This is a genomic window from Sphingopyxis sp. PAMC25046 (assembly GCF_004795895.1).
GTDB lineage: Bacteria > Pseudomonadota > Alphaproteobacteria > Sphingomonadales > Sphingomonadaceae > Sphingopyxis.
In genome coordinates this window covers 113325-170995 of the sequence record NZ_CP039250.1, presented here as the reverse complement: position 1 = coordinate 170995, position 57671 = coordinate 113325, and the positions used below count along the sequence as shown (strand labels likewise).

Sequence of the window (57671 nt, the reverse complement as noted above, 5' to 3'; positions counted from 1 at the left end):
TGATCGCCGACGCTTTCGTCGATCCGGTGATCGGCGAACTCACCGATCGCACGCGCAGCCGCTGGGGCCGTCGCCTGCCATGGCTCTATTTCGCGCCGATCCCGCTTGCGGTCGCATGGATGCTGCTGTGGAGCCCGCCGTCGGAGATGAGCGACGCGATGACGATCGGCTGGCTGATCGGCTTTGCGATCATCGTCCGCTCGCTCGTGTCGATGTGCGAAGTGCCTTCGGTCGCGATCGTTCCCGAGCTTTCGTCCGATTATGACGAACGCACCGTCGTGATGCGCTATCGCTATTTGTTCGGCTGGGGCGGCGGATTGCTGATCCTCTGGCTCGCCTACGCGATCTTCTTCAACGGCGAACTCGGCCTCGTCGATCCGGCGGGCTATTTTCCCTATGCGCTGACCGGCGCGCTGCTGATGGCGGGCGCGGTGCTGCTTTCGGCGGCGGGACAGCACAGCCGTATCGCGGTGTCGAACCTCGACCAGCCGAAGCCGGCGGCGAAGCTCAGCCATGTCTTGCGTGACATGCGCGACACGCTTTCGAACCGCGCCTTTTTGTGGCTGACCTTCGCGGCGCTCTTCGCCTTCATCAATCAGGGCATAACCTTCTCGATGACCAATTATCTGCTCGGCTTTTTCTGGCAGCTGACCGGAGCGGAGATGAGCCTTTACGTCTTCCTGCTGTTCGGAACGATGATCGCCGCCTTCCTGCTTGTCGCGCCGCTGTCGGCAAAGATGGGCAAGAAGGGCGGCGCGATCCTCGCGGGCGCAATCGCGCTGCTCGTCAACAGCGGCATGTATCTGATGTGGATTCAGGACATATTCCCCGGCCTGCCGGGCAAGCCCAGCGTCCCAGCCTTTTTCGGTCTGGTCTTCGTCGGCAACAGCTTCTCGATCATCCTGATGATCCTCTCCTCGTCGATGATGGCCGATGTCGTCGAGGCGTCGCAGGGAGAGACCGGGCGGCGGTCGGAGGGCCTGTTCTTTGCGGGCTATTTCTTCATGCAGAAATGCGCGACGGGGATCGGCATCTTCTTTGCGGGGCAGATCCTGTCCTTTGCCGCCTTCCCGGCGAACGCCAAACCCGGCGAGGTCGGGGGCACGGTGCTGGGCGACCTTGCGCTCGGCTACGCGCTCGCGGTGCTGGTGATCGGCACGCTGGGGCTGATCGTGATGCGCAAATTCCCGATCTCGCGCGCCGACCATGAAGCGCGGCTGGCGCTGCTCGACGATGCGGCGCGCGGCGAACCCGATGCCACCGGCGCGCATCCCTGAGCCAAAACTGCGCGCCATGACCAAATGAGGTAATTTTCGGACCGCGGGACTTGGCAAGACCGCCGAATCGGTCCAAAGGTTTACGTGAACGTAAAGGGAAGGATGCGGAGATGGATTTCGATCTCACCGACCGGCAGGTCTATTGGCGCGACCGGGTGCGCGATTTCATCGAGCGCAAGGTGCGCCCCGCCGTCCCCACCTATTATGAGCAGGACAAGGCGGGCGACCGCTGGAAGGTCATCCAGATCGTCGAGGATCTGAAGGCCGAGGCGAAGGAAGCTGGCATCTGGAACCTGTTCATGCCGCCGCGCAGCGCAGCGCACCACCATGTCGACGAGACGTTCGAGTTCGAGGGGCCCGGCCTCACCAACCTCGAATATGCGCTGTGCGCCGAGGAAATGGGCCGCGTCGGCTTCGCGAGCGAGGTGTTCAACTGCTCGGCGCCCGACACCGGCAATATGGAGGTGTTCCACCGCTATGGCACGCGCGCGCAGAAGGACAAATATCTCGGCCGGCTGATGAACGGCGAGATCCGCTCGGCGTTCCTGATGACCGAACCGCGCGTCGCCTCGTCCGATGCGACCAACATCGAGACGCGGATCGAGCGCGACGGCGACGATTATGTGATCAACGGTCGCAAATGGTGGTCGTCGGGCGCCGGCGATCCGCGCTGCGAGGTCGCGATCGTGATGGGCAAGACCGATTTCGCGGCGAAGCGCCACGCGCAGCAGTCGATGGTGCTGATGCCGCTGAATGCCCCCGGCGTGAACATCCTGCGCCACCTGCCGGTCTTCGGTTATGACGATGCGCCGCACGGCCATATGGAAATCGAGCTGAAGGACGTTCGCGTCAACGCCGAGGATGCTATGCTGCTCGGCGAAGGGCGCGGTTTCGAGATCGCGCAGGGGCGCCTCGGGCCGGGCCGCATCCACCATTGCATGCGCACGATCGGCGTGGCGGAGGAGGCGATCGCCAAGATGGCGAAGCGGCTGCAGTCGCGCGTCGCCTTTGGCAAGAAGGTCGCCGAATACAGCATCTGGGAACATCGCCTTGCGCGCGCGCGCATCGACATCGAGATGACGCGCCTCCTCTGCCTCAAGGCCGCCGACATGATGGACAAGGTCGGCAACAAGACCGCCGCGGCCGAGATCGCGATGATCAAGGTGCAGGCGCCGAACATGGCGCTCAAGATCATCGACGACGCGATCCAGGCGCATGGCGGCGCGGGCGTCAGCGAAGATTTCGGGCTGGCCAAGGCCTATGCGCACCAGCGCACCCTGCGCCTTGCCGACGGGCCCGACGAGGTCCACGAACGCGCGATCGCGCGCATCGAATTCGCCAAGCACAGCGAAGCGAGCGATCCGGGTTTTTCGTCGGGCGATATCGGCGTTTCGCGTTAAAACCAGAACCGGAGAGATAGTGTGACCAAAGCCGCGATCCTGATCGAGCCGGGCAAGCCATTGTCCGTCGAGGACGTCGTCGTTGCCGACTGCGGCCCGCATGAGGTGCGCATCCGCACCGCGGCGTGCGGGCTTTGCCATTCGGACCTGCATTTCATCGACGGCGCCTATCCGCACCCGCTCCCCGCGATCCCCGGCCATGAGGCGGCGGGCATCGTCGAGGCGGTCGGCAGCGAAGTACGCACGGTGAAGGTCGGCGACGCGGTCGTCACCTGCCTGTCGGCTTTCTGCGGTCACTGCGAGTTTTGCGTTAGCGGGCGCATGTCTTTGTGCATGGGCGGCGACACGCGGCGGCCGGCGGGATCGGCGCCGCGCATCACGCGCCCCGACGGATCGCCGGTGAACCAGATGCTCAACCTCTCGGCCTTTTCGGAGACGATGCTCGTCCACGAACATGCGTGCGTCGCGATCGACCCCGACATGCCGCTCGACCGCGCCGCGGTGATCGGCTGCGCGGTGACGACGGGCGCGGGCACGATCTTCAACGCGTGCAAGGTGACGCCGGGCGAGACCGTCGCGGTCGTCGGCTGCGGCGGCGTTGGCCTCGCGACGATCAACGCCGCGAAGATCGCGGGTGCGGGGCGCATCATCGCCGCCGATCCGGTTCCCGAAAAGCGCGAACTGGCGAAGAAGCTGGGCGCGACCGATGTCGTCGATGCGCTATCGGACGACGCCGCGAAGCAGATCGTTGAAATCAGCAAGGGCGGCGTCGACCATGCGATCGAGGCCGTGGGGCGTCCCGCCTCGGCGAGCCTCGCGGTCGCGTCGCTCCGCCGCGGCGGCACCGCGACGATCCTCGGCATGATGCCGCTCGCCGAGAAGGTCGGCCTCAGCGCAATGGACCTGCTTTCGGGCAAGAAACTGCAGGGCGCGATCATGGGCGGCAACCGCTTCCCCGTCGACATCCCGCGCCTCGTCGATTTCTACCTGCGCGGGCTGCTCGACCTCGACTCGATCGTCGCCGAGACGATCTCGCTCGCCAAGGTCAACGAAGGCTTCGACAAGATGCGAAAGGGCGACGCCGCACGGTCGGTGATCGTGTTCGACCAGTGATGGCGCATTTCCCCCAATCCTCCCCGTCGAAGATGGGGAGGGGGACCGGCCGCAGGCTGGTGGAGGGGCAGCGAGCGCAGCTCGCCTCCTTCTTCGGCGGCCCCTCCACCATGCTTCGCATGGTCCCCCTCCCCACGCTTCGCGCAGGGAGGAACGCATGACCTTGGACGCGCAAAAGGCCTTCAGCGGCACCGTCGCGCCCGAGGGCGCCGATGTGCTCGACGAGGCGAAGCTGACCGCATGGATGGAAGCCAATGTCGAGGGCTTCGAAGGCCCGCTGACGCAGGGCAAGTTCGCCGGCGGCCAGTCGAACCCGACGTACAAGATTTCGGCGCCGTCGGGCAATTATGTGCTGCGCCGCAAGCCCTTCGGCCCACTGCTGCCCTCGGCGCATGCGGTCGATCGCGAGTATAAGGTGCAGGCAGGCCTGCATAAAATGGGCTTCCCCGTCGCGCGCCAATATGGCCTCTGCACCGATGATTCGGTGGTCGGCAGCTGGTTCTATGTGATGGGGATGGTCGACGGCCATACGATCTGGGATGGCGCGATGCCCGGATCGACGCCGGAGAACCGCCGCGCGACCTATGAGGCGATGATCGATACACTCGCTGCGCTGCACAGCGTCGATATCGAAGCGGCTGGGCTCAGCGACTTCGGCAAACCCGGCAATTATTTCGGGCGCCAGGTCGATCGCTGGACCAAGCAGTACCGCCTCTCCGAAACCGAGACGATGGACGAGATGGAGCAGCTGATCGCGTGGCTGCCCGCGACCTTGCCCGAGCAGACGCGTACCAGCGTCGTCCACGGCGATTACCGCATCGACAATATGATCTTTGCGAAGGACCGCCCAGAGGTGCTCGCGGTCCTCGACTGGGAGCTGTCGACGCTCGGCGATCCACTCGCCGATTTCACCTATGTCGCGATGGCGTGGGTCACCGAGAATGGCGGACGCTCGGGCGTTTCGGACCTCGATCGCAAGGCGCTCGGCATTCCCGAACTCGACGAGATGGTCGAACGCTATTGCCAAGCCACGGGCCGCGACGGGGTGCCCGACATGAACTGGTATTTCGCCTATAATTTCTTCCGCCTCGCGGGAATCATCCAGGGCATCAAGAAGCGCGTGATCGAAGGCACCGCCTCGTCGCAGCACGCGAAAGACATGTCCGAACGCGTCCGTCCGCTCGCCGAAAAGGCGTGGGACTTCGCACGAAAGGCCGGCGCATGAGCCTGTTCGACATGACCGGGCAGGTCGCGCTGATCACCGGATCGTCGCGCGGCATCGGCAAGGCGACCGCCGAAGCGATGGCCGAGCAGGGCGCGAAGGTCGTGATTTCAAGCCGCAAGCAGGATGCTTGCGACGCCACCGCAGCGGAGATCAACGCCAAGTTCGGCGAGGGCACGGCGATTTCGGTCGCCGCGAACATCTCGTCAAAGGACGATCTCCAGAACCTCGTGAACGAGACGCGCGCCGTCTTCGGCAAGATCACCGCGCTCGTCTGCAACGCCGCGTCGAACCCCTATTATGGTCCCGGGCTCGGGATCAGCGACGACCAGTTCCGCAAGATCATGGACAATAATATCCTGTCCAACCACTGGCTGATTTCGATGGTCGCGCCCGAAATGCTCGAATGCGGCGAAGGGTCGATCACGATCATCAGCTCGATCGGCGGGCTCAAGGGATCGCCGATCATCGGCGCCTATGGCATTTCGAAGGCCGCCGACATGCAGGTTGCGCGCAATTTCTCGGTCGAATTCGGGCCGCGCGGCGTGCGCGTCAACTGCATCGCGCCGGGCCTGATCCGCACCGACATGGCGCGCGCCTTGTGGGAAAATCCCGAGAATCTCAAACGCTCGACCGCGGCATCGACGCTGAAGCGCATCGGCGAGCCGCACGAAATTGCGGGCGCCGCGGTCTTCCTTGCCAGCAAGGCGGGGGCATTCACCACCGGCCAGACCATCGTGTGCGATGGCGGAGCCACGATTTCGGGAGGCGCATGATGGGCGCGTTGGACGGCAAGGTTGCGATCATCACGGGTGCGGGCAGCGGCATCGGCCGCGCGAGCGCGCTGCGCTTCGCCGCCGAAGGCGCGAAGCTGGTCATCGGCGACAAGACGGCGGCGGTGCATGACACGGCGAAGCTGGTGAAGGATGCCGGCGGCGAAGTCGTCGCGCTCGAGATCGACGCGGGCGTCGAGGCCGATGTCGCCTCGCTCGTCGCGGCCGCTAAGGATAATTTCGGCGCACTCGACGTCGCCTTCGCGAACGCCGGGATCATCGGCGACATGGGCGGGATCTTCGATTTCGATCCCGCCCAATGGGCCGAAACGCTGCGCGTCAACCTGATCGGCCCCGCGCTGATGGTGAAGCACGCCGGCAAGGCGATGGTCGACCAGGGCCGCGGCGGCGCGATCGTGCTGACCGCGAGTGTCGCGGGGATCAATTCGGGCGCGGGTCCCGGCGCCTATTCGGCGTCGAAGGCGGGGGTGATCAACCTCGCGAAGGTCGCGGCGCAGCAGCTGTCGACCAGCGGCGTGCGCGTCAATGCGGTGTGCCCCGGCCTTACCGAAACGGGGATGACCAAGCCGACCTTCGACTATGCGCGCGCCAAGGAGGTCACGCACAAGCTCGGTCAGCTCAACCCGCTCCGCCGCGCGGCGCAGCCCGAGGAGCTCGCCAATGTCGCACTGTTCCTCGCGAGCGATCAGGCGAGCTATGTCAACGGGCAGGCGATCGCGGTCGATGGCGGCCTCACCAGCTCGCATCCGGTGACGCGCCAGTTGCTTGGCCAGACCTCGCACTGATAGGCAGCCACGCATGACACATGGATTCGACACGACGCGGCTGGGCCGCATCCCCGCCTTTCTCGCCGCCAAATATGTCGACACCGGTCGGCTGCCGCACGCGGCGACGCTCGTGTCGCGGCGCGGCGAGATCGCGCATCGCTCGTGCATCGGCGAAGCGCGGCCGGGCGAAGCGCTGAAGGAGGATGCAATCTTCCGGATCGCGAGCATGACCAAGCCGATCACCAGCATCGCCTTCATGATGCTGGTCGAGGAGGGCAAGGTCGCGCTGTCGGATCCGCTGGTCAAATTTTGTCCCGAATTCAAGGACACCGGCGTCTTCGTTGCGGGCGGTGGCAACGTCCCGTTCCTGACGCGGCCGCCGGCGCAGCCGATCCGCATGGTCGACCTGCTGCGCCACACCGCGGGGCTGACCTATGGTTTCCAGGAGCGCACCCCGGTCGATGCCGCCTATCGCAAGGCGCGGATCGACGATTTCGACGCCGATTATGCGATGGACAGCTTCATCGCCGACCTCGCGAAAATCCCGCTGCAATTCGACCCCGGCGCGCACTGGAATTATTCGATGGCGACCGATGTGCTCGGCGCGGTGATCGAGCGGATCGAGGGCAAACCCTTTGGCGACGTGCTGCAAGAGCGCATCTGCGGCCCGCTCGGCATGGTCGATACCGGGTTCAAGGTGCCCGCCGACCAGCAGCACCGCCTGACCGACGCCTATGCTTTTCACCCCAAGGACAAGATGCAGGGCTTCGACGGCGGCGCGCGCAGCCGCTGGGCGAAGGATCGCAGCTTCCACTCGGGCGGCGGCGGGCTTGCCTCGACGCTCGATGATTATCACCGCTTCTGCCTGATGCTGCTCGGCGGCGGCAAATATGGCGATGTGCGGATCGTCAGCCGCAAGACGCTCGACCTGATGACGTCGAACCACCTTGTCGGCGGCGGCGATTTGACCCAGCATAGCGTCGGCATTTTTTCCGAAGACGAGAATGCCGGGGTCGGCTTCGGGCTCGGCTTTGCGGTCACGCTCGACCCGGCGCGCGCGGGCATTCCCGGCTCGGCGGGCGACTTTTACTGGGGCGGCATGTTCTCGACCGGCTTCTTCGTCGATCCGGTCGAGGAAATCTGCATGGTCTTCATGACCCAGCTCATGCCCTCCTCCACCTATCCCGTGCGGCGCGAGGTCAAGACGCTGATCCACGCCGCGATTGATGACTGACATTTAGACCCAAGGAGTTCTCCCATGACCGAAGACACCCCCCTTTCCGTCACGATGGAAAAGGATGGCGAAATCGCCGTCATCATCGTCAACAACCCTCCCGTGAACGCGCTGAGCTGGCACGTCCGCCAAGGGCTGGAAGATAATTTCACCGCCGCGCTCGCCGACGACAGCGTCAAGGCGATCGTGCTGCGCTGCGCCGGCGCGACCTTCATCGCGGGCGCCGACATCAGCGAATTCGGCAAGCCGCCGCGCGGCCCCGATTTCAACGCGGTGCTCAACAGCATCGAGGCGGCATCGAAGCCCGTCGTCGCCGCGATCCACGGCACCGCGCTCGGCGGCGGTCTCGAAACCGCGCTCGTCTGTCATTACCGCGTCGCGGTGCCCTCGGCAAAGCTCGGCGTGCCCGAGGTCAAGCTCGGCCTGCTGCCCGGTGCGGGCGGCACGCAGCGCCTGCCGCGCATCGTCGGAGTCGAAGCCGCGGCGACGATGACCTCGACCGGCGATCCGGTTCCGGCACCGAAGGCGAAGGAAATGGGGCTGGTGGACGAACTGGCGGGCGAGGACAGCCTGGCCGCCGACGCGATTGCCTTTGCCCGCGCCAAGATCGCCGACGGCCCGCGCCCGACGCGCGAACGTGCGGTATTCGGTGACGTGGCGGTGATCGAACAGCTCAAGGCCAAGAATGCCAAGCGCTGGCGCGGGTTCGAGGCGCCCTATGCCAACCTCGCCTGCGTCGAGGCGGCGACGCGCCTGCCCTTCGAAGAAGGCCTCGCCTTCGAGCGCGAGCAGTTCATGAAGCTGATGTTCGGCAGCCAGTCGGCGGCGCAGCGTCACATCTTCTTCGCCGAGCGTCAGGCGGCCAAGATCGACGGCCTGCCCAAGGACACAGCCCTGCGCGACATCAAGAAGGTTGGCATCATCGGCGCCGGCACGATGGGCGGCGGGATCATGATGAACTTCCTGCAGAAGGGCATCCCGTGCACGATCGTCGAAATGCAACAGGACGCGCTCGACCGCGGGCTGGGTGTCGTGCGCAAGAATTACGACGCGTCGGCCGCCAAGGGCCGCTTCAAGCCCGAACAGGTCGAGGCTATGATGGGGCTGATCACCCCCTCGCTCAGCCTCGACGACCTGGCCGACTGCGACCTGATCATCGAGGCGGTCTATGAAAATATGGACGTCAAGAAGGACATTTTCGGCAAGCTCGACAAGATTGCGAAGCCCGGCGCGATCCTCGCGTCGAACACCAGCTACCTCGATATCGACGAGATCGCGACCGCGACGAGCCGCCCCGGCGACGTGCTCGGCATGCACTTCTTCTCGCCCGCCAATGTCATGAAGCTGCTTGAGGTCGTGCGCGGCGACAAGACCGCGCCCGACGCGCTCGCTACTGCCATGGCGATCGGCAAGAAGATCGGGAAGGTCGCGGTCGTCGCTGGCGTGTGTGACGGCTTCATCGGCAACCGGATGCTGAAACCCCGCCAGGTCGAGGCGATGAAGCTGCTGCTCGAAGGCGCGACCCCGGCGCAGGTCGACAAGGTGCATGTCGAATTCGGCATGCCGATGGGGCCGTTCCAGATGAGCGACCTTGCCGGTGTCGACATCGGCTGGCACCGCGACCCCAACCGCATCGAAAGCATCCGCGACGCGCTCGCCGCCGAGGGCCGCTGGGGCCAGAAGAAGCAGGCGGGCTTTTACGACTATGACGAGAAGCGCAACCCGTCGGAAAGCCCGCGCGTCGCCGAGATCATCGAGGAGTTCCGCAGCAAGGCGGGGGTCGAGAAGCGCGAGATCACCGACCAGGAGATCATCGAGCGCACGCTTTACCCGATGGTCAACGAGGGTGCGCTGATCCTGTCCGAAGGCAAGGCGCAGCGCGCGAGCGATATCGATGTCGTGTGGATCTATGGCTATGGCTGGCCGGTCTATCGCGGCGGCCCGATGTTCTGGGCCGGGCTGGAAGGCACCGACAAGATCGTCGCGGCGCTCGAGAAGCACGGATTTGCGGTCGCGCCGCTGCTGAAGGAAAAAGCGGAGGCGAAGTCGGGCTTCTAAAGCCCTTCGCCGCTTACAAAAGTCAGGCCGTCTGTCCCGCCGTGGGGCAGCCGGCCTTTCTTTTGCTTTCGCGCTGCCGGAGGCACGACCGAAAACTTGCGATTCAGGGTTAAAGCGCTGGCAAGACCTGCCGTTAGGGCAGAGCATGCACGCCATGTCCGCCCTCGCCGTCCTTTTGCTCGCTGGCAGCGCGCCGGCCGCCGCGCCCGTGGCGGCGCCGCAGGCTACTGCCGTCGCCGTGGCGCGCGCACGGATATTGGCGCCCGCCGAGGTGCGGCGGGTGGAGGGCCGGATCGAAGTCAGGACCGGCGATCGCAGGGCGCCCACGCAAGTGCATCGCACCGAGCGGCGCGACGGCGGCGAGACGGCGGATTTTTACTAGACCCGCCTAACCTGACGTTCGTGTCGAGCCTAGTCGAGACACGCCAGCACAGCGCCGGACGCATCTCGACTACGCTCGATGCGAACGGGGTTGGGTGTAAGGCCTCAGCCCTGCAGCGTCTGGATGATCGCCGAAAAGTCGCGGCCGTCCTTGTCGGCCTCGACGAAGGCTTCGTAGAGTTCGCGCGCCTTCGACCCCATCGGGACGTCGGCGTCGACGCTCACCGCCGCTTCCATCGCGAGGCGCAGATCCTTGAGCATCAGCGCCGCGGCGAAACCACCCTTATAATCATTGTCGGCCGGGGTGGTCGGGCCGACTCCGGGGAGCGGCGCGTAGCTGGTAAGCGACCAGCACTGCCCCGACGACACGCTGGCGATGTCGAAGAATTTCTGCGGATCGAGCCCCAATTTCTGCGCCAGCGCGAGCGTCTCGCACGTCGCGACCATCGAGGCGCCGAGGAGCATGTTGTTGCAGATCTTCGCCGCCTGCCCCGCGCCCGCGTCGCCGGCGTGGATCACCGCCTTGCCCATCTTGGCGAGGATCGGCTCGGCACGCGCGAAGCCTTCGCCGGTGCCGCCGACCATGAAGGTCAGCGTGCCGGCATTGGCCGCGGCGATGCCGCCCGATACGGGCGCGTCGACCGCGACGAGGCCCTTGGCGGTCGCGGCTTCGATATTGGCGCGCGCGGTCGCGACGTCGATCGTCGAGCAGTCGAGCAGCAAGGTGCCCGGCGCCGCGTTGGGGAAGACGTCGCTTTCATAGACACCCGCGACATGCTTGCCCGCGGGGAGCATGGTGACGACGGCTTCGGCGCCGGTCACGGCTTGGGCGGCCGATGCGGCGCGCGCGCAGCCCGCCTCGACGGCGCGCGCGAGCGCCTCTTCGCTGAGGTCGAAGGCGCGGACTTCGTGCCCCGCCTTCGCCAGATTCGCGGCCATCCCGCCGCCCATGTTACCGAGTCCGATAAAGGCGATTTTCATAGCAGTTCCAATTCACTGAGAATGACGATTATGCCTAGAAAGGCAAAGAATGGGCCGAGCATGAAACCAAGAATGGCTTGGAGATGTTTGATGAGCCAATCGAGCCTTTTGGGAGGAAGCGGTTCGACGCCAGTTGCTTTCAGAATTCCCGCCTCCAGCAAGCTGATCGTCTCTTCTTTCCGGTATCGCCAGTGATTCCACCCGACCCAGAAGAGCAGCATGCCTATCGCCAGATAGCCGATGCCGACAATCACCGACCCTTCCACACGCCTTCGCGCTTTTCGATGAAGGCGGCCATGCCTTCGGCCTTGTCTTCGGTCGCGGCGAGGATCTGGAACAGGCGGCGTTCGTAGATCAGGCCCTGGTCGAGCGTCGTCTCGAACGCGGCGTTGACCATGTCCTTGTTCACCATCGCGGCCATCGGGGGCATCGACGCGATCGTGGTCGCGGTCTTCACCGCTTCGTCCACGAGTGTCGCATGCTCGACGACGCGCGCAACGAGGCCCGAGCGTTCGGCTTCGGCGGCGTCCATCATCCGGCCGGTGAGGCACATTTCCATCGCCTTCGCCTTGCCGATTGCGCGCGTCAGCCGCTGCGACCCGCCCATGCCCGGCGCGACGCCGAGCTTGATTTCGGGCTGGCCGAATTTCGCCTTGTCCGACGCGATGATGAAGTCGGCCATCATCGCGAGTTCGCAGCCGCCGCCCAAGGCAAAACCGTTGACCGCGGCGATCCACGGCTTGCGGATCTTCTTCACGAAATCGCTCGTCCATTTCGAGAAGAAATCCTCGAGGTAGAAATCGGACGCCGGCTTGTCGGCCATTTCCTTGATGTCGGCGCCCGCGGCAAAGGCCTTGTCGCCCGATCCGGTGAGCACGGCACAGCGCTGGCTGTCGTCGGCCTCGAAGGCTGCAAAGGCGGCGATCAGATCGTCAAGCACGCCCGAGTTGAGCGCGTTGAGCGCCTGCGGGCGGTTGAGTGTCACCAGCGTGACGGCGCCGCTCTGTTCGACGAGGAGAGTTTCGTAGCTCATAGCGGGGTCCATTTCTCATTGTCGGGAAGGGGAGCAAAGATCGCGTCGATCCAGTCGTCGGTGACCGCTTCGGGGGTCGGCGGATCCCATTTCGGGCTGTTGTCCTTGTCGATGATCAGCGCGCGGACGCCTTCGATGAAGTCGTGCATCTGGACGACGCGGCTGCCGATCGCATATTCCTGCGTCATCTGCGCGGCGAAGTCGTGCATCTCGCCGCCTTCCTTGAGCTGGCGGAGCGCGACCTTGCAGGTCTGCGGGCTCTTGCCGTGGAGCGTTGCCAGCTCCTTGGCCGCCCATTCGCCGCCGTCGGCTTCGAGCGCGGCGAGAATGTCCTCATAGGTGTCGCTCGCGAACAGGCGGTTGATCCGTTCGAGATTCTGGGTGATGTCGGCGGGCGGCGCGGTGACCGACAGTTCGCCCAAGATGCCGCCGATGCGGTCGGGGTCGACCGCGATGCGCGCCTTGGCCTCGCCAAGTTTCTCCGACGGCAGATAATGCGTCGCGAGGCCGAGCGCGAGACATTCGGCGCCGTCGAGCCGCGCACCGGTGAGCGCAAGAAATGCGCCAACGCGCCCTTCGAGCCGCGGCAGATACCAGCCGCCGCCGACGTCGGGGAACAGGCCGATTCCCGTTTCGGGCATCGCGAAGCGCGTATGCTCGGTCGCGACGCGATATTTCGCCGGCTGCGAAATGCCGACCCCGCCGCCCATGGTGATGCCGTCCATGAAGGCGACGACGGGTTTGGGGTAGGTGAAGAGCAGGTGGTTGAGGCGATATTCGGTGTGGAAGAAGGCGCGCGCCTCTTTGCCGTCCTTCGCCCCGCTCTCCGCGAGCATGCGGATGTCGCCGCCCGCGCAGAAACCGCGTCCCTCGCTATGATCGATGATCACCGCCTCGACTGCATCGTCATCGCGCCACTTTAAAAGCGCGTCGATCATCGCTTCGCACATGGCGAGATTGAGCGCATGGATCGCCTTGGGGCGGTTGAGCGAGATGCGGCCGACGCGGACGTCGGTTGCAATCAATACATCTTCGGTCATTGGCGCAGCAGGTCCCTTCCGACGATCATCCGCATCACCTGATTGGTGCCTTCGAGGATTGAATGGACGCGCAGGTCGCGCCAGAAACGCTCGATCGGATAGTCGCGGAGATAGCCATAGCCGCCGAACAACTGCAGCGCGTCGTTGACGATCTTGCTGCCATTGTCGGTCGCGAGTCTTTTCGCCATCGCCGAGAAGCGCGACTTGTCGGGCGCGTTCGCGGTGACCTTGGCCGCCGCCATGTAGAGCAGCGCGCGCGATGCTTCGAGGTCGGTCGCCATGTCGGCGAGCATGAACTGGGTGTTCTGGAAATCGGCGATCGGTTGCCCGAACTGCTGGCGGTCCTTGGTGTAGGCGATCGCTTCGTCGAGGCAGCGCTGCGCGCCCCCGAGCGAGCAGGCGCCGATGTTGAGGCGGCCGCCGTCGAGTCCCGCCATCGCGAAGCGGAAGCCGTCGCCCTCCGCGCCGACCAGATTTTCCGCAGGCACGCGGCAATCCTCGAAGATCACTTGGGCCGTAGGCGAAGAATTCCAGCCGAGCTTCTTCTCGGGGGCGCCGAAGCTGAGGCCCGGCGTGTCCTTTTCGACTACGAGGCAGCTGATCCCCTTCGATTTCTCTTCGCCGGTGCGCACCATGCAGACATAGATGTCGTTGACGCCCGCGCCCGAGATGAACTGCTTGGTGCCGTTCAGCACATAATGGTCGCCGTCCTTTTTCGCCGTGGTCTTGAGCGCCGCGGCGTCCGACCCCGAGCCCGGCTCGGTCAGGCAATAGCTCGCGATCTTTTCCATGCTGACGAGGCTCGGCAGGAACCGCTCCTTGATCGCCGCGCCGCCGAAACGGTCAATCATCCACGTCGCCATATTGTGGATCGAGACATAGGCGCTGGTCGCGGGGCAACCATAGGCCATCGCCTCCATGATCAGCGCCGCCTCGAGCCGGCCGAGCCCGATGCCGCCCGATTCCTCGGCGACGTAGATCGCGCCGAAGCCGAGCTCGCCCGCCGCCTTCCACACATCGACGGGATAATGGCTTTTCTCGTCCCACTCGGCCGCAAAGGGCGTGATGCGATCGGCGGTGAATTTGCGCGCCATGTCCTGAATGGCGAGCTGGTCGTCGGTAAGCTGGAACTGGTCGGTCATGGTCATTTCTCTAGGATAGCGTCGGCTTCGATTTCGACTTTCCACTCGGGGCGAATCAGCGCTGGGATGACGAGCATCGTCGATGCCGGGCGGATGTCGCCGAACATCGTGCCGTGCGCGCCGCCGACGAGGTCGGCATCGGCGGGGTCGGTAATATATATGCGCGTGCGCACGACATCAGCGGGCGACCCGCCGAGCGCCGCGAGCGCCTCGGCGATGATGGTCAGGCAGCGCGCGGCCTGAACCCCCGCATCGCCGACGGTTGAACTGCCGTCGGCCTCGATCGGCGCACAGCCCCCCACGTCGATGCGGTCCCCCACCCGAACCGCGCGGCTATAGCCGTAAATCGGTTCGAACGGGGACGCCGAGGAGTGATTGCGCCGGGACGCGTCAGCCACAGGTGACCTGCGTGATCTTCGAAGCATCGTCATACATGACGTTCACGCGGTCGACGCGATAGTCCATCGTCATCGCCGAGCGCGGCGGCCCCCAGCGCAGCGTGCGCGCGCCCGATGCCTTTAGTATCGCCGCGCCGAGATCGGGGGTGACGCTCTGGCCGACATAGGATTGCACTGCATCGGCATTGCACGTCATTTCGGCCTCGGGCGGCGGCGGGGTCGATTCGATGGGCGCATCGCTGCTCGAGCAGGCGGCAAGCGGCAGGGCGGCGGCAAGTGCGAGCAAGCGAATGTCCATCGATAATCTCCCTTAAAAAAAACCGTCATCCGGCGCAGCGCGTATAGCGCATCGCGCCTGCCGCGGCACCCTCGCCCGAATCGCGACGAACGAGCGTCTTGCCGCCGTCGACGAGTTCGAGCCGCATCCGCCGATCCCATTCCTCGCCCTCGCCGCTGAACTTATAGTCGGCGACGATGTTGCTCGCGTCGCTCTTCTGCACAGCGGCAAGCTCACCGTGCGATTCGAAGAAACGCAAATTTGTCGCGTCGATGGTCAGCGCGGTGAGGTCGGCGCCCTTCTTTGCGGCGCAATCGGCGGCCTTCAGCGCCCAGCGGCCGCGGATCGCGGGCGGGATCGTCTTGCCGTCGATTTTGTCGCCGGGTTCGGTCTTTGCTGGCGCTTCGGGTTCTGCGTCCGGCACGGGCGTTTCGGCGGGCGCCGGGCGCTCGGCCTTTTGCAGCGGGCCGATATCCGAGCTGGCTTCGGGTCCCGTTTCCTCATCCTGCCCGCCGCTGCACGCGGCGAGCAACAACAGCGCGGCAGGCATTGTCCATCGCATCATCGTCATTCTCCTTCGGAGGGAGAAATGTTCGACCGGACGCAGAGGTTTCACCATGCGCCCGATCCGCGATCACCCCATCGTCGGGATGACGAAGGCATTGCCGGCGTCGCCAACCCCACCCGCGGCGCCGTCGGGCCAGCGTGCGGTGACGGTCTTGACCTTGGTCCAGAATTTGACGCCTTCCATACCATGCTGGTTGGTGTCGCCGAACGCCGACCGCTTCCAGCCGCCGAATGTGTGATAGGCCACGGGCACCGGGATCGGCACGTTGATGCCGACCATGCCGACCTGCACGCGCGCCGCGAATTCGCGCGCGGCGTGGCCGTTGCGCGTGAAGATCGCGACGCCGTTGCCGTACTGATGCTTCGAGGGCAGTTCGAGCGCGGCCTCGAAATCGGGGGCACGAACGATTTGCAGCACGGGGCCGAAAATCTCTTCCTTGTAGCTTTCCATGTCGGGGGTGACGTGATCGAACAGCGTCGGACCGACGAAAAAGCCCTTTTCATGCCCCTGCAGCGTGAAGCCGCGGCCGTCGACGACGAGTTCGGCGCCTTCGTCGGCGCATTTGGCGATCCAGCCCTCGACCTTTTCCTTGTGTGCCTGCGTGACGACGGGGCCGTAATGCGCCTCGGCATCGGTCGACACGCCGACGCGCAGCGCCTCGATCGCGGGGACCAGTTTTTCGCGCAGCCGGTTCGCTGTGTCTTCGCCCACGGGAACGACGACCGGCAGCGCCATGCAGCGCTCGCCCGCCGAACCGAAGGCCGCGCCGGTGAGGTCGTTCACGACCTGGTCGAGATCGGCGTCGGGCATGACGATACCATGGTTCTTCGCGCCGCCCATCGCCTGCACGCGCTTGCCGTTGGCGACGCCGCGGTTGTAGACATAATGCGCGATGTCCGACGAGCCGACGAAGCTGACCGCGCCGATGTCGGGATGGTCAAGAATCGCGTCGACCATTTCCTTGTCACCATGGACGGTCTGGAAAATCCCCTCGGGCATACCCGCTTCGAGGAACAGCTCCGACAGGCGGACGGGGACCGACGGATCACGCTCGCTGGGTTTCAGGATGAACGCGTTGCCCGTCGCGGTCGCGACGCCGCCCATCCACAGCGGGATCATCGCGGGGAAGTTGAACGGGGTGATGCCCGCGCCGATGCCGACCGGCTGGCGCATCGAATAGACGTCGATGCCGGGACCGGCGCCCTGTGTATATTCGCCCTTCAGCACATGCGGGATGCCGCAGCAGAATTCGATGACTTCGAGGCCGCGCTGGATGTCGCCCTTTGAATCGGCGATCACCTTGCCATGTTCGGCCGAGAGCATTTCGGCGAGCTGGTTCATATTGGCTTCGACGAGGCGCTTGAATTCGAACATCACGCGCGCGCGGCGCTGCGGGTTGGTGGCGGCCCAGGCGGGCTGCGCGGCCTTCGCGGCGGCGACGGCGCGATCGAGGACGGCGCGGTCGCCGAGGGCGACCTGCGCCTGCACGCCGCCGTTATTGGGGTCGAGGACATCGCCGAAGCGGCTGCCGCCGCCGGCGCCGCCGACGATGTGATGGTCGATCTGTCGCATATCCGAGTCTCCCATAAGACGTTGTCGCTGCAACAGCCGAGTTGCGGGGCGATTGCAAGGGATAGACTTGCAGGGTAACCCTGCATATTTGCAGCTTATGGACTGGGACGAGCTGCAATATTTCCTGTTCGTCGCACGCCACGGCACGCTCGCGCGCGCCGGCGCGGCGCTGCACGTCGATGCTACGACGGTTAGTCGCCGCGTGAGCGCCTTGGAGGCGGCGCTCGGCCAGACCTTGTTCGAACGCGCGCCGACGGGGTTTGTTCTGACCGCCGCAGGCCGGGCGCTCGTCCCGCACGCCGAAGCGATGGCGGCAGCGGCGGCACGTATCCATTCGGGGCGCGAAGGCGAGTCGGGATTGTCGGGGCAATTGCGCGTGAGCGTCTCCGAAGGCTTCGGCAACAGCTTCATCGCGCCGCGATTGGGTAAGTTCGTCGCGGCGCATCCCGAGCTCGAGATCGACCTCGTCGCTTCGTCGGGCTTTCTCAACCCGTCGCGGCGCGAGGCCGATATGGCGGTGTTGCTCGCGCGGCCGCGCAAAGGCCCGCTGATCACGCGCAAACTGTCGGACTACAGCCTCGGCCTCTACGCCCCCGCAGAGCGGCCCGACTGGCAGGAAGCGGTCGCCGCCGCGCCGCTGTCGCGCGCGGGGATTCCGGTGATCGGTTATATGCCCGACATCCTCTATGCGCCCGAACTCGATTATCTGGGCGAGATCGAACCGGGGCTCCGCGCAAGTGTCCGCTCTTCCTCCATCCTCGCGCAGCGGCGGATGATCGCGGGCGGCGCGGGGGTCGGCGTGCTCCCCTGCTTTTTGGCTGCGGGCGATCCGGGGCTGGTGCGTGTGCGGCCCGATCAGGTCATCGCGCGCGCCTTCTGGCTCGCGCTCCATCGCGACGTCGCGCCGCAGCCGCGCATTCGGGCGTTTATCGACTGGCTCGATGCCGAGGTAAGGGAAAGCCGGGGCTTGCTCGTACCCGTCTAGGCCGGGCGCCATTCCGATGCGATCAGCCCGCCTTCGCCGAACAATCTTGCCATCGCATCGGGGCTTGCCGCCGCCTCGCGCAACTTGTCCGCGAGCGGATCGTCGATCGGATGGTCACTGCGCAGGAAAGCGATCCATGCCGCGATCGCGGCCTCGATCGACGGGCAACGCACCCCACGCGCCTGATGCCATGCCAAGGTTTCGAGCCAGCGCTGCGGGATCTTCTGGCTGCCGTCCATCGCGATCTGGGCCAGCCGGTGATGCAGCGCTGGATTGGCGAAGCGGTCGAGCAGCGCATCGGCGTAGGAAGAAAGATCCTGCTCCGGCGCCGCGTCGATCGTCGGCGCGGCCTCGGCGCGCATCAGCCGCTCGATCACCGGGCGGATGGCGGGGTCGGCGATCGCCTGATGGACATATTCGTGACCGCGGCCAAGCCCGATATAGGCGAGCGCCGAGTGGGCGCCGTTGAGCATCCTGAGCTTGGCGGTCTCATAGGGGGCGACGTCAGCGACAAGTTCGGCCCCGACATTTTCCCAACGCGGGCGCGGGCCGGCGAAATCATCTTCGATCACCCACTGGCTGAAGCCTTCGGTGACCACCGCCCCCTCGTCGCGCGCACCGAGAGTGGCTTCGATGGCGGCACGGTCGGCGTCGGTCGTCGCTGGAACGATGCGGTCGATCATCGTCGAGGGAGAGCGGCATTCGCTGTCGAACCACCCAAGCACATCGGAATATTCGGCGGCGAGATACTGGCGCATCAGCGCCTTCAGCGCCGCGCCATTTCCGGCGAGATTGTCGCAGCTAAGCAGCGTCAGCCCGCCAAACCCCGCTGCCTTGCGCGCGGCAAGTCCGGCGCCGACAAAGCGATAGAGGCTCGACGCACCACGTGCGGCGGCGAGATCGAGCGTGCCATCAGCGCCGCGGAGATAACCCTTCTCGGTAACCGTGAAGCTGACGATATGCGTCGTCGGCGCGGCGATGGCGTCGATGACGGCCTGCGCTTCGTCGGCCGCGACGAGCACATGTCGCACCGCGCCGACCTCGCGCAGTCGCGTCCCGGCCGCGCTGCGCGTCGCGACGGTGTAGAGCCCGTCCTGCGGGTTCAGCTGCGCCGCGACATCGCCCGAGCGCAGCGACACGCCAATGATGCCCCAGTCGCGATCGCCCGCGTTCATCGCGTCGTCGGTGTAGACCGCCTGATGCGCGCGATGAAAGGCGCCGATGCCGATATGGACGATGCCGGCCGCCTGGACGGCGCGGTCGTAGCCCGGCGCCTGCACCGACGCCGGGAGTGGCGTATCGGGGCCGAGCCTCACAGCTTGTAGGCCGCCTTGGCGAGATTGTAGCTGAGGTCGGCCGCAAGCTCCGCGGCCTCCCATTCCTCCATCCGGTGTTCGGCAACGAGCTGCGCGAGGAAGCCGCAATCGACACGCCGCGCGACATCGTGGCGCGCCGGGATCGACAGGAAGGCGCGGGTATCGTCGTTGAAGCCCACCGTGTTGTAGAAGCCTGCGGTCTCGGTCATCTGGTTCCTGAAGCGGCGCATCCCTTCGGGACTGTCGTGGAACCACCACGCCGGGCCGATCTTCAGCGCCGGATAATGACCCGCAAGCGGCGCCAACTCTCTCGCGTAGCTCGTCTCGTCGAGCGTGAAGAGGATGATCGTCAGCGCGGCTTCGTTTCCATATTTGCCGAGGAGCGGACGCAGCGCGTGGACGTAGTCGGTCGCCATCGGGATATCGGCACCCTTGTCGCGGCCATAGTTCGCAAACAACCACGGGTTGTGATTGCGGAAGGCGCCGGGGTGGATCTGCATCACGAGTCCGTCGTCGAGGCTCATCCCCGCCATCACCGTCAGCATATGCGCGCGGAACAGTTCGGCCTCGGCGGCGCTGACATTTGCCCCGGCGACGCGCGCGAACAAGGCTTCGGCCTCGGCATCGGACAAATCGGCGGTGGCCGCGGTCGGATGGCCGTGGTCGGTCGAGGTCGCGCCCATTTCCGCGAAGAAGGCACGACGATTGCGGTGCGCGGCGAGATAGCCCGAATAGCTGAAGGCATCCTCGCCCGACAGTTCGGAGAAACGCCGGAGGTTGTCGCGAAACCCCTCAAACTCGGGATCGACGACGGGATCGGGGCGATAGGCGGTGATGACGCGTCCGCCCCATTCGCCGCTTTCGTTCGCGGCGCGGATCGCAGCATGATGTTCGAGCGTGTCGAGCGGGCTTTCAGTCGTCGCGATCACTTCGATCCCGAACCGGTCGAACAGCGCGCGCGGGCGAAAGGCGTCGGTCGCCAGCACCTCGGTGATACGGTCGTAATAGAGGTCCGACGTTTCGGCCGAAAATTGCACGTCGAAGCCGAACGCCTCGGCGAACACCCAATCCATCCACATCCGCGACGGGGTGCCGCGAAAGAGATGGTAGTTCTGCGCAAAGAGCCGCCAGCTTTCGCGCGGGTCGGCGTCACGGTTCCGGATACCCAGATCATCGAGCGAAATGCCCTGCGAATAAAGCATCCGGAACACATAATGATCGGGATGGAGCAGCAGCTCCGCCGCGTTGCCGAAGGGCGCGTTGCCCGCGAACCATGCCGGATCGGTGTGCCCGTGCGGGCTGACGATCGGCAGGTCCGCCACCTCTTTATAGAGCCGGCGCGCGATGTCGCGCTGCACCGGGTCGGACGGAAAGAGACGGTCGGGGGAGAGGTGCAGCGGGCGCGGCATGGCGTTATTTTGCGCTTTCTACGCTGACCGGCGCAAGGCGCGGACTCAGGATATGGACCGCGAGCACAGCGAGGAAATAGACGGTCGTGCAGGCGGCGAAGATGAGCGTGTAATTGCCCCCCGTCGCGTCGAGCACGAGCCCGGTCGATTTCGCCATGATCATGCCGCCGACGCCGCCCATGAAGCCACCGAGCCCGATCACCGATCCGACCGCGCGTTTGGGGAACATGTCGGGCGGGATCGAGAGAATCGTCGACGAAAAGGCCTGATGTCCCGCGAGCGCGATGCCGATCAGCACGACCGCGAGCCACATATTGTCGAGCGCGGTGACGAACAGCAGCGGCAGCACGCAAAGGCCGGCTCCGATCATCGTGACCTTGCGCGCGAAATTGACGCTGTGGCCCGACTGGATCAGCTTCGATGACACCCAGCCGCCGAGAATGCTGCCGGCGTCGGAGAGCAGATACATGATGATCATCGGCAACAGCACGATCTTCAGATCGACGTCGTAGGTGGTGCTGAAATATTTGGGCAGCCAGAAGAGCATCAGGAACCACACCGGGTCGGTCAGGAATTTGGCGGCCGCGAACGCCCACGCCTCGCGCTTGGTGACGATGGCGCCCCAGCCGAGCCGCTCGACCTTTTCGGGCGGGTCATGTTCGATCCATGCGAGTTCGGCCTCGCTGACCTTTCCGCTCTCGCGCGGATTGCTGTAGAGCCAGAGCCAGAGGATCAGCAGCAGGGCGCCGAAGGCGCCGGTGTAGATAAAGGTTTCGCGCCAGTCGAAGCCGAGCACGCGCATGAACAAGGCCACCGTCGGCGCGGTCAGGATGACGCCGATCGTCGTCGCGCTGTTGACCCAGCCGATCGCATAGGAGCGTTCCTTTTGCGGGAACCATTCGCTCGATGCGCGGACGACCGAGGGAAAATGCCCCGCCTCGCCGACGCCGAGGATGATGCGCGCGAGCATGAAGGAGACGACCGATGAGGCGAAACCATGCGCGACATGGCCAACGGTCCAGATCGAGATCGCGATCGCATAGCCGATCTTGGGTCCGAAGCGGTCGATCAGCCACCCCATGAGGAGAAAGCCCAGCGCATAGGCGAACTGGAAGGCGGTGACGATATTGCCATAGTCGTTCTCGGTCCACTTGAGCTCGTCGCCGAGGGTTGGCGCGAGCAGCCCGAGCATGGTGCGGTCGATATAATTGACCGTCGTCGCGGCGAACAACACCCCGACGATCAGCCAGCGGTAACGCCCCGACCGAGGCACCGGCGCCGCCGTCCCTCCGTCCGCGAATGCCTGTGCCATAATCCTCTCCTGTTATCTGCTCTAAAAGCTTCTGATCGAGCAGCCGACGCGGATTTTTCCGTCGAAGATTGCTTCGGCACGCTGGCCCGGCCGAATTTCATGGATACCGGTGATCGCACCCGCGGACACCCATGTCCCGGGTGGAATAGCTATGCCGCGCGCGCGCAGGATGCCAATCAGGAACAACGCCGAGCCGAAGGGACCGTCGAGCATGGCCTCCATCGTCGCGGTGCCGACGGTTTCGCCGTCGATCGCCATTTCGACCGGCATACGGATGAGGTCGGCGTCCTCCCAGTCGGCGATCGACGGGCCGAGGATCAGCCCCTTGTTGTTGCCATAGTCCGACGCGGTGACCGCGGGGCCGTGGCGGTTGATTTCGGGAAAGGGCGAACTCGCGATCTCGATGCCCGTGCGGACGTCGGCAATGCAGCTCTTCACGCTGTCGATATCATAATCGCGCGTGCCGACGTCGCCGAAACAAAGCAGCACCTCCGCCTCGGCCGCGGCGAATCCGTCGGCATAGATAGGCATCGCCGGCTGTTCGGCGGCACCCACGATTTCGTCGGCGAAGATCGGGCCGGTCAGGCGGTTGCCGCCATAGCGGTCGACGAGTTCGGGCGCGATTCGTCCGACCTTCCAGCCGCCAATGCGGCGACCGTCGAGCGCGATCGCGCTGTCCTGGATCGCATAAGCCTCGGCCATCGTCTGCGGCATCGCGCCCGGATAGGCGGTAAGCGGTGTCTTTCGCGCACGCGCGTCGATCAGGGCTCGCGCTATATTCTCTTGGTCGCTTGTCGCCAGCATCTTTCTCATTTCCCTCTTCCGCGATGCGGTGTAAGAGACACCGGTGTCAAAGGCAAGCGAATATCGGATGTATGACAAATAGCTTCGTCCTTTCGGGTGCCGGGCGACGATGACCGGCGTCGGCAAAATCCGTGTGATCCGCGTTCATAACGCGGACAATGTCGCGACCGCGATTGCCGATATCGCTGCGGGCGTGGCGCCCTTCGGCGATAGCGGCCCTCGCGCATCGGTCGCCGTCGAACGCGGGCACAAAATCGCGATCGCACCGATCGCGCGCGGCGCGCCGGTGGTCAAATATGGTTCCCCGATCGGCATCGCGACCGCCGACATCGCGCCCGGCGACCATGTCCACAGCCATAATCTGGCGACCGCGCTCACCGGCGATGGCGATTATCGCTATTCCGCCCCGGCCGAATCCGGCGCCAGGCCGGAGGGGCAGCCCGCGCGAAGCTTTCGCGGCTATGTCCGCGCCGACGGCCGCGTCGGGACGCGCAACGAGATCTGGATCCTGCCGACCGTCGGCTGCGTCGGCAATCTCGCCGCGCGCGTCGCGCGGATCGCGGGCGAGCGCCATGCCGGTCGTGTCGACGGCATCCATGCGTTCAAGCACCCGTTCGGTTGCTCGCAGCTCGGCGACGACCTCGGTCATACGCGCGCGCTCCTCGCCGCGCTCGCGCAGCACCCCAATGCGGGCGGCGTGCTGATCGTCGGCCTCGGGTGCGAAAGCAACCAGCTTGGCGCGCTGCTCGATAGCATTCCTGCCGAACGCCGCGCGCATATCCGCACGCTCTCGGCGCAGGCGGTCGAGGATGACGAGGCCGTCTGCCTCGCGCTGGTCGATGAGCTGGTGGCGGAATGCGCCGATACGCCGCGCACCGACATGCCGCTGGCGAAACTGGTGCTCGGGGTCAAATGCGGCGGCTCGGACGGTCTGTCGGGCCTTACCGCCAACCCGCTCGTCGGGCGCATGGCCGATGCGGTCGCGGCGGCGGGCGGCAAGGTGGTGCTGACCGAAATACCCGAAATTTTCGGCGCCGAACAGCTTTTGATGGACCGTGCCATATCGCGCGCGGTGTTCGACGATACGGTCGCGCTCGTTCGCGATTTCAAGCAATATTTCATCGGCCACGGCGAGCCGGTGAGCGAGAACCCGTCGCCCGGGAACATCGCGGGCGGGATCACGACGCTCGAGGAAAAGTCATTGGGCGCGGTGCAAAAGGGCGGCAAGGTGCCGCTCGTCGATGTCCGGCGCTATGGCGGCGAGGCGGCACTTCCGGGCCTGACCCTGCTTGAGGCGCCCGGTAACGACGCGGTGTCGTCGACCGCGCTGACCGCGGCGGGCGCGACGATCATCCTGTTCACCACCGGCCGCGGCACCCCGCTCGGCTTTCCGGCGCCGACGCTGAAGATCGCATCGAACAGCGCGCTGGCCCAGCGCAAGGCGGGCTGGATCGACTTCGACGCCGGGCAGGTTCTCGGCGCCGGTTTCGATCATGCCGCCGACGTGCTGCTCGACCTGATCACCGCCACCGCGTCGGGCACGCCGACCAAGGCCGAGGCAAATGAGGAACGCGACATCGCGATCTGGAAATCGGGCGTGACGCTTTAGTCCAGCGCCTCGAAGGTGAAGCTCCGGAAACGCGCCTCGCCCGTACCCGCCGAATAAAGGCCGGGGCGCAGCATCAGGAAACCCCCGCGCACATTATGGTGGTATCCCGACACCTCCATGCCGCGGTCGAAGCGAACCCATGTCTTCCCGCCGTCGCCACTCGTGTCATAGGTGACGATATGACGGTCATTGGTGACACGCATCCGCATCCTCGATCCATGCGGGTTGGCGGGCCTCGCGCGCTCGATCCCATATTGATGCGTGACGAAGCGGTCGCCATCAAAGCCGAGCCCGCAATAGAGCCTATTGTCGTAAAAGAGGATCAGCCCTGCGGTGCCGCCCGGCGCGATCTCGATATCGCATTCGAAGCGGTAGGCCTGGTCCCCCGCAATCAGGAGCAAGGGTGAGGAGTCGACCGGCGCCTTGCCGCGCCCTGCTAGGACCAGCGCGCCATCCTCGACGCGTGCACGGCTGCTTTCGTCAGCGGCGGGCTTGAAGAAATTCCATTTCGCGCCGAGCGCAAGCGTCGCGAAATCGTCCGAAAGCGCCATGCCGTGCGGCCCGGCGACCGTGCCGCCCTTCGGTTTCGCGATCGGCTGCGACAGGTCGCCGCCTTTCATGCGGAACCAGCCGTCGTCGGTCCACTCGACGGGATCGAGCAAGGCCTGCCGCCCGAGCGTCCAATAGCCATTTTCATAGCCATGATAGACGCTCCACCAGTCGCCCGCTGGCCCTTCGACCAGCGTCGCATGGCCGCGCGACCACCATTTTTCGGCGGCCGACCTGGTGTGGACGAGGGGGTTGGCGGGGCAATTCTCCCACGGCCCGTGGATCGATTTCGAACGCGCGGCGATCACCATATGCCCCGTCGGCGGACCCGCCGTGCCGCCGACCGCGGTGATCATATAATAATAGTCGCCGTGGCGCGTGATCTTCGGCCCTTCGGGCGCGAAGCCTTCGACGACCCAGTCGGACGGATAGCGCCACGGGTCATAGACATGCTCGGGCTCGCCGACACGTTCGAGGCCGTCGTCGGACAGGCGCACGCGGTCGCCCCCCGACAGGAACAGCCAGCGCGACCCGTCCTCGCCGACCGCATGACCGGGGTCGATATGGTTCGGCAGATTGAGATCGACGGGGTCGCTCCACGGCCCCTCGATCCGGTCGGCCCAGATCACCCAGCTCGTGTTCGGGCCTTTCGTGGGAATATAAAGATAATAGCGGCCCTTGTGCTTCACCAACTCGGGCGCCCACACCGACCCGATATTCTTCGTCAGCGCGGGCCCGACCGGGCGCCAGTTCACCAGGTCGCGCGAATGCCAGATGACCAGCCCCGGATAGGAGTCGAAGGTCGAGAAGGTCATATAATAGTCGGCGCCGTCCTTCAGGATCGACGGGTCGGGATGGTCGCCGGCCATGATCGGGTTGAGGAAGCGCCCGTCGCCGAGGTCGGCCTTGCGCTGGCCGTCGAACCCCGCGGCCCACGCGGGCGCCGGACCGGGCGAAACGCGTGGCGCCGGCGCCATTGCGAAGGCGGAAGGGGCACCGAGGCCACCCAACAGCCCCGCACCGGCCAGTTTCAGCATGTCGCGGCGATCGGTCACATTTTCCTCCTGAAAAAAGAAAGGCCCGGTCCCCGAAATGGAAACCGGGCCTCACCGGGACGAACCCTTTTGCGTCAGATCTTGACGCGCGCGCCGAACAGGAAGGTCCGGCCGTAATGATTATTCTCGTAATTGCGCTCGGCGAAAATATCGTTGAAGCGATAGCGATAATCGTCGGTCAGGTTGGTGCCCTCGACCGACAATTCGATCTGTTCGGTCAGCTGATAGCGGATCGAGGCGTCGACGTTGAACGAGCTGCCATAGCCTTCGAAGATATTATTGTTGCCGCTGGTGCTGTCGTTGTAGCCGCTGCGCCACGCCGCCGATGTGCGGATCGAGAATTTGCCGTCGTCATAATAGACGGTGGCGTTCCATGCCCGCTTTGCGAGCCCGAGCAGCGGCTGGGTGTAGGTTTCGGCGGGCTGTGACTCGAGACGGTTGGTGACCGGATTATAGGCCAATGGCCCGGCAACCGTATAATCGACGTCGCTTTTCACGAAGGTCGCATTGCCGAGCACGCCGAAGTGACGAAGCGAATCCGAAAAGACCGAGAAGGGCAGCTGCAACGATAGTTCGACACCCTTCAGATTGGCGCCGGGGCCGTTGCCCGTGGTGCGGAATTCGAACTGGCGGTTCGGGTCGTCGCCGTCGACGACGGCGACATAGGCCGGCGTTCCGGGCGTCAACAGCGACAGCGGCAAGCCGCTCGAAGCATAGGTACCCTGGAGCGAGGTCGAAATCGGGAAGCTTTCGATGTCCTTGGCGAACAGCGCGACCGACGCGATGGCGCCGGGAGCGAAATACCACTCGGCCGCAAGGTCGAAGGTGGTCGCCCGATAGGGATCGAGGAACGGATTGCCCGAAGTGATACGGAAGTTGAACTGGTCGACCGTGCCGCCCGGCGACAGGCTGCCCAGCGTCGGACGGGTGATCACTTTCGCGATCGCGCCGCGCAGGATCAGCGTTTCGGTCGGGTGCAGGTTGAGGTTGAACGAGGGCAACCAGTCGTCATAGGTCCGATCGACCGTGACGAACGTGCCACTGGCAAAGCCCGACGATGACTGATCGGTCTTGGCATAGCGCACCCCGGCATTACCGGTCAGGCGCATCCCCAGCAGGTCGGTCTCGAACTCGGCCATGAACCAGCCGCCATAGGTTTTTTCGGTGACCGCGCGTTGCTGCCCCTCCTGGAGTATGGCGGGGCGATTATAAAGATCGATCAGCGCGGTGCCGGCATCGAGATCCGGCACGACCCAGGCGTTGGTGTTCCCCGCGGGCTGGCCCGCATCGCCGAGGTTGAAGATGTCGGCGATGTCCGACGTGACCGGCAGCCCGTTGGTGCCGGGCGCGCAGGTAAAGGCCGCGCAATAGGTGCTGTCGCGGCTGAACTGGACGGTATCGAAATCGAACTGGCGATAGAAGCCGCCCCCGAGCAGCTTGAACCGGTCGGCAACCTCCCAATCGAAATCGGCAGCAAAGGTCTTGAACTTGTTCGTCTGATACGAGGGGCGATCGCGGAATTCGGCGAGTTCGAACGATGTCGGATCCTCGATTCCGGGGCCGAAGCTGAGCACCGGATATTTCATATTGGTGTAATCGAAGCGATATCCGGTCGCATCGCGATCGTCGAAGGCAAGCGTCGTTTCGATGGGAATATCGGCCTGCGACTTGGAAAAGCCCGCGATCAGCTTCACGCCCAGCGTATCGGTCAGCCGTTGTTCGACGCGGCCCGAAAGCTGGTAGAATTCGGTCTCGCTCTGGCGCGAATAACGTTCGGTGCGGACATAGACATTGTCGAGGTCGGCGGCGATCAGATTATTGTTCGAGTCGATCGTGTAATTCGACAGGTCGATCGACCGTTCGTTGCTGCGCAGCAGCACTTCGCCCCAATATTCGTCGCGCGTCTCCTTGAACCGCGAATAGAGGCCGTCGATCGAAATCTTGGTATTCTCGCTCGGTTCGAACTGGATCGAGGCGGTCGCGCCGAGCCGCGAGCGATCATGGTGGACGAGGCCGTAACGCGGGATGCGCGGGTGAAAGGCTTCGGCGACCTCGATGCAGCCGTCCGAGGGATTGGCGACGAAGTTCGAGCCCGAGAGGCAGGTCACGCCATCGACGCTGCGGAACGGCGCCTGCGCCCAGCGCACCGTGTTGTTGCCCAGCTCGTCGGTGCCATAGTCCGACCAGGCGACCGACGCCGACACCCCGAAGGTGCGATCGGCGTTGGTCCAGGCGATGAGGCCCGCGAGGCGCGGATCGACATCCTTGGTCAGGTCGTTGTAGCGCGCCTGCGCCGAGGCGACGAGCGTCAGCCCTTCCTTGCCGCCCAGCGGATTGCCGGTGTTGAGGTCGACCACGGCGCCGAGCGAACCTTCGTCGAGCGAGGCCGACGCCGTCTTGTGGACGACGAGCGAGGTGAACAGTTCGGACGCGAAAACGTTGAAGTCGAACGCGCGGTCGCGGTTCGCCGAGGCACCGTCGGTCGAGGTCGCGATCGTTTCCATGCCGTTGAGGCGGACGCGGGTGAATTGCGCACCGAGCCCGCGGACGGTGATCGCGCGGCCCTCGCCGGCGTCGCGCTGGATCGAGATGCCCGGGATGCGCTGGAGCGACTCGGCGAGATTCTGGTCGGGGAATTTCGCGATATCCTCTGCGACGATGACATCGACCGCGGAGATCGAATCGCGCTTCTGGTCGAGCGCCTTGTCGAGCGAGGCGCGAAAGCCGGTGACGATAATCTCGTCCTCGGTCGCGACGCCTTCGGCGGCGGGCGCGGCCTCTTGCGCCCAGACGGGCGAGATCGTCAGCGCGGCCAGCGATGCGCCGCACGCCAGCCGGGTCAAAGCGCGAACGCTCCGCATTGCATGAATAGCCATTATCATCCTCCCTTGTGCCCCGTTGCCCCCGCTCGCGCAAGAAATGACACCGGTTACTTTGCTGGACAAAGCGATATGGCGCACCGCTTCATCCGTCGATTTTTCAGAGAGTGAGATTGGCCGCCGCCATGCGCGACGAACCGGATCAGACCCTCTCCCTTGGAAATATTTTCTCGTTGACCGATTGGGGTAACCGGTGTCAGAAAGATTGCGGATTGCGGCGAACATGTCAATACCCCAATGAAAAGGAGAGGTAGGATGGCTAAAAAGCCCTGGATAACCGCGCTTTTTTTAACCCTTTGCCTGTCATCCATCCCTGCGGCGGCGGCCGGCGCTGCGCCGCTGGCCTTCCCCGGCGCGGTCGGTCCCGCAGCGCAAACGCCTGGCGGACGCGGCGGCCAGATCCTGCGCGTGACGACGCTCGCGCCCGACGGTCCGGGGTCGCTGAAGGCGGCGATCGAAACACCGGGGCCGCGTATCATCGTGTTCGAGGTCGGCGGCGTGATCGACATGGGCCGCAAGACGATCGAGATCAGACATCCCTATCTGACGATCGCCGGCCAGACCGCGCCGGGACCCGGGATCACGCTGATCCGCACCGGCATCGACGTAAAGACGCACGACGTCGTGATGCGCCATTTGCGCGTCTACACCGGCGCCGACGGCCAGTCGAAACGCAGCGGCTGGGAAGCCGACGCCTTTTCGACCGTGGCGGCGCAAAATGTCATCGTCGACCATTGCACCTTCCTGTGGGCGATCGACGAAAATATGTCGGCGTCGGGCCCGCGCTTCACCGGCAACAGCGTCGAGGAATGGCGGCGGGGAACGAGCCACAACATCAGCTTCTCGAACAATCTCGCCGCCGAAGGCCTTGCCGACGCGAGCCATCCGAAGGGAGAGCACAGCAAGGGTTCGCTGATCCACGACAATGCGACGGGGATCGTCTTCTATCGCAACGTCTGGGCGCATAATGTCGAGCGCAACCCGCTGATCAAGGGCGGCGCGCAGGCGCTGATGATCAACAATCTGATCTACAACCCGCAGCATCGCGCGGTGCACTATAACCTGATGAACCTCGAATGGACCGGGCACGACTATGTGACGGGGCGGATCACCGCGATCGGCAATGTGATGCGCGGCGGCAACGACACCGATCCCGGCCTGCCCTTCCTGATGCTCGGCGGCGACGGCGATCTCGAATATTATGGCAAGGACAATCTCCACGTCGACCGCCACGGCGAAGCGCTTCCTGAGTTCGGCCGCTATGGCGAGACGCAGGCGAAGCTCATCCGCGCGAAAGCCCCGCTGGCGCCCGTCGACGGTTATACCATCCTGCCGACGCGCGATGTCGAAACATCGGTCCTTTCGAGCGTGGGCGCCCGGCCCTGGGCGCGCGATGCGGAGGAGATTCGCGTCCTCTTCTTCGTCGCCGAGGGGCGCGGCGACGTGATCGACGACGAAAGGGAGGTCAGCGGTTATCCCAAGGTCGAAGCGGTGCGCGCACCCTTTGTCGAACGGGATTGGGACCTCGCGACGATGGAACCGAAATCGGGCCGATACCCCGGCCAGACCGCGCCGATGCCGCAGGAACATCTGTCGGCGCGCGATCGCGCGTCGCGCAGTGAAGCGCAATGACCGCGTTGCTCGCGATCATGCTCGCGGGCGCCGGCGCGCCCGCGATGGTCGTGATCGACGAGGCGGCGACCGTGCGCGAGGAAGCCCCGCCGCACGGCGCGATCGGCCTCTCGACCGCGTGGCGGATCAGCGACGCAGTGCCTGCGCCGCGCAGCTTCGAGTTTCGCAAGCGCGCGCTGCATGTCGGCGCCGCGATCGGCATTCACGCGATCGACCATGACGAGATTTATTATGTCGTCTCGGGCACCGGCGTCGTCCATTCGGACGGCGAGGAGAAGGCGCTGAAAGCCGGGACCGCAGCGTGGCTCTACAAGGGCGCGAAGGTCGGCATCCGCCAGACGGGCGACGAAGAACTGGTACTGATCATCGCCTATCCCAACAAGGCGCCCGCGCCATGACCGTCGATCGCCGCGCGCTGCTGACCGCGAGCCTCGCGCTGCCCTTCGCAAGTGCTGCCGCACGCGCGACTTGGACGCGGCCCGCCGGCCTGGCGCCCGACGACAGCGTGATGCTCTGGCCCGAAGGCCATGTCCGTCCGCCCGCGGGGCTCGTCCAGGCGGTCGTGCAGCGGAGCGAGGATCCGAACGCGAGCGACCGGATGCTGGAAGGCATCACGCGCCCGCGGCTCGACATCTTCCGTCCCGCCCGGCCCAATGGCGCGGCGGTCATCCTCGCGCCCGGCGGCGGCTATCGCTATGTCGTGGTCGACAAGGAAGGTTATGAACTGGCGCGCTGGCTGACGGCGCGCGACGTCACCGTCTATGTCCTCTTCTATCGCCTGCCCGGCGACGGGTGGGCGAACGGCGCCGACGTCCCGCTTGCCGATGCGCAGCGCGCCGTTCGGCTGGTGCGCAGCCGCGCTCGGATCGACGGGATTGATCCGACGCGCGTCGCCTTCGGCGGCTTTTCGGCCGGCGGACAGGTCGCGACGAGCCTGCTCACGCGCTTCGACGCCAAAGTCTATGATTCGACAGACACCGCCGATGCGATGTCGGCACGCCCCGACGCGCTCGCCGCTATCTATCCGGTCGTGTCGATGGACCCGGCGATCGCGCATGCGACGAGCCGCGAGAAGCTGATCGGCACCGATGCCGATGCGGCGCGCGAGAAAGCCTATTCGCCCGAACGCAATGTCCGCGCCGACCAGCCGCCGCTGTGGCTGCTCCACGCCGAGGACGACGATGTCGTGAAGGTCGAGAACAGCGTGCGGCTGCGCGCGGCGACACGCGCGATCGGCGCGCCGGTCGAGGCGCATTTCTTCGAGCGCGGCGGGCACGGCTTCGGGCTGATGAAGACGGCGGGGCTACCCATTGCGATCTGGCCCGAACTGCTCTGGAGCTGGCTCGGCGCGCACAAGATCGTCTAGCTGCCGGGCTGAATGTACGGCACCCGCGCGAACAGCTCACGCTCCCACCGACGCGGGTCATTTTCGACGCGGCTCTCGATATCGAAGATCATCGTTTGCCGTTTCGCCAGACCATAAGCTGGCCAACCCGGATCGCCGGTGCGGGCAAAGCTCACGAAGGCATCCATCACGCGGTCGCTCATCGCCTGCTGCGCGGGCGTCGGATCGGGGATCGTGCCGAAGCTGAGGCCGATATCGTCGGTGTGTTTCGCATCCTCGAAATCGAGCTGGTAGACGAAGGCGGGGGCGCCGGCGCGCGCCCGCGCCTCGGCTTCTTCGACCTGCCCGCGCCAGCTGCGCGCGGCGGTGACGATGCGGTGGAAGAGTTCGAGCGGTTCGGCCCGGGGATAGCGCGCGCGGAATTGCGCGACGACCCACGACGGCCCGATATCGATCCGCATTTCGGGCGCGATGCGCGCCGCGAGATTGTCGAAATCGAGCCCAGCCAGCTGCTTGCTGTCGGGCGAATAAAAGGCGCGCGTTTCCATCACCGTATTACCGAGCATCATCGGAATGGCCAGCGACTGCGGCGCGGCGTCGGGCCAGAAGGGATGGCGCGTCAGATGCGTCATGTCGAGCACCGGTCCCATATATACCGAGCCGCCGAGGATCGGGTCGATCGCCGCCAGCGCGGTTACGAGCTGCTCGACCGGCGCGGTCGCGGGATCGACATTTTTGCCGAGTTTATCGAGAAACGCCTCGGCGCGTCTGGTGGCGTTGAGCGGCCCCGACGCGGTGACCTGCTGCCCGCTCATCGTGATCGCCTTGTGGAACAGGCCTTTCGCGGCCGGCATCGCCATCAGCGTCGCGATCTTCGCGCCGCCGCCCGACTGGCCGAAGACCGTGACATTGCCCGGATCGCCGCCAAAGGCCGCAATGTTCCGCTTAACCCATTGCAGCGCGACGATCAGGTCGAGCTGCCCCGCATTGCCGCTGTCGGGAAAGCGCGGATCGAGGCGCGCGAGATAGAGATAGCCGAGCGCGTTGAGGCGGTGGTTGACGGTGACCACGACGACATCGCCGCGCGCCGCAAGCCTTGTTCCGTCGTTGATCGGGTCGGTAACGCTGCCGGTCGAATAGGCGCCGCCGTGGAAATAGACCATGACCGGGCGCTTGCGCTTCGCCTCGATGTCGGGGGTCCAGACGTTGAGGAACAGGCAGTCTTCGGATTGCGGCTGATAGCGGTCGCCCCTCTGCGGGCAGGCGGGGCCAAAGCGGTCGCCCTGCAGCTGCTCGGCTTTGGTCACCGCGACCGGGGCCGAAAAGCGGCTGGCGCGGGCATAGCGGATGCCCGTGAAAGCCCAGGCCACCCCGTCGCCCGTGCTTCGCCGTTCGCCCGATCGATAGGCGCCGTCGCGGGCCTCGACCCCGCCGAAATATGTTATCGGCGTAATGGAATCGGCCTTGGCGATCACAGGCACGATCAACGACGCCGCGCCTGCGGTCAGCAGCGTGCGCCGCGTCAACCTATCGCCGGACATCGAGCCCGCCGCCGTGGAAGGCGTCGATGTCGGCCTGTCCGAAGCGGCTCGCGTCGCCCGGCAGCGAATGTTTGAGGCAGGTGAGCGCGAGGCCGCTTTGAGCCATCGCCCCGGAATCGCCGCCCGAGCGATATGCGTGCAGCACCCCGGCGGCAAAGGCGTCGCCCGCGCCGATGCGGTCGACGATGCCGGTGACGTCGATCTCGGCGGTCTGATGGCAAGCATCGCGAAGGTCGACGCGCGCCGCGATGCGGTGATGGTCGGCGGTAACGGTGTGCCGGGCGGTCGATGCGATGAGCCGGAGGCCAGGGAAAGCCTCGAAACCCGCCTCGGCTGCCTCGCGCCGCCGGTCTTCGCCGTCGCCGCTGAATTCCTTGCCCAGCACCAGCGAGAGATCGCGGTGGTTGCCGAACAAGATGTCGGCGCTGCCGATCAATTCCGTCAGGACCGAACGCGGGTCGCTGTCCCACGCCTCCCACAGCATCGCGCGGTAATTGCCGTCGAAGCTGACCGGCACGCCGAGCCGCTTCGCCGCGCGCGCCGCGGCGAGCGCGGCTTCGGCCGAACGCGGCCCGAGCGCGGGGGTGATGCCCGACAGGTGGAGCAGGCCGGCGCCCGCGAGCAGGCGGTCGAAATCATAATCCTCGGGTCCCGTCGCCGCGAAGCTCGATCCGGCGCGGTCGTAGACGATCTCCGACGCGCGCAGCCCCGCGCCGACGCTGAGGAAATAGAGCCCCATGCGCCCCGGGTGAAGCGTGACGGCGGTGCAGTCGACGCCCGCGCCGCGCACCGCCGCCACCGCACCGCGACCCAGTGCGTTCGAAGGGACCTTGCTGACCATCGCGCAATCATGGCCGAGATGCGCGAGCCCGATGGCGACATTCGCCTCGGCGCCGCCGACGTGGAGCGCGAGGGCGGGCGATTGCATCAGCAGCTCGTTGCCCGGCGCGTTAAGGCGGATCAGCAGTTCGCCGAAAAAGACGAGTTTACCCTCTGCCATCCCCACTCCGTTCGCCGCCTGCCGCGGTCAGTATCTTACAAAATCAACGCGCGAGCCAGCCGCCGTCGACCGCGAGGATATGGCCCTGCACATAATCCGACGCCGAGGACGCCAAGAACACCGCGGCGCCGCCGATGTCGCTGGGATCGCCCCAGCGCCCCGCCGGGATACGCTCCATGATCTGACGATTGCGCGTCTCGTCGCCTTGCAGCGCGGCGGTGTTGTTCGTCGCGATATAGCCGGGGGCGATCGCGTTGACCTGCACGCCCTTCGCCGCCCATTCGTTCGCGAGCAATTTGGTAAGCCCACCGACTCCTGATTTCGACGCGGTATAGCTCGGCACGCGAATGCCGCCCTGAAAGGTCAGCATCGAGGCGATGTTGATGATCTTGCCCGAACCCCCCTCTTTTTCAATACGCGCGATCATGTGACGCCCGACGCCTTGGCACAGGAAGAAGAGCGTCTTCAAATTGGTGTCCATCACCGCGTCCCAGTCGGCCTCGGTGAAGTCGACCGCGTCGGCACGGCGGATGATGCCGGCATTGTTGACGAGGATGTCGATGCGTCCGAACTCGGCCAATACTGCATCGACAAGCGGCTGCACCGCGCCAACGCTCGACAGGTCGGCGGCGAAATTCTCGGCCCTATGTCCGAGCCCGCGGACCTTGCCGACGGTCTCGTCGGCGGGCGAGCGGCCCGCCGCGGCGATGTCGGCGCCGGCTTCGGCGAGCGCGAGCGCGATCCCCTGTCCGATGCCGGTGTTGGCGCCGGTGACCAGCGCGACTTTTCCCGTGAGGTCGAACATCTTCATCTTCCTACCCTTCGTCATGCCGGGCTTGATCCGGCATCCATTTCGGCGGTGTTGTCCGGACCCCGGATCAGGTCCGGGGTGACGATAATGGTTACGACAGCTGACAGATGTCGAGGACGTTCATGTCGGTATAATCCTGATTCTCTCCCGCCATCGCCCAGATGAAGGCATAGGATTTCGTGCCCGCGCCCATGTGGATCGACCAGGGCGGCGAAATCACCGCTTCCTCATTCTGCATCACGATGTGGCGCGTCGCTTCGCCCTCGCCCATGAAGTGCATGACGCGGTCGGTGTCGACATTGTCGAGTTCGAAGTAGAAGTAGATTTCGCTGCGGCGCTCGTGGATGTGCGGCGGCATCGTGTTCCAGACGCTTCCTTCCTTGAGCACGGTGAGGCCCATGACGAGCTGCGCGCTGTCGCAGACCCCCGGAATGACGAGCTGGTAAATTGTGCGCTCGTTCGATTCGGCGAGGCTGCCGCGGTCGAGCGCATTGGCGTCGGCGATGCCGAGCTTGCGAGTCGTGAACGCCTTGTGCGCCGGGCACGACGCCAGATAATAGCGCGCGCCTTCGCCCGCGAAGGCGACGTCCTTCGCGCCCATCGTCACATAGAGGCAGTCCTTGTTGCCGAGCGTGAAGCTCTCGCCATCGACGGTCACCGTCCCCTCTACCGCCGAAACATTGACGATCGCCAGTTCGCGGCGCTCGAGGAACGGGTGGCCTGCGGCCGACGGCGGCTCGGTCTGCGCCGGCAGCTTGACCGGCGCCGAACCCACCGCGACCCCGCCGATCACGAACCGGTCGGCGTGGGTGTAGTTGAGGACGCATTCACCGGTACGGAACAGATTCTGGATGAGGTAGCGATCGCGCAGCTCGGCATTCGACACCTCCTCCATCATCACGGGGTGGGTGGCGTAATAGGTCTTGGAAAACATGGGATCGCATCCTCGCTCGATATTTCTGGGCTTGCCGCCTTGCTAGTTTTGATGGTAACCGGTGTCAAGAGCTGTTGGCGCGTCCGCCGGGCGGTTGATTTTACGCGTTCGAGCGCCCATCAGCATAGAAAAGCGCGGGTCTGGCCAGAGGCCCCGCAGGGGAAAGAGCGAATATGGCGGCACAAAATAAGGGGCCGGGGGGCAAGCAGCCGACGATCAACGATGTCGCGGCGCTGGCGGGGGTGTCGAAAAAGACGGTGAGCCGAGTGATCAACCGGTCCGAATTCCTGACCGACAAAACGCGCGCGGCGGTCGAAAAGGCAATCGAGCAGCTCGGCTTCGTCCCGAATCCGCAGGCGCGTGCGCTCGCCTTTCGCCGCAACTTCCTGATCGCTTTGCTCCACGACAATCCGAACGCGCAGACCGTGCTAAACTTTCAGCGCGGCGTGCTCGACGCGATCAAGGACAGCGATCTCGCGCTGCTCGTTCGCCCCGTCGACCGCGGATCGGACAAGCTGCTCGACGACGTCCGCACCTTCCTTGAAAAGCAGCGGCCGATCGGCGCGATGCTGCTGCCACCGATTTCGGAGAATGACGATCTCGCCGCGCTCTGCGAGGATCTTGGCGTGCGCTATGTCCGCATCGGGTCGGCGCGGATCGACGATGCGAAGCGCTGCATCTCGTCGAACGATCGCGAGGTGGTCGCCGAGGCGGTGCGCGGGCTCGTCGCGCTCGGCCACCGCCGGATCGGTTTCGTGCGCGGCCCCGTCGGCTTCCGTTCGGCCGCCGAGCGCGAAGAGGGGTTCCGCGAGGCGCTCGCCGAAGCCGGGCTCGATCTTCCCGACGAACTTTATGCGCCCGGCAACTATCGTTACACCGCAGGCATCGAGGCGGGCGAAGCCCTGCTCTCGCTGGCCGAACCCCCGACCGCGGTCTTCTGCTCGAACGACGAGATGGCGGCTGGATTGATGAGCGTCGCGCATGGCAAGGGCATCAAGGTGCCGGGCGAGCTGTCGATCATCGGGTTCGACGACAGCCCGACCGCGACGCATATCTGGCCCGCGCTCAGCACCGTGCGCTGGCCGATCCGCGAAATGGGCATCCGCGCTGCGCAAACGCTCGTTCCCGATTTCCTCGGGCCGGGCGCCAAGGCGGCGGGCGACGAAAGCAATGTGCTCGCCTCGACCTTTGTCGAACGGCAATCGGTCGCCGCACCGCCCGGCCGCTGATCAGCGCCGCCGGCGCGCTATTTGATAATCGTAGAGCGACGGCACCGCGTCGACCGCCTGCCCCGTGCCTTCGATATAGGGCGCCGGCGTGTAGTGGACCCTGATCTTGCGGTTTGCGTGCAGCCCGACGATCCGCTCGCCCGGGCCTTCGAGCCCGCTGGTGATCGCGACGCTGGCGTCGGCGGGGATGCTTTCGGGCATGACAAGCTTCGCGTTCCAGAGCGTGTTGTAGAGGCCGTGCCCCGGTTTCCAGTAAGGCGCGCCGCCGCCGACCCAGAGCTGATACTGCCAACCGTCCTTGCCCTGCTTCGGGTCGATGTGCATTTCGACCTGATCGAACAGATTCTGGTGGTTCGAACCGCTGTGCTGGTCGATGATCGCATCGCGGTCGACGACTGCGCGCAGAAACACCGACCGCGTCGAGCGCGTGTTGATGCTGACCGGATGGACGACCGGATTTTCGACTTTCAAATCCTTGACCAGCACATTGTGGACTGCGCCGACGTGCACCGAATAATGCGCGCTGCGGTCGCCCGTCGTGGTGATGTCAGCGATCGTCAGGCTGGCCGCATTGTCGGTCAATATGCCGCTGTCCGCCCGGTCGATCGTCATATCGCGGATCCAGCCGTCGAAGACGCCGGTCATATATATGCCGTTATAGCCCTGCTCGAGATGATGGCCAAACGCCGGCGCTTTGGGGAATTGCAGCCGCAGATTCTGGATGCCGACGTTGGTCAGATGCGTCCAGTCGGCAACCACCGCGGGCTGGTCGGCGCGGATGTCGTGGAGCAGCGGATCGCCGAGCGTCACAGTCTTGCCCCGGATCGCCACAACGCGCGTCGCCTGCGCGACCACCGGCCGGTCGGGGAAGGTCCAGTGGTGCGAGCCGATCGGCAGATCGGTGTCGCCGTAAAGCGATTTCAGAATCTTGCTCTTCGGCCCGTCGACCGAAAACCATTGCAGCTGGACGACATCGCCGACCTTGAGCTTCGCCGCATTGTCGACCGTCAGCGTGCGGGCGAACTGCTTGCCCGACACGCCGTTTGCGAGCACCGGGTCGCGGACATCCTTCGTCCCGTCATAGGAGACGGGGCGGCTGCCCTCGGGCGCGACATAGATCATCCCGCCGGACCAGGTATATTCGGTGAAAAGATAGTCGATATTATGCTCGGGCTCGACCTGCTGCTTCTTCTCGCGCACCAGATATTCGCGGAGCTCGTCATAATCGTGGCTCTTGTCGATCAGCTTCAGCGGGCGCGGGAACCAGAGTTCGCTGCCGCCAGGACCATCACCCGCGCCGTCGAGAATGATATCGCTGCGCGTGACGCGCAATATTTCGGTGATTTGCGTGCGCCCCTTGGGAAAGCGCAGCGTCACCTTGCCCTTCACCGCATTGGCCGCGGCGAGCGCGCGGAGCACCGCCTTGCTATCGTCGAGCCCGTCGTCGGGGATCGCGCCATGATCGGTCACGTCGATGATTGTCCCGGCATCGGCGGGAAGGGGTGCAAGGCCGAAGCCATAGCCCGCATAACTGAAATCGGGCAGCGGATTCGCTGCCACGGTCGCCGGGTCCGACAGGATCTTGGGCAATTTCGCCGGCTGCGCCTGAGCGGGAAAAATTAGCGCCGCGCCCAGCGCCACAACCGAAACGAGGCGCGCACGCCCTTTACCCAAGATCATCACTCATCCACTCCCTGCGGCCCGGTGGCATGGCGGCGCGCGACCGGCGCCGCCATGCCGGGGACACCTTTTAGAACTTTGCGCGCACGCCGACCGAGAAACGCCGCTCGGACAAGGCATAGCTGTTGAGCGCCGTCGTGTTGAAATTGCTATATTCGCTCGTCGCCGATTTCTTGGGCAGCAGATTCTGCGCCTGTAACGACAGCGCGATATTCTTCGTGATGTCGAGCCCGACCTGTGCATCGAGTTGCGAGCGCGCGCCGATGAAGCTCGGGCGTCCTTGCGAAAATTCGAACACCGCCTCGTCGCGATAATTATAGGCGATGCGCGCCGAGAAGGGTCCCTTCTCGTACAGGCCGACGAGGTTATAGCTGTTCTTCGACACCGCGACGAGCGGGAAGCCGGCATTATCCTCGGCATCCGAATAGGTGTAATTGGCGATCACGCCGAAGCCGTCGAGCGGCGAGGGCAGGAAATCCATGAACTGCTGGATGCCGATTTCGAAGCCCTTGATCTTCGCACTAGCCAGATTTTCTGGGCGCGAGAAGGTGAGTTCGCGCCCCTGCGGGTCGAGCGTCGTATCGATTCCGCTGGTGACGAAGCTCGCGATGAAATTCTTGACGTCCTTGTAGAAGACGGCACCCGAGATCAGCGAGCTTTTCCCCGTATAATATTCGAAACTGATATCGGCCTGCGTCGCGATCGGCGGTTCGAGATTCACATTGCCGCCGGTGACCGACAGATTGGTCGCATTGAAAAAAGTCGAGGGCGCGAGGTCGGCGATCGAGGCACGCTGCATCGTCTGCGATCCCGACACGCGGACGAGGAAATCGTCGGTGACGTTGAAGGCGATGTTCGCGCTGGGCAGCACATTGGTGTAGCGGTTCTTGTCGTTGCGCAGCGTGCTGACCGCGCCGACGTTGACGTATGAGTCGACCGACAGGCGGGTCGACGCGATGCGCACGCCCGCGTTCGCCTTGTAAGGCATGCCCGCGATCTCGCCCTCGCCCGACACCATCAGATAGCCGGCGAGCGTCTTTTCGCTGAAATCATAGTCGCGCTGGAGGTTGGGCAGCAGCGTCGAGCGGCCATCGGGATCGGGGTTCGGTTCGGCCGCCTGCGCGCGGTTGAAAACAAAGTCATAGGTCGGCGCGGTGCTCAGGAAGCTGCGCGGGAAGCTGCCCGGAATATCGGACAGGAAATCGCCAGCATCGATCAGCTTCAGATAGGGTTCGATTTCCTCGCGCGTCGGGGTGACCTGGCTACGGAAGGCGTTCGAACGCGCGTGGAGATCGGTATAGCGCACCCCCGCGGCGATCGTGACCCCGCTGCCAGTCTCGTAGCTGACGTCGAGCTTGCCCGTCCATTCCTCGAGCAGGCCGAGCAGGCGGTTGCTGCGCACGCCGTTGTTCGCGGGATTGTACGAGGCGTAATCGGTCGGGTCGAACGTCCCGCCGAGCGTCAGCGACGGGACCGTCTGGTCGCGAAAATCGAACGCCCCGGGCACCGCGGCGATGCCTTGCAGCGTGATAATCTGGATCGTCTGGTCGATCGTGCCCTTGCTGTAATAGCCGTCGGCCTCGACCGTCAGCCCGTTGTCGCCCTCATATTTGCCGTTGAGGCCGTAGAGAAAGCTTTCGGTCGGCTCGTTGCGGATCTGCCCCGCGGTTGTGACGGTGCCGTTCGCATTGCCCGCGACCACCATGCCGTCCTCGACGACCGCATTCGTCACCGGATTGGTGCCGGTGGGCAGGCGGAAGGCAAAGAAATCCTGACGGCGCCCGGTTTTGAGCTTCGAATAAAGCGCGTCGGCGGTGACCGTGAACTCGGGCGTCACCGAGAACTGGACCGCGCCGTTGAGCCCGAGCCGCGAGCGGTCGACGGTGAATTGTTCATATTGGAGCAGCACCGGCGTCTGCTGGACGGTCGTCGTCCCGCCGGCGGTGTAGTTGCGGTCGAGGAAATTGTTGCGCTCGAACGCCTGCGTCGTCGAGGTGCGCTTCTGATATTCGCCCGCGAGCATGACGCCGATGCGGCCGTCGGCGAACTTGGTCGTCGCGAAACCGGTGATCGCGGGTTCGAACTTGTCGCTATTCTCCGAATAGACGCCCTGCGCGCGCAGCGAGACCGTGGGCTCCTTGAACGATAGCGGCTTCGGCGTGACGAGGTTGACTGTGCCACCGAGCCCGCCCTCGGCCTGGCTCGCGAGCGGCGATTTGCGCACTTCGAGGCGCCCGAACAGACTCGACGGCACCGAGTCGAGCCCCGACGAGCGGCCGAGCTGGTCGTTCTCGGGCGGCGACAGCCGCGCCGACCAGCCGAGAAGCGTGCGGCCGTCCACCTCGACGCGGACCTGCTGCAGCCCGCGCACCGACACCGACTGGCCTTCGCCGAACACGCGGGTGATCTGGACGCCGGTGACGCGCTGCAGCGCCTCGGCGACGTTCGCGTCGGGAAGCTTGCCCACATCCTCGGCGGTGATGACATCGAGCACCTGATCGGCTTCGCGCTTGATGTCGGCGGCCTGCTCGAGCGAGGCACGGATGCCGGTCACGACAATCGCATCCTCCTCCGCCGGCGCGCCCGCTGCGTCCTGCGCATGAGCCGGCATCATCGCCAGCGCGGCCAGCGACGCTCCGCCCGCAAGCTTCGCCACTATACCGATGCCCCGTCTTGCCTGAATAGCCATATCCATCCTCCCACCCGGGCGCGGGGGGGCTTGCCGCCCGAGCGCCCGTTTTCCACGGATTGCGACCAATGCCGCCTTTCGGAGCCATTCGGTCGCCCATCTATTTCTCTTTCGTTGTCCGGCTTTGGTAACCGGTGTCACGATGATGCGGGCAAGAGCGAGCCACTGTCAAGCAAAAAATTGTATGACAACTATCCCATTAGTATGACAACCTTGGGCCGCGATTGGCTTGTCGACCGCCGGTTAGAAAAATTGTCGCAAATTGTCGCATCGCGCCCAGAGGGCTTGCCAGCGCGGGGGCAATCGGCTGAATAGGCGCAAAACTCCCCCGTTCCGATTTGAAACGAGATAACCCCATGCTGGACAAGAGGCCGCTGCTTCGTGCCGGAGCCCTGTGTGCCATCGCGCTGTCGCTTGCCGCCTGCTCCGCCGGAGAGGAGAAGGGCGGCCGCAGCGCGCCCGAAGTCGGCTATGTCACCGTCGCGGTCCAGCCGGTGCCCATCACGACCTCGCTCGGCGGACGCACCGTCGCTTTCGAGACTAGCGAAGTGCGCCCGCAGGTGAACGGCCTGATCCGCCGCCGGCTGTTCACCGAAGGAAGCTTCGTGCGCGCCGGCGCGCCGCTCTACCAGATCGACGCGCGCCTTTATCAGGCGGGGGTCGATCAGGCGGCCGCGAACCTCGCGAGCGCGCGAGCGAGCGCACAGGCGGCCGACGAACGCGCGCGCCGCCTCGAACCGCTCGCCAGGATGCAGGCGGTCGCCGAACAGGATTATACCGACGCGCTCGCCCAGGCGCGGATGGCGCGCGCCGCTGTCGCGCAGAACAGCGCCGCGCTCGAAACCGCGCGCATCAACCTGCGCTTCGCAACGATCACCGCGCCGATCAGCGGCCGCATCGGCCGATCGCTCGTGACGCCGGGCGGGCTGGTCAGCGCGAGCCAGGCGACCCCGCTCGCGGTGATCCAGCAGACCGATCCGATGTTCGTCGACATGCAGCAGTCGAGCGCCGAGCTCACCACGCTGCGTCAGGCGATCGAAAGCGGCGGAGTCGACGCCGGCAGCACGTCGGTGCGCCTGCGCCTCGAGGACGGCAGCAATTATGGTTTTGCCGGGACGGTCCAGTTTTCCGACGTCACTGTCAACGAGGCGACCGGCACGGTGACGCTGCGCGCGCGTTTTCCCAACCCCAAGGGCGTATTGCTGCCCGGCATGTTCGTCACCGCGATGTTCGACCAAGCGGTGAACCCGTCGGCGATCCTGCTGCCGCAGGCGGGGGTGCAGCGCGATTTCGACGGCTCGGCCTTCGTCTATCTTGTCGGCAAGGATAACAAGTCGGTGCGGCGCAAGATCGTCGCCGACCGCACCTCGGGCGCCAACTGGGTCGTCACCGACGGGCTGAAACCCGGCGATCGCGTGATCACGCAGGGGATCAGCAATCTGCGGCAGGGCGCGACGATCCGGCCGGTACCCGCGAACAGCCCGCAGCGCGTGGGGCCACCGAAAGGCGCGGCGGCCGGGACGAAGGGCAAGTAGCGCCGCATGTCGCGCCTTTTCATCAATCGGCCGATCTTTGCCTGGGTGCTGGCGATCATCGTCATGCTCGGCGGCTTGGGCGCGCTCTTTTCGCTGCCGATCGAGCAATATCCCGACATCGCACCGGCGCAGGTCAATATCCGCGCGAGCTATCCAGGCGCGTCGGCCGAAACGATCGAAAACAGCGTCACGCAGGTGCTCGAACAGCAGCTGACGGGGATCGACGGCCTTCTCTATTTCAGCTCGCAATCGAGTTCGCGCGGACGCGCGGACATCACAGCGATCTTCGAAAAAGGCACCGATCCCGACATCGCGCAGGTGCAGGTGCAGAACCAGATCCAGTCGGCGATCTCGCGCCTGCCGCAACAGGTGCAGGCGCAGGGCGTGCGCGTCACCAAGTCGAACTCGGACACGCTGCTGCTCGTCGGCGTCTATGACACCACCGACACCCGGTCCTTCCCCGATGTCGCCGATTTCCTGTCGTCGAACATTCAGGATCCCTTGTCGCGCGTCGACGGGGTCGGCGAGGTCAATGTGTTCGGATCGCCGCACGCGATGCGCATCTGGCTCGATCCGCGGCGTCTCACCGCCGTGTCGTTGATGCCAAGCGATGTGATATCGGCGATCACCGCACAGAATAGCGAGGTCGCGGCGGGCGACGTCGGCGGCCTGCCCGCGCCCGAAGGCCAGATGCTCAATGCGACGGTGACCGCCCAGTCGCGAATGCAGACCGTCGAAGAATTCGAGAATATCGTCCTGAAGACGCTGCCCGACGGATCGACGGTGCGCATCAAGGATGTCGCACGGGTGGAGATCGGCGCGGAGAGTTACAGCGCGATCGTCCGTATCAACGGGCATCCCGGTGCCGGCATGTCGATCTCGCTTTCGCCGGGGTCGGACGCACTCGAGACCGCCGACCGGGTCAAGGCGCGGATGGAGGAACTCGCCGCCGATTTCCCCGACGGCCTCACCTACTCTTACGCGAATGATGCGACCGCCTTCATCAAGCTGTCGGTCAGCGAGGTGCAGAAATCGTTGTTCGAGGCGATCCTGCTCGTCATCCTCGTGATGTTCGTCTTCCTGCAAAGCTGGCGCGCGGTGCTGATTCCAGCGATCGCGGTCCCGGTCGTGCTGCTCGGCACCTTCGGCATCTTCTATATATTGGGCTTCAGCATCAACACGCTGACCCTGTTCGGCCTGACGCTCGCGATCGGCCTGCTCGTCGACGACGCGATCGTCGTGGTCGAGAATGTCGAGCGATTAATGGAAGAAAATCCCGGCATGTCGGCGCGCGAGGCGACGATCCAGTCGATGAAGGAGTTGCAGGTCGCGCTGATCGCGATCGCGCTCGTGCTGTCGGCGGTGTTCCTGCCGATGGCCTTTTTCGGCGGGTCGACCGGCGTCATCTACCGGCAATTCTCGGTCACCATCATCTCTGCGATGATGCTGTCGGTGCTCGTCGCGCTGATCCTGAGCCCCGCGCTGACTTCGACCCTGCTCAAACCGAAGAATCATGGCGACGCGGCGTCCGGCGGCGGACGCTTTCCGCGCGTCCATGCTTTCCTCGAACGCGCGAAAAACGGCTTCAACACGCGCTTCGACCACTCGGTCGAACGCTATGTCGGAAGCGTGACCAAGGTGGTCGACCGCAAATGGCTCTTCCTCGGCATCTATCTGCTGTTGCTCGCCGCGCTCGCTTTCCTCTTTCTCCGCCTGCCGGGCGGCTTCCTGCCCAACGAGGATCAGGGGCGCGTTTCGGTACAGTTCCGCCTGCCCGCCGGCGCTACGCAGGCGCGCACGCTCGAAGTGCGTGACGAAATCGAAAAATATCTGCTGACGCAGGAGAAAGCGAACACGCAGACGCTGTTCCTGATCGCGGGCGGCGGCGGCGGCGCGGCGGCGGGCCAGAACACCGGCCAGGGCTATGTCAACCTCACCCATTGGGACGACCGGCCGGGCAAGGAAAATACCGCCGATGCGATTGTCGATCGCGCCCGCAAGGCGCTGAGCGGCCTGCGCGATGCGCAGATTTTCGCGCTCGTCCCCGGCGCGGTGCGCGGTCTCGGCGATTCGTCGGGCTTCACGATGCAGCTCCAGAACCGCAGCGGGATGAGCCACGCCGAATTCGCCGAAGCGCGCGACCGCCTGCTCGCGATGGCAAACGATAATCCGAAGCTCACGTCGGTGCGCCTGTCCGATCTGCCCGACGTCGCCACGCTCAAGATCGACGTCGATACGCAGCGGCTGACCGCCTATGGCATCGACAATGCCGATGTGAATTCGACGCTCGCGACCGCATGGGGCGGCCGCTACGTCAACGACTTCATCGACAAGGGGCGCGTCAAGCGCGTCTATGTGCAGGGCGATGCCCCCTATCGCGCCAAGCCCGAGGATCTGGGCCAATGGTTTGTCCGCTCGGCCGACGGCGAAATGTCGCCCTTCTCGGCCTTTGCCCGGACCGGCTGGTCGACGACGCCGAGCAGCAGTTCGCGCTTCCAGGGCGTGCCCGCCTTCGAAATCTCGGGTCAACCCGCCGCCGGCACCAGTTCGGGCGAGGCGATGGATGAAATGGAGCGCATGGCGGGCGAAATTCCTGGCACCAGCGTCGCCTGGTCGGGTTCTTCCTATCAGGAACGTCTCTCATCGGGACAGGCGCCCCTGCTTTACAGCCTTTCGCTGCTCGTCATCTTCCTCTGCCTCGCCGCGCTCTACGAAAGCTGGTCGATCCCGATCGCGGTGCTGTGCGTCATCCCCCTGGGCTTGATCGGCGCCGTATTCGCGGTGAATCTGCGCGGGCTCGAAAATGACGTCTACCTCCAGATCGGCCTTCTCACGACGATGGGACTCGCGGCGAAAAATGCGATCCTGATGATTGAATTCGCCGAGCAGGAGGAGCGCAAGGGCAAGCGCGTGATCGAAGCCGCCGTCGAGGCGGCGCGCATCCGCCTGCGCCCGATCCTGATGACAAGCTTCGCCTTCATTTTCGGCGTGCTGCCGCTCGCAATCGCGACCGGCGCCGGCGCGAACAGCCGCGTCGCAATCGGTACCTCGGTGATCGGCGGCATGCTCACCGCCGCCTTCCTCGCGATCTTCTTCATCCCGCTCTTCTTCGTGCTCGTCCGCCGCGGCGTGCGCGACGGCCTTGCGGCGGCGCGGGCACGCTTCGGCAAGAAGAAGGGCGAAGGCCCGGCGGAGGTGCCGGCATGATCCGCGCCCTGCTCCTGACCGGCACATTAATGCTCGCCGGCTGCTCGCTCGCGCCGAAGACGGTGCTGCCGACGCCGCCGGTCCCGCAAAGCTGGCCTGCCGGCGACGCCTATCTGCTGCAGAGCGAAGCGGCGCTGCCGATCCTCTCCTACAAAAGCGTCTTCACCGATCCGCGGCTTCAGACGCTGACCGAACAGGCGCTCGTCAACAATCGCGACCTGCGCATCGCCTACGCCAATGTCGCCGCGGCGCGCGCGCAGGTACGCGTCACGCGCTCGGCGCAATTCCCCGAACTCGGCGTGACGGCTGGCGCGGGCTATTCGGATGGCGGCGGCAGCGGCAACGGGAATGGTAGCGGCGATTTCTCGCTGCGCGGCGGCGTCACCGCATTTGAACTCGACCTGTTCGGCCGCCTAGCCAATGCGACCGAGGCCGACCGCAATCGCGCGCTCGCGACCGAGGCCGCCTCGCGCACCGTGCGCCTTGCGCTGATCGCCAGCCTCGCCGACGCCTGGGCGAGCTATGCCGCCGACCGCGACCTGCTCAAGATCGCCGAGGATACCGCCGCCAATGCACGCGAAAGCGTGCGGCTGACCAAGGCGCGGCTCGACGGCGGCGTCGCCCCGCGCACCGACCTCCGCCAGGCCGAACAGATTCTCGCGACCGCCGAGGATTCGATCGCGCAGCAACGGACCGCGCTCGCGCAGGACGAAAATCTCATCCGCCTCCTCGTCGGCGGCGACGTCGACCGAGCGCTGTTGCCCGCCAGCCTGACCGACGTCACGCCGTCGGTCGTGGCGCTGCCCGCCGGGGTCAGCTCCGAAATCCTGCTCCGCCGCCCCGATGTGATCGAGGCCGAATATGGCCTGCGCGCCGCCAACGCCGACATCGGCGTCGCGCGCGCGCGGCTCTTCCCGTCGATCTCGCTCACCGGGCTGCTCGGCTTTGCCAGCAACGCGCTTTCCAGCCTGTTCGACAGCGGCTCGTTCAACTGGTCGGCGGGTGGCGATGCGACGGCGACGATTTTCGACGCCGGCGGGCGCCGCGCGGGGGTTGCGGTCAGCGAGGCCCAGCGCGATGCCGCGCTCGCGGGCTATGAAGGCGCGATCCAGACCGCCTTCCGCGAAGTTGCCGACGCGCTCGCGGTGCAGGGAACGATTTCCGAACGCGTGCGCGCCGCCGCGGCGAATAGCGAAGCCGCCGCCGATACCGCGACGCTAACCGACGCGCGCTACAGGGGCGGGGTCGACAGCTTTCTTTCCAGCCTCGACGCGCAGCGCAGTCTCTATTCGGCGCGGCGGAGCGAAATCGCGACTCAATTGCTGCTCGTCCAAACGCGGATCGCGCTGTTCCGCGCCTTGGGCGGTGACAGCAGCGCGGGAAGCCAACCCGCACCCTGATATCTTCGTCATGCCGGACCCGATCCGGCATCCACTGCGACGGCGCAAGATGGATTCCGGGGCGACGATCTCGGCGACGGCTGACTCTCCTTGACAATCGCCCCCGTTCGCACGCTAATAGAACATATCAGGAACAAATGATGCGCGAGTCGTCTCACCCTCTCGCCGGGCTGCGCCAACGCATCGCCCGGATAGCCGCCAGTGGCGGATTCGAAAGCCGTCCGGCCAAGGGCTGGCTGGCGAGCGGCCACGCGCCCTTCGACGACGCGCTCGGCGGTGGGCTCGCGTTAGGGCGCACCCATGAATTTTTCGCCGCCGACGCGCTCGATGCAACGAGCGCCGCCGCCTTCGCCGCGCTGATCGCGCTGCGCACGCCGGGCAAGGCGCCACTGATCTGGCTGCGCACCGCCGACGCGAACAAGCGCAGTGGCCGCATCTATGCTCCCGGCATCGCTGAACTCGGTGGCGATCCCGATCGGCTGCTCCTCGTCGAAGCAGCCGATCCCAAGATGCTGCTCGCCTGCGCGAACGATGCGATCCGCTGCACGGGATCGGCGGCGGTGATCGTCGAAAGCTGGGGGAAATTCCCTTTGCTCGATCTGACCGCAGGTCGCCGCCTCGCGCTTGGCGCGCGCGATGCGGGTACCACTCTGCTGATGCTCCGCCTCAATGCCGTGCCGACGCCGAGCGTCGCCGAAACCCGCTGGAGCGTCGCCGCCGTGCCCTCGCACGCGCTCGAAGCCAATGCTCCCGGTGCGCCCGCCTTCGACCTCGAACTGCTGCGCTGGCGCGGCGGCCCCGCGGGGACGCGCTGGCGACTGGACTGGAACCATGACGAGAAATGCTTCGGAGAAGCGGCGCTATCTGGCGCTCTTCTTCCCCTTCCTGCCCGCCGAGCGATGGCTTCGCACGGCGCTGCGGCCGCCTGACGCCCCGCTCGTCTTCGCCGAGAAGGCGCGCGGTGCGATGCGCCTCGCGAGCATCGATGCGGCGGCGCTCGCGGTGGGGCTGCGGCCCGGCATACCGCTCGCCGACGCGCGCGCGCAGGTCGGCGAGCTTATGGTCGTGCCGCACGATCCGGTACTCGATCAGGACTGGCTCGACCGGCTCGCACAGGGCTGCGCGCGCTACACGCCGCTCGTCGCGCTCGACCCACCCGACGGGCTGATCCTCGACATCGCGGGCGCCGCGCATCTCTTCGGCGACGAGGCAGGGCTGGTCGCCGACGTCGAGATGCGCCTCGCGCGCCTTGGCATGACGCTACGCCACGCGCTCGGCCCCACCGCCGACGCCGCGCGCGCGCTCGCGCGTTATCAGTCGCGCCCCGCTCCCGACGAAGCCAGCGCGATTCGCCGCCTGCCCGTCGCCGCGCTCGAACTCGAGCCCGATTCGACGACCGCGCTCGTCCGCGCAGGGTTGAAGACGATCGGCGACCTTGCGAGCCGCCCGATGGCGAACCTCGCCGCGCGCTTCGGCGCCGATGCCGCGATGGCGCTGCGCCGCATATTGGGCGATTCGCCAAGCCCGCTCGATCCGCGCGTCGCCCCGCCCCCGGTCGCCGCCGAACGCCGCTTCGCCGAGCCGCTCGGCAGCACGGTACACGCGACCAAAGTCCTCACCGAACTCGCCGCCGAAGCCATTGAGGAGCTTGGCGAACGCGGCAAGGGTGGGCGCCATTTCCGCGCGACCTTCTTTCGCAGCGACGGCCTCGCGCGGACGATCGCGATCGAGACCGGGCACCCGACGCGCGACGCCGGCCTCGTCATGCGCCTGTTCGCCGAGCGCATGGACGGCCTCGCCGACCCGCTCGACCCCGGCTTCGGTTTCGACATGATCCGCCTCGCGGTGCCGCGGCTCGAAGCGCTCGGCGCGAGCCAGCTGGGGCTCGAGGGCGGTGCAATCAAAGAGGCCGCGATCGACGAGCTTGCCGACCGGCTCGCGACGCGGCTCGGGCGCGGGCGGGTGCGTCGGCTGCGCCCCGCCGACACGCATATCCCCGAACAGGCACAGCTCGAACTGCCCGCGATCGACGCGCCCGCGCCGCTGCCCTGGCAGGTGCCCGAGCCCGGCGAGCCGCCGACGCGTCCCTTCCACCTCTTCGACCCGCCGCAGCCGATCGAGGTGATTGCCGAGGTCCCCGACGGCCCGCCGCAGCGTTTCCGCTGGCGCCGTGCCTTTCACGCGATCCGCCGCTACGAAGGCCCCGAACGCATCGCCGCCGAATGGTGGCGCCGCCGCGACAATGGGGGGCTGACGCGCGACTATTACCGCGTCGAGGATGCGCAGGGCCGCCGCTTCTGGCTCTTCCGCCACGGCCTTTACGACGAAAAGCCCGACCCGCGCTGGTATATCCACGGGGTTTTCGCATGAGCGATGCGGTCGATCCCGCGCCTGAAACGGGCTTCGCCGAACTGGTCGCCGCGACCAACTACAGCTTCCTGCGCGGCGCCTCGCATCCCGCCGACATGGTTGCGGAAGCGCTGGCGCTCGGCATGAAAGGCATCGGCATCGCCGACCGCAACAGTGTCGCAGGGGTGGTGCGGGCGTGGTCTTTTCTGAAAGATTTGCAGGTCAGGGAACCCGAGATGGTGGACGGTTTCCGGCTGGTGGTCGGCGCCCGGCTCGTCTTCGCCGACGGCACCCCCGATATCGTCGCCTATCCGGTCAGCCGCCACGGCTGGGGCCGGCTGACGCGTCTTCTGTCGACCGGAAACCTGCGCGCGCAAAAGGGCGACTGCATTCTCCATCTCGAAGACCTGCTCGATCATTGCGACGACCTCCTCCTCATCGCGATGGAAGGCGACGAGGAACTGCTCCGGACCCTCAAAAGCAAACGGCCAAAATCACTCTGGTTGGCCGCCATGATGCCACGATCGGGCGCCGATGCGCGCCGGCTGGCCGAACTCCAACGCCTGTCGGCGGCAACCGGCGTTCCCCTGCTCGCGACCAACGACGCTCTCTACGCAACCAAGGGACAACGCCCGCTTCACGATATCATCACCTGCATCCGCGAGGGTACGACGGTCGCGAAGGCCGGCAAGCTACTTCGTGCCAATGGCGAGCGTTATCTGAAAACGCCCGCCGAGATGAAGCGCCTGTTCGAGGGTTATCCGAAGGCAATCGAAGCAAGCACAAGGCTGCTCGCACGCATCGGCTTTCGCCTCGAGGACCTGCAATATGAATATCCGCACGAGCCGGTCCCGCCGGGATGGAAGCCCTTTCCCTATCTGCACCATTTGGTGAAAACCGCAGCCGAGGAGCGTTACCAAACGCCGCTCCCGCCGAAAGTCCGCAAGCTGCTCGCCGACGAGCTGCGGCTGATCAAGAAGCGGCGCTACGTCTATTATTTCCTGACCGTCTACGATCTCGTCCGCTACGCCCGGTCACAGCAACCGCCGATCCTGTGTCAGGGCCGCGGATCGGCCGCCAATTCGATCGTCTGCTTCCTGCTCGGCGTGACCTCGGTAGACCCGATGAAGCACGACCTGCTCTTCTCGCGTTTCGTGTCGGCCGAGCGCGACGAGCCCCCCGACATCGACGTCGACTTCGAACATGAACGGCGCGAGGAGGTTATCCAATATATCTATGATCGTTATACGCGCGATCGCGCCGCGATCGCCGCGACCGTCATCCATTACCGCCCGCGCAGCACGATCCGCGAAGTCGGCAAGGCGCTAGGGTTCAGCGAGGATGTCACTGCCCGACTCGCTGATACGAGCTGGGGCAGTTGGGGCGACGAGGTACCGGTCGAGCGGCTCGTCGAAGCCGGGCTCAATCCGCATAATGGCGAGATCGAACGGCTGCACCGGTTCGTCGGCGAATTGCTTAAAGCACCGCGTCATTTGTCGCAGCATGTCGGCGGCTTCATATTAACCGAAGGACGGCTCGACGAACTCGTCCCGATTCACAACGCCGCGATGGAGGATCGAACCTTCATCGAATGGGACAAGGACGACATCGACGCACTGGGACTGATGAAGGTCGACGTGCTCGCGCTCGGCATGCTGACCTGCATTCGCAAATGCTTCGACCTGATGCGCGAGCATAGCCTTGGCGATCACACGTTGGAAGTCGACATCGATTGTGACGATCCGGAAGTCTACGGCATGCTGCAAAAGGGCGACAGCATCGGCGTGTTCCAGGTCGAAAGCCGCGCCCAGATCAACATGCTTCCGCGCCTCAAGCCGGAGGTCTTCTACGATCTGGTGGTGCAAGTGGCGATCGTCCGCCCCGGCCCGATCGAGGGCGACATGGTCCACCCCTATCTACGCCGCCGCAACAAGGAGGAACCGGTCGAATTTCCGGAACCCGCGCCACCTAATCCGCCTGATGAACTGCATGATGTCTTGGGTAAAACCTTTGGCGTTCCGCTGTTTCAGGAGCAGGCGATGAAACTCGCAATGGTTGCAGCGGATTTCAGTCCCGAGGAAGCCAACGGCCTGCGCCGCGCGATGGCGACCTTCCGAAACGTCGGCACGATCGAGAATTTCCGCGAGAAGATGATCGGCGGAATGGTCCGACGCGGATACACACAAGATTTTGCCGAACGCTGTTTCAAACAGATTGAGGGCTTCGGCAGCTATGGCTTTCCCGAAAGCCACGCGCAGTCCTTCGCGCGGCTCGTCTATGTCTCCTCGTGGATCAAGCATTACCACCCCGCCGTCTTCGCCTGCGGCATCCTCAATTCGCAGCCGATGGGCTTCTATGCCCCCGCGCAGCTCGTGCGCGATGCCCGCGAACATGGGGTCGAGGTGCGCGCGGTCGATGTGAATGCGAGCGGCTGGGACAACAGCCTCGAGCGAAAGGACGACGGCAGCCTCGCGCTGCGGCTCGGCTTTCGGCAGGTCGACGGGTTTCGCGAAGAGTGGGCGAAACAGATTGCATACGCACGCAACACGCCCTTCGCCTCGGTCGAAGAGCTCGCGCGCCGCGCTAACCTGCCGTCGCGCGCGCTCCGCCTGCTCGCTGATGCAGATGCCTGCCGGTCGATGGGGCTCGACCGGCGTCCCGCCTTGTGGGATGCACGGCGGGTGCGGCAGGGGGTGTTGCCGCTGTTCGGTGCGGCCGGAGCAAACGAGCTCGGCGCCGAGGAGGATGCCGAACTGCCGCCGACGCCGATGGTCGAGCATGTGCTCACCGATTACCAGACGACGCGGCTGTCGCTGAAGGGCCATCCGATGGCGTTCCTGCGCCGCGAGTTCGCGCGCGAGGGCGTGCTGAGCGCCACCCAGGTCGCCGCCGCGAAGAATGGCGCGATCGTTCGCACCGCGGGTGTCGTGCTGATCCGCCAACGCCCGGGCAAGGGCAATGCGATCTTCATCACGCTCGAGGATGAGGGCGGCATCGTCAACATTTTGCTCTGGGCGCGTAATTTCGAACGGTATCGCCGCGCCGTCATGGCGTCGCGGCTCATGCTTGCCGAGGGCGAGGTGCAACGGAGCAAGGAAGGGGTGATCCACCTGATGGCGACGCGGATCGTCGACCGCACGGCGATGCTCGATACGCTAGGGAGCGACCGGCGCTTCGATCCCGACGTCTGCCGCGCCGACGAGGTCCGGCATCCGCAGCCGCCGCGCGGGCATGCGGCGCAGCACGGCCATCCGCGCAACGTCCGCATCCTGCCCAGATCGCGCGATTTTCATTGATGGATCGTTTTCCGGCTGACGCCGGAGGCGGCACCGGCCCGCTCCCCCACCCGGCCTCCCATAGAATACTATGTCGGGAGGCCGGGTGGGGGAGCGGGCCGGTGCCGCGCCTTCGCGCAAAAAGATGATGCCCCGGCTGTGGGGGCCGGGGCATCGGATCAGGCTATCTAAGGGACCAACCGAATATAGCCTGAAATTTTCGCTAAGCTTAGCGGAGCAGGTTCATCACGCCCTGCGAGCTCTGGTTCGCCTGGGCGAGCATCGCGGTCGATGCCTGCGCCAGGATGCCGGCGGCCGCGAGGTTCGTCGATTCGACCGAGAAATCGGCGTCTTCGATGCGCGACTTCGATTCCGACAGATTCGTGACGCTCGACGTCAAATTGTCGACAGCCGACGACAGGCGGTTCTGCTGGGCACCGAGGTTGGCGCGTTCGGTAGCGACCGTGTCGATCGCCGTGTCGAGCGTCGCAAGCGCGCCCTGCGCACCCGCCGCGGTCGAGAAGTCGAGCGCGTCGACGCCAAGCGCGGCAGCCTGCAGATCGGCAACCGTGATGTTCACGACCTGGCCGGTATCGAGACCGGTCTGGATGTCGAAGCCCGCGGCAACACTGCCGTCGAGCAGCACATTGTCGTTGAAGGTGGTGCGGGTCGCGACGTCGCCGATCTGCGAAATCAGCGCGGTAACTTCTTCCTGCACCAGCGTGCGGTCGTCGTCGCTCAGCGTGCCCGTCGAGGCCTGCATCGCCAGTTCACGCATACGGACGAGGATGTCCGAGATGCTGCCGGCGGCGCTGTCGGCGGTCTGGGCAAGCGAAATGCCGTCGTTGGCATTGCGGATCGCCTGGGTCAGGCCGCGGGCGCTGGCGTCCATGCGGGTCGCGATGGCGAGGCCGGCGGCGTCGTCCTTCGCGCTGTTGATGCGCTTGCCGCTCGACAGGCGTTCCATCGCCTGCGACTGCATTTGGCTTGCGACACGCGAGTTGTTCTGGGCGCGAAGCGCGCTCACATTGGTGTTGATGACAGTCATCTTTGTTCCTTTCCGGCCTCGATGGCCATTCCCGTGATGTGAGGGCTCGAGGAGCGGTCACGAAGCCAGTAACGGCGCCCCGCGGCAGCGCTTAAGCCCGGCGCGTCAAAAAAATGCCGAAAGTCGCCCACAGGCCAGGCAATTCTCATTTAAACTACTGAAAATATTATATATATATTTTTGGCACGAGCTTTGCATCCTTCTTTGTGCGTGCGGCAGACCGCCGCGCAACAGGACGGATGAAGAAGCAATGAGCACGATTGACCCGAGCCGGCTGCTGCAGATGCGCAGTTCGATCCTCAATCAGAACCAGGCGTTGCAGCGCGCCGCGGGCCGCGGCGGGATCGGCGCGGCCGAAGGCGGCGTCGAGGGCGCCGGCGGCGCTCCCGATTTCGGCGCCGCGATCAACAATGCGCTCCAGCAGGTGAATGCCCAGCAGACGAAGGCGAGCCAGATCACCGAAGCCTATGAGCGCGGTGACACGCACGACATCGTCAGCGTGATGATCGAGCGCCAGAAAGCCTCGCTCGGCTTCGAAACCACCCTGCAAGTCCGCAACAAGCTGCTGTCCGCGTACCGCGACATCATGAACATGCCGGTGTAATCCATGGCCGAAGCACAAATCCTCACCCCCGTCGACGACGGGTCCACGAACCGCCTCCCCGCCCCCGTCCTGGGCGGTCGCTTCGCACCCGTGAGCCAGTTCATCCGCCAGCCGGCGGTGCAGCGCGCGCTCCCCGCGATCGCGATGACCTCCGCGATCGGCATCGCCGCGCTCGCCTATTTCACGATGCAGGCGGCACCGCAGGCGCAGCTGTTCGCCGGGCTCGACGACGCCGACAAGGCCGCGGTCGCCGAGGCGCTCCAGTCGCAGGGCATCGCGCACAGCATCGACAGCTCGACCGGTGCGCTGACCGTCGATGCCGACAAGCTCCACCAGGCGCGCATCGCGCTCGCCGGACAGGGCCTCCCCAAGGCGGCGCCGAGCGGCGACAGCCTGATCGCTTCGCTCCCCATGGGGTCGAGCCGCGCGATCGAGGGCGAAGCGCTGCGCTCGGCGCGCGAAGCCGACCTGTCGCGCACGATCGAGACGATCGACGCGGTCAAGAGCGCGCGCGTCCATGTCGCCGCCGCCGAACCCAGCCTCTTCGTGCGCGACGACAAGCCCGCCACCGCGTCGGTGATGCTGACGTTGCAGAATGGCCGCTCGCTCAGCGACGGGCAGGTGCAGGCGATCCGCTTCCTCGTCGCCTCGTCGGTGCCCGGCATGAACGCCGATCAGGTGTCGGTGATCGATCAGCGCGGCGCGCTGCTATCCGACACCGCGAGCGGCAGCGACATGAAGGCGTTCCAGATGCAATTGCAGGTCGAGGACCGCTTTCGCCGCGCGCTCGACACCTTGCTCGGCCCGATGCTCGGCGCCGGCAATTATACGGTCGAGGTCCACGCCGACGTCGACATGTCCGAAAGCCAGGCAACGCGCGAAAGCTTCCCCGAGAACGACCGCGCGCTGACCAGCGAGCAGATCACCCGCTCGACCAGCGGCACGAGCGCCCCCGCCGTCGGCATTCCCGGCGCGCTGTCGAACCAGCCGCCGCAGGCGACGACGGTCACCGCCGAAGGGCCGCAGCCGGCCCCGGCCGGCGCGCCCCCCGCACCCGGCGTCGAGAGCAATGAAAATGCCGCGCGCGCCTATGAAGTCGGCCGCGAGATTTCGGTGACGCATTCGCCGCAGGGCAGGCTGCGCCGCGTCTCGGTCGCCGTCGCGCTCAATCAGGGCAAGAAGGCGCTGACGCAGGCAGACCTCACCAAGATCGACAGTCTGGTGAAGGGCGCGATCGGCTTTGACGCCGCGCGCGGCGACCTCGTCGCGATCAACCAGCGCCCGTTCGTGGCTGTAGAAGACACCGAGCCCGCCTTTTACGATCAGGGCTGGTTCCTGCCGCTGGTCAAGCAGGTCGGCGCGATCCTCGCCGCGCTGCTCGCTTTCCTCTTCATCGGTCGCCCGATGATCCGCGCGGCCAAGGAACGCGCCGCCAGACGCGCCGAACAGAATCAGGAGCTCGAAGCGTCGCTGCTCGCCGCGACCGACCGCCCGGCGCTCGCCAGCGGATCGAACCATCGCGAAATCACGCTCGAGATGATCGAACAGGCGCCGAGCTATGAAGCGCGCGCCAATCTCGTCCGCGCCTTCGTCCGCCAGGATTCGGCACGCGCCGCGCTCGTCGTCCGCCACCTGATGCAGGAGGGCGCCCGTGCCTGAGCTCGCCGAACTGGATAATGCGCCCGCGATGCCCGCGATCGAAGGATCGGCCGCCGCCGCGATCCTGCTGATGCTGCTCGACGAGAGCGAAGCCGCGACGATCCTGAAGCAGCTCGACCCCGACGAGGTGCGCCAGCTCGCCAAAGCGATGTTCGACACCGCCAACGCCAGCGAGCAGCAGATCGGACAGGCGCTCGACCGTTTCGTCACGCGCAGCCGCGACGTCAGCGCGCTCGCGATCGGCGCCGACACGCGCATCCGCACGGTGATCAACGAAGCCGTCGGCAACGTCCGCGCCGACAATATCCTCGCCGCCGTCGCGCCGCAGCGCAGCGCCGCGTCGCTCGAAATGCTGCGCTGGATGGACGTCGATGCGATCAGCGGCCTGCTCGCGAGCGAGCATCCGCAGGTGGGCGCGCTGATCCTGTCGGTGCTCGTCCCCGACGTCGCCGCGCGCGCGATCGAGACACTCGACGAAGTGTTGCAGGCCGATCTGGTACTGCGCGCCGCAATGCTCACCTCGGTCCCCGCCGCCGCGATCGAGGATCTCGAATCGGT

The 57671-nt window shown here is 65.5% G+C and carries 46 protein-coding genes (2 of these 46 cut by a window edge); 24 read left to right on the top strand and 22 right to left on the bottom strand.

All coding sequences use genetic code 11. The features are described from left to right. From E5675_RS00835 to E5675_RS00795, 9 genes are all read left to right on the top strand, one after another. A protein-coding gene (locus E5675_RS00835; protein WP_168707772.1) for an MFS transporter crosses the window boundary here: on the top strand, positions 1-1277 show its 3' portion. The gene continues 187 nt to the left of window position 1, outside the view; 1277 of the gene's 1464 nt are visible here — the last part of the coding sequence; its start codon lies beyond the left edge, outside the window; it ends in the stop codon at positions 1275-1277. Positions 1278-1387: 110 nt separating this feature from the next. After that, complete coding sequence (locus E5675_RS00830) at positions 1388-2677, top strand: acyl-CoA dehydrogenase family protein (protein ID WP_136173018.1); 1290 nt, start codon at positions 1388-1390, stop codon at positions 2675-2677. Between the two features lie 21 nt (positions 2678-2698). Beyond that, positions 2699-3790, top strand: a complete 1092-nt coding sequence (locus tag E5675_RS00825; RefSeq protein ID WP_136173017.1) for a Zn-dependent alcohol dehydrogenase — start codon at positions 2699-2701, stop codon at positions 3788-3790. Positions 3791-3947: 157 nt separating this feature from the next. After that, on the top strand, positions 3948-5015 hold the full coding sequence (locus E5675_RS00820; protein ID WP_136173016.1) for a phosphotransferase family protein: 1068 nt from the start codon (positions 3948-3950) through the stop codon (positions 5013-5015). Beyond that, positions 5012-5788, top strand: a complete 777-nt coding sequence (locus E5675_RS00815; protein ID WP_136173015.1) for an SDR family oxidoreductase — start codon at positions 5012-5014, stop codon at positions 5786-5788. Before E5675_RS00820 ends, E5675_RS00815 begins: the two co-directional genes overlap by 4 nt. Continuing rightward, positions 5788-6591: an SDR family NAD(P)-dependent oxidoreductase gene (locus E5675_RS00810; RefSeq protein WP_136176276.1), complete on the top strand. Its 804-nt coding sequence runs from the start codon at positions 5788-5790 to the stop codon at positions 6589-6591. Before E5675_RS00815 ends, E5675_RS00810 begins: the two co-directional genes overlap by 1 nt. Before the next feature lie 13 nt (positions 6592-6604). Beyond that, entirely contained in the window at positions 6605-7807 is a 1203-nt protein-coding gene (locus tag E5675_RS00805; protein WP_136173014.1) for a serine hydrolase domain-containing protein, read from the top strand. Positions 7808-7831: 24 nt separating this feature from the next. Further along, complete coding sequence (locus tag E5675_RS00800; protein ID WP_136173013.1) at positions 7832-9865, top strand: 3-hydroxyacyl-CoA dehydrogenase NAD-binding domain-containing protein; 2034 nt, start codon at positions 7832-7834, stop codon at positions 9863-9865. Positions 9866-10019: 154 nt separating this feature from the next. After that, on the top strand, positions 10020-10247 hold the full coding sequence (locus E5675_RS00795; protein ID WP_247594735.1) for a hypothetical protein: 228 nt from the start codon (positions 10020-10022) through the stop codon (positions 10245-10247). Positions 10248-10351: 104 nt separating this feature from the next. On the opposite strand, the gene mmsB is transcribed toward E5675_RS00795, so the two are convergent. The 9 genes from mmsB to E5675_RS00750 form a co-directional block, all read right to left on the bottom strand. After that, entirely contained in the window at positions 10352-11227 is an 876-nt protein-coding gene (gene mmsB / locus E5675_RS00790) for a 3-hydroxyisobutyrate dehydrogenase (RefSeq protein WP_136173011.1), read from the bottom strand. Further along, positions 11224-11481 (bottom strand): hypothetical protein, encoded by a 258-nt coding sequence (locus tag E5675_RS00785; protein ID WP_136173010.1) that lies wholly within the window; start codon positions 11479-11481, stop codon positions 11224-11226. Before E5675_RS00785 ends, mmsB begins: the two co-directional genes overlap by 4 nt. Further along, the gene (locus E5675_RS00780; RefSeq protein ID WP_136173009.1) at positions 11478-12260 is read right to left on the bottom strand and encodes an enoyl-CoA hydratase-related protein; all 783 of its coding nucleotides are present in this window, start codon (positions 12258-12260) and stop codon (positions 11478-11480) included. Before E5675_RS00780 ends, E5675_RS00785 begins: the two co-directional genes overlap by 4 nt. Next, positions 12257-13300, bottom strand: coding sequence for an enoyl-CoA hydratase/isomerase family protein (locus E5675_RS00775; RefSeq protein WP_136173008.1), 1044 nt, complete (start codon positions 13298-13300; stop codon positions 12257-12259). Before E5675_RS00775 ends, E5675_RS00780 begins: the two co-directional genes overlap by 4 nt. Then, the gene (locus E5675_RS00770) at positions 13297-14442 is read right to left on the bottom strand and encodes an acyl-CoA dehydrogenase family protein (protein ID WP_136173007.1); all 1146 of its coding nucleotides are present in this window, start codon (positions 14440-14442) and stop codon (positions 13297-13299) included. Before E5675_RS00770 ends, E5675_RS00775 begins: the two co-directional genes overlap by 4 nt. 2 nt (positions 14443-14444) lie before the next feature. After that, positions 14445-14840, bottom strand: coding sequence for a RidA family protein (locus tag E5675_RS00765; protein WP_247594734.1), 396 nt, complete (start codon positions 14838-14840; stop codon positions 14445-14447). After that, a complete protein-coding gene (locus E5675_RS00760) occupies positions 14833-15138 on the bottom strand; it encodes an I78 family peptidase inhibitor (RefSeq protein WP_136173005.1) in 306 nt (101 codons plus the stop codon). Before E5675_RS00760 ends, E5675_RS00765 begins: the two co-directional genes overlap by 8 nt. A 25-nt stretch (positions 15139-15163) precedes the next feature. Continuing rightward, positions 15164-15682: a hypothetical protein gene (locus E5675_RS00755; protein WP_136173004.1), complete on the bottom strand. Its 519-nt coding sequence runs from the start codon at positions 15680-15682 to the stop codon at positions 15164-15166. A gap of 69 nt (positions 15683-15751) precedes the next feature. Then, the gene (locus E5675_RS00750; protein WP_136173003.1) at positions 15752-17257 is read right to left on the bottom strand and encodes a CoA-acylating methylmalonate-semialdehyde dehydrogenase; all 1506 of its coding nucleotides are present in this window, start codon (positions 17255-17257) and stop codon (positions 15752-15754) included. Between the two features lie 97 nt (positions 17258-17354). Here E5675_RS00750 and E5675_RS00745 point away from each other — a divergent pair, with 97 nt between their 5' ends. Further along, positions 17355-18242: a LysR family transcriptional regulator gene (locus E5675_RS00745; RefSeq protein WP_136176275.1), complete on the top strand. Its 888-nt coding sequence runs from the start codon at positions 17355-17357 to the stop codon at positions 18240-18242. On the opposite strand, the gene E5675_RS00740 is transcribed toward E5675_RS00745, so the two are convergent. From E5675_RS00740 to E5675_RS00725, 4 genes are read right to left on the bottom strand one after another with little or no spacing between them, the layout of a single operon-like run. Beyond that, positions 18239-19558 carry a mannitol dehydrogenase family protein gene (locus E5675_RS00740; RefSeq protein ID WP_348769818.1) on the bottom strand — a complete coding sequence of 440 codons (1320 nt, stop codon included), beginning with the start codon at positions 19556-19558 and terminating at the stop codon, positions 18239-18241. The genes E5675_RS00745 and E5675_RS00740 overlap by 4 nt on opposite strands. Beyond that, the gene (uxaC, locus tag E5675_RS00735; protein ID WP_136173002.1) at positions 19555-20967 is read right to left on the bottom strand and encodes a glucuronate isomerase; all 1413 of its coding nucleotides are present in this window, start codon (positions 20965-20967) and stop codon (positions 19555-19557) included. The genes E5675_RS00740 and uxaC overlap by 4 nt, the downstream gene beginning before the upstream one ends. Positions 20968-20971: 4 nt before the next feature. After that, positions 20972-22279, bottom strand: a complete 1308-nt coding sequence (locus E5675_RS00730) for an MFS transporter (RefSeq protein WP_136173001.1) — start codon at positions 22277-22279, stop codon at positions 20972-20974. Positions 22280-22300: 21 nt separating this feature from the next. Beyond that, on the bottom strand, positions 22301-23092 hold the full coding sequence (locus tag E5675_RS00725) for a 2-keto-4-pentenoate hydratase (RefSeq protein WP_247594733.1): 792 nt from the start codon (positions 23090-23092) through the stop codon (positions 22301-22303). A gap of 100 nt (positions 23093-23192) precedes the next feature. Between E5675_RS00725 and E5675_RS00720 the strand changes: the two genes are divergently transcribed. Beyond that, positions 23193-24692 (top strand): altronate dehydratase family protein, encoded by a 1500-nt coding sequence (locus E5675_RS00720; RefSeq protein ID WP_136173000.1) that lies wholly within the window; start codon positions 23193-23195, stop codon positions 24690-24692. Here the strand turns inward: E5675_RS00720 and E5675_RS00715 are convergent. Beyond that, positions 24689-26218, bottom strand: a complete 1530-nt coding sequence (locus E5675_RS00715; protein ID WP_247594909.1) for a family 43 glycosylhydrolase — start codon at positions 26216-26218, stop codon at positions 24689-24691. The genes E5675_RS00720 and E5675_RS00715 overlap by 4 nt on opposite strands. A gap of 152 nt (positions 26219-26370) precedes the next feature. Further along, positions 26371-29172 carry a TonB-dependent receptor gene (locus E5675_RS00710; RefSeq protein ID WP_136172999.1) on the bottom strand — a complete coding sequence of 934 codons (2802 nt, stop codon included), beginning with the start codon at positions 29170-29172 and terminating at the stop codon, positions 26371-26373. A gap of 258 nt (positions 29173-29430) precedes the next feature. Here E5675_RS00710 and E5675_RS00705 point away from each other — a divergent pair, with 258 nt between their 5' ends. The 3 genes from E5675_RS00705 to E5675_RS00695 are packed head-to-tail and all read left to right on the top strand — an operon-like array spanning position 29431 to position 32173. Further along, positions 29431-30807 (top strand): pectate lyase, encoded by a 1377-nt coding sequence (locus E5675_RS00705; RefSeq protein ID WP_136172998.1) that lies wholly within the window; start codon positions 29431-29433, stop codon positions 30805-30807. After that, a complete protein-coding gene (locus E5675_RS00700; RefSeq protein ID WP_136172997.1) occupies positions 30804-31205 on the top strand; it encodes a cupin domain-containing protein in 402 nt (133 codons plus the stop codon). Before E5675_RS00705 ends, E5675_RS00700 begins: the two co-directional genes overlap by 4 nt. Continuing rightward, positions 31202-32173 carry an alpha/beta hydrolase gene (locus E5675_RS00695; protein ID WP_136172996.1) on the top strand — a complete coding sequence of 324 codons (972 nt, stop codon included), beginning with the start codon at positions 31202-31204 and terminating at the stop codon, positions 32171-32173. The genes E5675_RS00700 and E5675_RS00695 overlap by 4 nt, the downstream gene beginning before the upstream one ends. On the opposite strand, the gene E5675_RS00690 is transcribed toward E5675_RS00695, so the two are convergent. The 4 genes from E5675_RS00690 to kduI form a co-directional block, all read right to left on the bottom strand. After that, entirely contained in the window at positions 32170-33693 is a 1524-nt protein-coding gene (locus tag E5675_RS00690) for a carboxylesterase family protein (protein WP_136172995.1), read from the bottom strand. The two genes, E5675_RS00695 and E5675_RS00690, sit on opposite strands and share 4 nt — an antisense overlap. After that, positions 33680-34693, bottom strand: coding sequence for a sugar kinase (locus E5675_RS00685; RefSeq protein ID WP_136172994.1), 1014 nt, complete (start codon positions 34691-34693; stop codon positions 33680-33682). Before E5675_RS00685 ends, E5675_RS00690 begins: the two co-directional genes overlap by 14 nt. 43 nt (positions 34694-34736) lie before the next feature. After that, entirely contained in the window at positions 34737-35504 is a 768-nt protein-coding gene (gene kduD, locus E5675_RS00680; RefSeq protein ID WP_136176271.1) for a 2-dehydro-3-deoxy-D-gluconate 5-dehydrogenase KduD, read from the bottom strand. A gap of 91 nt (positions 35505-35595) precedes the next feature. Continuing rightward, positions 35596-36438, bottom strand: coding sequence for a 5-dehydro-4-deoxy-D-glucuronate isomerase (gene kduI / locus E5675_RS00675; RefSeq protein ID WP_136172993.1), 843 nt, complete (start codon positions 36436-36438; stop codon positions 35596-35598). Positions 36439-36611: 173 nt separating this feature from the next. On the opposite strand from kduI, the gene E5675_RS00670 reads away from it, so the two are divergent. Continuing rightward, positions 36612-37667 (top strand): LacI family DNA-binding transcriptional regulator, encoded by a 1056-nt coding sequence (locus tag E5675_RS00670; protein WP_136172992.1) that lies wholly within the window; start codon positions 36612-36614, stop codon positions 37665-37667. On the opposite strand, the gene E5675_RS00665 is transcribed toward E5675_RS00670, so the two are convergent. Further along, positions 37668-39347 carry a hypothetical protein gene (locus tag E5675_RS00665; protein ID WP_136172991.1) on the bottom strand — a complete coding sequence of 560 codons (1680 nt, stop codon included), beginning with the start codon at positions 39345-39347 and terminating at the stop codon, positions 37668-37670. It abuts the gene before it with no gap. 70 nt (positions 39348-39417) lie between these two features. Further along, complete coding sequence (locus tag E5675_RS00660; RefSeq protein WP_168707770.1) at positions 39418-42036, bottom strand: TonB-dependent receptor; 2619 nt, start codon at positions 42034-42036, stop codon at positions 39418-39420. Between the two features lie 356 nt (positions 42037-42392). On the opposite strand from E5675_RS00660, the gene E5675_RS00655 reads away from it, so the two are divergent. The 6 genes from E5675_RS00655 (at position 42393) to E5675_RS00630 (ending at position 53823) form a co-directional block, all read left to right on the top strand. Further along, positions 42393-43571, top strand: a complete 1179-nt coding sequence (locus E5675_RS00655) for an efflux RND transporter periplasmic adaptor subunit (protein WP_136172989.1) — start codon at positions 42393-42395, stop codon at positions 43569-43571. Positions 43572-43577: 6 nt separating this feature from the next. Further along, positions 43578-46778, top strand: coding sequence for an efflux RND transporter permease subunit (locus tag E5675_RS00650; RefSeq protein ID WP_136172988.1), 3201 nt, complete (start codon positions 43578-43580; stop codon positions 46776-46778). After that, positions 46775-48178 (top strand): efflux transporter outer membrane subunit, encoded by a 1404-nt coding sequence (locus E5675_RS00645; protein ID WP_136172987.1) that lies wholly within the window; start codon positions 46775-46777, stop codon positions 48176-48178. Before E5675_RS00650 ends, E5675_RS00645 begins: the two co-directional genes overlap by 4 nt. A 137-nt stretch (positions 48179-48315) precedes the next feature. After that, on the top strand, positions 48316-49107 hold the full coding sequence (locus E5675_RS00640) for a hypothetical protein (RefSeq protein ID WP_348769817.1): 792 nt from the start codon (positions 48316-48318) through the stop codon (positions 49105-49107). Continuing rightward, a complete protein-coding gene (locus E5675_RS00635; RefSeq protein ID WP_136172986.1) occupies positions 49010-50548 on the top strand; it encodes a DNA polymerase Y family protein in 1539 nt (512 codons plus the stop codon). The genes E5675_RS00640 and E5675_RS00635 overlap by 98 nt, the downstream gene beginning before the upstream one ends. Then, the gene (locus E5675_RS00630) at positions 50545-53823 is read left to right on the top strand and encodes an error-prone DNA polymerase (RefSeq protein WP_136172985.1); all 3279 of its coding nucleotides are present in this window, start codon (positions 50545-50547) and stop codon (positions 53821-53823) included. The genes E5675_RS00635 and E5675_RS00630 overlap by 4 nt, the downstream gene beginning before the upstream one ends. A gap of 208 nt (positions 53824-54031) precedes the next feature. Here E5675_RS00630 and E5675_RS00625 read toward each other — a convergent pair whose 3' ends face one another. Then, positions 54032-54850, bottom strand: a complete 819-nt coding sequence (locus E5675_RS00625; RefSeq protein ID WP_136172984.1) for a flagellin — start codon at positions 54848-54850, stop codon at positions 54032-54034. Between the two features lie 250 nt (positions 54851-55100). Between E5675_RS00625 and fliE the strand changes: the two genes are divergently transcribed. The 3 genes in view from fliE to fliG are tightly spaced (at most 3 nt apart) and all read left to right on the top strand, a layout consistent with a single transcriptional unit that may run on beyond the window. After that, a complete protein-coding gene (gene fliE / locus E5675_RS00620; RefSeq protein WP_136172983.1) occupies positions 55101-55454 on the top strand; it encodes a flagellar hook-basal body complex protein FliE in 354 nt (117 codons plus the stop codon). Between the two features lie 3 nt (positions 55455-55457). Continuing rightward, positions 55458-57113, top strand: a complete 1656-nt coding sequence (gene fliF, locus E5675_RS00615) for a flagellar basal-body MS-ring/collar protein FliF (protein ID WP_136172982.1) — start codon at positions 55458-55460, stop codon at positions 57111-57113. Further along, a protein-coding gene (fliG, locus tag E5675_RS00610; protein WP_052182462.1) for a flagellar motor switch protein FliG crosses the window boundary here: on the top strand, positions 57106-57671 show its 5' portion. Its footprint extends 466 nt past the window's final position; 566 of the gene's 1032 nt are visible here — the first part of the coding sequence; the start codon lies at positions 57106-57108; its stop codon lies off the right edge, out of view. The genes fliF and fliG overlap by 8 nt, the downstream gene beginning before the upstream one ends.

Bases quoted from the DNA above. Each gene is read 5' to 3' on its own strand.
- E5675_RS00665 (WP_136172991.1), bottom strand. From the start codon at position 39,347: ATGATCTTGGGTAAAGGGCGTGCGCGCCTCGTTTCGGTTGTGGCGCTG.
- E5675_RS00670 (WP_136172992.1), top strand. From the start codon at position 36,612: ATGGCGGCACAAAATAAGGGGCCGGGGGGCAAGCAGCCGACGATCAAC.
- E5675_RS00655 (WP_136172989.1), top strand. From the start codon at position 42,393: ATGCTGGACAAGAGGCCGCTGCTTCGTGCCGGAGCCCTGTGTGCCATC.
- mmsB (WP_136173011.1), bottom strand. From the start codon at position 11,227: ATGAAAATCGCCTTTATCGGACTCGGTAACATGGGCGGCGGGATGGCC.
- E5675_RS00750 (WP_136173003.1), bottom strand. From the start codon at position 17,257: ATGCGACAGATCGACCATCACATCGTCGGCGGCGCCGGCGGCGGCAGC.
- E5675_RS00770 (WP_136173007.1), bottom strand. From the start codon at position 14,442: ATGACCGACCAGTTCCAGCTTACCGACGACCAGCTCGCCATTCAGGAC.
- fliE (WP_136172983.1), top strand. From the start codon at position 55,101: ATGAGCACGATTGACCCGAGCCGGCTGCTGCAGATGCGCAGTTCGATC.
- E5675_RS00635 (WP_136172986.1), top strand. From the start codon at position 49,010: ATGACGAGAAATGCTTCGGAGAAGCGGCGCTATCTGGCGCTCTTCTTC.
- E5675_RS00815 (WP_136173015.1), top strand. From the start codon at position 5,012: ATGAGCCTGTTCGACATGACCGGGCAGGTCGCGCTGATCACCGGATCG.
- fliF (WP_136172982.1), top strand. From the start codon at position 55,458: ATGGCCGAAGCACAAATCCTCACCCCCGTCGACGACGGGTCCACGAAC.
- E5675_RS00690 (WP_136172995.1), bottom strand. From the start codon at position 33,693: ATGTCCGGCGATAGGTTGACGCGGCGCACGCTGCTGACCGCAGGCGCG.
- E5675_RS00805 (WP_136173014.1), top strand. From the start codon at position 6,605: ATGACACATGGATTCGACACGACGCGGCTGGGCCGCATCCCCGCCTTT.
- E5675_RS00685 (WP_136172994.1), bottom strand. From the start codon at position 34,693: ATGGCAGAGGGTAAACTCGTCTTTTTCGGCGAACTGCTGATCCGCCTT.
- E5675_RS00820 (WP_136173016.1), top strand. From the start codon at position 3,948: ATGACCTTGGACGCGCAAAAGGCCTTCAGCGGCACCGTCGCGCCCGAG.
- E5675_RS00800 (WP_136173013.1), top strand. From the start codon at position 7,832: ATGACCGAAGACACCCCCCTTTCCGTCACGATGGAAAAGGATGGCGAA.
- E5675_RS00795 (WP_247594735.1), top strand. From the start codon at position 10,020: ATGTCCGCCCTCGCCGTCCTTTTGCTCGCTGGCAGCGCGCCGGCCGCC.
- uxaC (WP_136173002.1), bottom strand. From the start codon at position 20,967: ATGCCGCGCCCGCTGCACCTCTCCCCCGACCGTCTCTTTCCGTCCGAC.
- E5675_RS00775 (WP_136173008.1), bottom strand. From the start codon at position 13,300: ATGACCGAAGATGTATTGATTGCAACCGACGTCCGCGTCGGCCGCATC.
- E5675_RS00730 (WP_136173001.1), bottom strand. From the start codon at position 22,279: ATGGCACAGGCATTCGCGGACGGAGGGACGGCGGCGCCGGTGCCTCGG.
- E5675_RS00630 (WP_136172985.1), top strand. From the start codon at position 50,545: ATGAGCGATGCGGTCGATCCCGCGCCTGAAACGGGCTTCGCCGAACTG.
- E5675_RS00710 (WP_136172999.1), bottom strand. From the start codon at position 29,172: ATGGCTATTCATGCAATGCGGAGCGTTCGCGCTTTGACCCGGCTGGCG.
- E5675_RS00780 (WP_136173009.1), bottom strand. From the start codon at position 12,260: ATGAGCTACGAAACTCTCCTCGTCGAACAGAGCGGCGCCGTCACGCTG.
- E5675_RS00755 (WP_136173004.1), bottom strand. From the start codon at position 15,682: ATGATGCGATGGACAATGCCTGCCGCGCTGTTGTTGCTCGCCGCGTGC.
- E5675_RS00650 (WP_136172988.1), top strand. From the start codon at position 43,578: ATGTCGCGCCTTTTCATCAATCGGCCGATCTTTGCCTGGGTGCTGGCG.
- E5675_RS00725 (WP_247594733.1), bottom strand. From the start codon at position 23,092: ATGAGAAAGATGCTGGCGACAAGCGACCAAGAGAATATAGCGCGAGCC.
- E5675_RS00810 (WP_136176276.1), top strand. From the start codon at position 5,788: ATGGGCGCGTTGGACGGCAAGGTTGCGATCATCACGGGTGCGGGCAGC.
- E5675_RS00715 (WP_247594909.1), bottom strand. From the start codon at position 26,218: ATGGCGCCGGCGCCACGCGTTTCGCCCGGTCCGGCGCCCGCGTGGGCC.
- E5675_RS00625 (WP_136172984.1), bottom strand. From the start codon at position 54,850: ATGACTGTCATCAACACCAATGTGAGCGCGCTTCGCGCCCAGAACAAC.
- E5675_RS00760 (WP_136173005.1), bottom strand. From the start codon at position 15,138: ATGGACATTCGCTTGCTCGCACTTGCCGCCGCCCTGCCGCTTGCCGCC.
- E5675_RS00640 (WP_348769817.1), top strand. From the start codon at position 48,316: ATGATGCGCGAGTCGTCTCACCCTCTCGCCGGGCTGCGCCAACGCATC.
- E5675_RS00705 (WP_136172998.1), top strand. From the start codon at position 29,431: ATGGCTAAAAAGCCCTGGATAACCGCGCTTTTTTTAACCCTTTGCCTG.
- E5675_RS00645 (WP_136172987.1), top strand. From the start codon at position 46,775: ATGATCCGCGCCCTGCTCCTGACCGGCACATTAATGCTCGCCGGCTGC.
- E5675_RS00745 (WP_136176275.1), top strand. From the start codon at position 17,355: ATGGACTGGGACGAGCTGCAATATTTCCTGTTCGTCGCACGCCACGGC.
- E5675_RS00660 (WP_168707770.1), bottom strand. From the start codon at position 42,036: ATGGCTATTCAGGCAAGACGGGGCATCGGTATAGTGGCGAAGCTTGCG.
- kduI (WP_136172993.1), bottom strand. From the start codon at position 36,438: ATGTTTTCCAAGACCTATTACGCCACCCACCCCGTGATGATGGAGGAG.
- E5675_RS00700 (WP_136172997.1), top strand. From the start codon at position 30,804: ATGACCGCGTTGCTCGCGATCATGCTCGCGGGCGCCGGCGCGCCCGCG.
- E5675_RS00830 (WP_136173018.1), top strand. From the start codon at position 1,388: ATGGATTTCGATCTCACCGACCGGCAGGTCTATTGGCGCGACCGGGTG.
- E5675_RS00695 (WP_136172996.1), top strand. From the start codon at position 31,202: ATGACCGTCGATCGCCGCGCGCTGCTGACCGCGAGCCTCGCGCTGCCC.
- E5675_RS00720 (WP_136173000.1), top strand. From the start codon at position 23,193: ATGACCGGCGTCGGCAAAATCCGTGTGATCCGCGTTCATAACGCGGAC.
- kduD (WP_136176271.1), bottom strand. From the start codon at position 35,504: ATGAAGATGTTCGACCTCACGGGAAAAGTCGCGCTGGTCACCGGCGCC.